Below are 53,053 nucleotides of genomic sequence, written 5' to 3'. Positions count from 1 at the left end.
CCTTGATCAGCTCGGAGACGCCGCCGCACAGCACGGCCTGCTCACCGAACAGGTCGGTCTCGGTCTCCTCCTTGAACGTGGTGCGCAGCGCGCCCGCGCGGGTGCCGCCGATGCCCTTGGCGTAGGACAGCGCCAGGTCCAGCGCCTTGCCCGAGGCGTCCTTCTCCACGGCCACCAGACACGGCACGCCGCGCCCGGCCTCGAACTGACGGCGCACCAGGTGACCGGGGCCCTTGGGGGCCACCATGCACACGTCCACACCCTCCGGGGCCTCGATGAGGCCGTAGCGGATGTTCAGGCCGTGGCCGAAGAACAGCGCGTCGCCCTCCACCAGGTTCGGGGCGACGTGCTCGGCGTACAGGTGGCGCTGGATGTGGTCCGGCGCCAGAATCATCGTGAGGTTGGCCTCCTCCACCGCCTCCGACGGGGAGAGCACCCGCAGGCCGTCGTTCTCGGCCTTCTCCCGGCTCTTGGAGCCCTCGGGCAGGCCGACGCGCACGTCCACGCCGGAGTCACGCAGGGAGAGCGCGTGGGCGTGGCCCTGGCTGCCGTACCCCAGCACGGCCACGTGGCGTCCCTGAATGATCGACAGGTCAGCCTGGTCGTCGTAGTAAATCTCGGTCACTTGCTCAAAACCTTTCAGGCGGTACGGACCAGCCCGCTAAGGGGACCGGTCGATGGATCATGTTCGGGGACGGCGGTCTGCCGTCTTCAGGCGAGACTGATGGTGTCGCCGTCGATCTTGATTTCCACCTCGGGCAGGGGTCTGGTGGCCGGGCCGCCCATGACCTTGCCGTCGAGCCAGAACATACTGCCGTGACACGGGCAGTTGATCATCCCGGAGGAGACGTCGTCGATGGTGCAACTCTGGTGGGTGCAGACGGCGCTGAAGGCCCGGAACTTGCCCGCGGTGGGCTGCACGACGACGATCTTCTGGTCCGGGAAGACCTTGCCACCGCCCTCGGGGATGTCGGAGGTCCTGGCCAGGCCAGCGCCGCTTCTCGTGGCGGCGGGTGTGGTGGTCCCCCCGGAGGGTTCGCCGGTTTCGGCGGAGAAGTGGCCGGTGCCGGTGTGGCCAGTACCAGCGCAGGCGGCCAGGACGGTCATCAGGCCCGCGCCGCCCGCGCCCAGGAGGGTGGCGCGGCGGGAGGCGCCCGCTGCGGCGTCCGTCGCGGGCTGTTGTGCCCGCTGATCATCGGTAACGACGCGGGGCGCCTGGCATTCCTGACCAGACATGGTGCACATACATTCGCCTTTCCAGTGGGTTCCCGGGCCGTCAATCGCAGCGCACGCGGGCTCAACGTGCGGCAACAGCGGGGAAAAATTGAGTCGCGTCGAGGACCTTGCCCACGAGGGGGCATCTGAGCGAACCTTAAGGATCTTGCCGCAGGCGTGGCATCGATGAACATGTACTTTTCCGCACTCGCCTCGCGAGCCGACTACCTGCGTGTACATCGGTGTCCGGCCGACGCCACACTAGGCTGGACAACGGGGCGTCTGGGCCAGGACTCTGGTCCTCGGCTGAAACGGTGCAGGCCATGGCACGAGCGTCGAACTGGCGGGAGCTGACGGCGCCGGCGACGCGGGCGCTCAATCGCTGCCCTACGTACGCGTCGTCATGGTGCTCCTCATGCAGCTCGTGGATCCGCGCTGTGACGGATCGCGCGTGCCATTGGACAAGCGGGTCCCTCATCGAGTGCGGGAGGTGCTCGCGGCGCACTCGAACCTCGGTGACTGCGGCCCGGCTGACGCGTACCGCGCAGATGGCGGCGATCCGGGTGGTTGCATGGACGCTTGCTAACCCCACTTTGGTCCAAGGCGGGGCCGGAACTCGTGCCCACAATCGATCCGGGCTGCTGTCGGCGATGCGTGAAGGACTCGTCCACCGCCTCTTTCTGGATCATCGAGGACAAAAGCGTGTCCGGATGTTGTCCGTCATCCTGCCCAGCCTCCGTCGAGGAACAGGGCGGAATGGAGCAGCATCAAGGGGCCGAGGAGCAGCGCGTAAAGTGCCATCACCCATGGCCTTCTGGTCGCGACTCTGGCTACCAGGATCCACACCGGGAAGTAGACCAGCAGCGAGCGCGGGATCGACAGGTAGTACGCCGAGGTCAGCAGCGCGGCACCCTGCGCCCCCACATAGAGTGCCTCGCTCCACCTGCGCAGCACGAGCAGCCAGACCAGCACGCCGACGGTCACCACCGCCCCGACGATCTCCATCCGGAACCCCACGGCGAAGTCGCCGTCTCCCATGGCCGACTGCCAAGACGTCTCCCACGCCTGCCACGGCCAGGCGAAGGTGCGGCCCCAACCGGCTTCCTGCGCGTGCTTCCAGGCCAGCCAATCGCCCGACCTGCTGTAGTGGTAGACGGAGTAGGCCACCAGGGGGGCCAGCGGAAGCAGAAGCCAGCCCGCGCGTTGTGGCGACTGCCTCCGGAGGCAGAACTCCACGATGAGCGCGACCGCCAGGAACAGCCCTGTGATGCGTATGCAGGATCCGCCCGCCGCCAGTATGGCCGCCTGCGGCCAGCGCCCCTGCCGGGCGGCGAGCCAGGCGGGGATCGCGAAGGCGAGGAAGAGCGACTCGCTGTAGCCAGCCGTCAGGAACACCGCGGTGGGGAAGAGCAGCAGCGCCAGCACCGCCATCCAGCCGTTGGCACCCTCCATCTCGGCCAGCTGGGCCAGCGCCATCATCGCCACTGCTCCGGCGACCAGCGAGATCAGCAGCCCGGCCACCGTCCAGTCGGGGACGACGAGGTGGACCAGTCGCATCAGCAGCGGCACCCCGGGGAAGAAGGCGGGCAGCCCGGGGTCGTGGGGCTTGGCGGGATCACCGTCGTAGCCGTACTCGGCGATCGTGGTAAACAACACGACGTCCCACTGGCGCCACTTGTCGACGTACTCGGCGAGCGGCACGCCGAGTAACGTGGAGACCCCGATTCCGGCCCGCGAGCCGAGCCAGAGCAGCAAAGCATCCCGGCGGGCGGAGCGAGTGATCTTCGGAGCAGGGATTGGGCTGGGAGTGCCCTCGGCGAGGTCTGCCTCGTTGTCAGCAGGCGTTGCCGCGGGTGGGATGACCGAGACTCCGCTCGAGTCGGCCGTCATGCCGTCCCTTCCGGGGTGGTAGGAACGGCGGCGCGGGCCGGTTGTGCCTGATCCTCAGCGCAGCACAGTGTGACGCCTTCCCTGCTGTCCCGCTCGGCGGGCTCGCGGTGGTGGATGACATGCTGGCCAGCCTCGCGGCGGAACCGTTCGACGGGCTTGTGGCTGGCCTCTCCGCCCAGCCTGAACCGTGAGCGGGCATAGATACGCGGTGAGCCGTACCTGCCGTGCGAGTCGGTGTGTATCTGACGGATCAGCTCGGTGAGTTCCTTATTGCACGGCTCGCGTGGCGGCTCGGGCCGGTTGCGCCAGTCGTCATATCCCGATGTCGACATGTGGAGCACTCGCCAGGCCCGCGCGACCGGGAGATTGTCATCGGCGAGTGCGCGGACCAGTGCGTAGATTGCTGCGGTGGAGCCCTTTTCCAGGGCAAGACGCGCCGCCCGGTGGAGAAAGTCGTTCTCTGTCTGTAGCTGCTTGTTACGCCGGTCGAGCTCGGTGATTTTCATCTTGATCTCACTGGTCAGCTGGCTGCTCTTTCCGGACTTCGCGTCAGCGTCATCCTGTTTGAGCCGGTTCTGCAGGCGCGAGTGGCTGATGCTCGGGTCTTTGGCGAGCCGAAGAAGCGAGTTGTCGCCTTGGCGCGCAAGTTCGATGGCGCGGCGACGAAACTCGGGAGGGCGGGGAGAGGGCACGAAGAATGCTTTTCTCTTGATTGGAAGCGGGCTCCATGTCACGCGGAGGCAGGACGCGTTTGACTAACGACGCGTTTCAGGGCAGAAGAGATCGCGCCAAGCGGAACCGGGGAGAAGGGCTGGCTGGGGCAGGACGGCCGATCAAGCCGATGTCATGCTGCCCGATCGGCGGCGTGCGGTCGCCAGGTCCAGGTGCTCCGGGTATACAGCGGCTGGAGGCCGGCTCTGATCATGTTATTCAGCGACGGGTTGGATTGCCCCAGCGTCGGTCGGTTGGTTTCGGCGACGAGCCAGCGGCAGCCGGCGTTCGCGGCCTCCTTGGCGCGGGCCGCCAGCAGGGCCGACTGTGCTCCGCGGTTGCGATAGCCGGGAAGGGTCGCGCCGGTGTTCAGGGAGCCGACCTTGTCGTGCAGGAACAGATTCGCGCCAGCCACCATGCGGTCGTCGTCCCAGGCCGCGAAGGGCCGGAAGTCGGGGTGCTGCACGGCGGCCACCATGATCTCCGTGACGGTTTCTGACATGCCGAAGCCGCGCAGCACGACGGACGCCCACTCCGGGGCCTCGTCCAGGCCGACGGGCCCGACCCGCAGGCGGGTCTCGCCGGGGGTGAAGGAATCGATCGGGCACCACAGTTTGACGCTCTGCCCTGTCTCCCGCAGATTGTGCGTGAGGCGGATGTCGTCCCAGTCCGGCGGCAGGGCGGACGGAGCGAGTTGCAGTGTCGCGCCCCTGCTGCCTTCAGCCTGGTAGAAGTCCAGGACCCGGCCGATGAGCTCTGTGGTGACCGGCTCCCGCAGGCCGAATCCGAGCGCCTTGCTCCAGAAGTCATCCGGGTCGTCGCGCATCGACAAGGCGACGCCGCCGCCGATGCGGGCGGTCGTGATGCCGCGCCGGGTGCGCACCGACGGCGGCGCGCTGGAGGCGTACCGGTACAGCAACTCAGCCTCGGTGCCTTCGGCCAGAGCGGTCTGTTGAGCCAACAACATGATCTTTCCTACTGGGTGTTCTTGGAACGTCCCCCGGCGTGTTCGCCACGGGACCTGAGGCAGGCGAAGACGCATCGACCAGCCCGCAAGTTCGATGTCCGGCCCCATCCATGTGCGAGCCCTCGGCGGGATCGCGGGTGGAACAGCCGGACCCTGCCGGATATGGCCTGCTTCCAGGCAATTCACCCAGACGACAGTGGACAGGTAGTGAAGGGATTGTTGAGCTTCTCCCAGATGCCCACGTCGCGGCCAGCGCGACGTGCGCAGAACCGGTCATCGACCTGCCCCTTGCCATCGACGAGGATCACTGGGCGGGCGGGTTGGAGACGAGCGGCTTTGTCATTCGGCCGCGCCGTGAGGGCGTTGCTGGACCTGGTGCGTTCATCTCACGGAGCACATCCTGAGGCGGTGGCGATTCACGAGTGGCTGGCGCTGTCGAGCTGGCCGCGGACAGCCCCGTCCGGGAACTCGCCCGTGTGCAGGTTGATGTACCAGTTCTTCCGCTTGGCCTTGATGTCTCTGAGCAAGCTGCTCTTGACCCGAACCGAACCGGACGCGAAGTTGCCACGAAGGTCGCCGTTGGACAGCAAGTCGATGACGACAGGACCGTTGACGCCGGTCTTCCCCGGTGAACTGAAGGGTGGAGGGCCTACCGGTCTTGGCGGACCGCACAGCGTAGTAGAGACGGTTGCCCTCGATGCGGAACCTGACAGTGGCCACACCGTTCGGGTCGTTGACCTTCTTACCGGCTCGCGCACCTCGTTCCTGCCGAGAAGCTTAGCGGTGAAGTAGTACTTCCCGCCCCGCGGCCGGGACCGCGACCGATCCCGGCTGTCGCGGGAAGGACCGCCACCGTGGTCAAGGCCGCCGCCGCGGCCACTTCTGCCACCCACGCGCCTCCGACCATGCGCCGCCAAGAGATTCGCCTGTGGTCCGGCTGCCAAACATGTTCATCATGATCCTTGCTGGAGAGATCTTGTGGTTTGTCATCCGTCGCAGACCGTACGCAAGGCGACAAGGATCGCTCTGTGCAAGATTCCACACAGGGCATGTGATCAACACCACGGCTCCAGCAGGGAGATCGGCTCAACGGTCGGGATCACCCTCCCGCCCGGCGTGACCATGGAGTCGACCTGTGCCCCGCTGCGCGTCGATCAGGCGACGGCCGCCGCTCGGCCGAGAGGGCGGGAGTACAGCACCCGCCGCGCTCGCCTGATCGGTGTCCGCTGGGGGCTTGGAGAAAATGGATCTGGTCGAATGGTGGGCTGCGGCCGCGTTCCGGATACTCGGTAAGTTCGGGGTCCGTGCTGGTTGATGACGAGTGAATCAAAACTGGATCGAGGTGGTCAGCGACCGGACACCGGTACGTTCATCAGTGGAGGCATGGTGCCCGCGCCCCCGCTCAGGTTCGGTGCCGACAGCACCGCCCTTGTCCAGTCTGCCACCTCTGACATGGAATCCGGCACCTACACCTCCATGCCCTGGACCGCCGCCGACGCGCTCGGCCTGCTCGCTGCCAAGGTGTGCGTCCAACTCGGCGAATCCACCATTCCATCGGCTGCTGGTGGACGGCAGGTATCTGCTTGCAGGGCCACTGGTCGCAGGGTAGTGGTATGCGCCGTCTGCTCGGACCGGGTCGCGCGAGCGGGCATGCGCATGGGCGGCCCTGACATGGTTGAAGAGATCAAGAACTAGCGGCCGGTGCGCTTGGACCAGGCGGGCGTACCGCATGTGGTGGCCAGCTGAGCTCGCTGCCGCGATCGGGTACCCCCGGCCCGCGCACAGGGAAACGCCGCGGAGTTACGCCAAGCCGCCTGCGACACCGCCGGTGGCCGTGCAACCCTGTTGACCTTCACGAGAAAGCGCTGCTGCTGGCGCGGCCGACGCACTGCCGTTCACCGAACGCAGTTGGTTCCGTCTGCTGACCGCTCCACCGGATGCGGTGCTCGAAGCCGTCGCGGGACCGCCCACTCGGGACGTCAAAGCTCGTGACGAGTTCCCCTGGTATGGCAGAGAGCGCCCGTCTCCTGAGGAATGAAAAGAACAGTGAACCGGAAATTGATCGGCCGGGCAGTGACCAGGAAAGCGCATCCAGTAAGAGTCCACATCCTCCTGACATCGTTTGATCGACCAAGCGCGATCGATGTTTCACCACGTCAGAGAGGTTCAGCTTCACGTGCGCAGAAGGACGAACTGGAAATGGGCCACGGCAATCAGCTTGATTGTCCTCACCGGAACTCTCACCGTTCCCGAAACGGCGCTGGCCGCTCCCGCCATCCGGCTGGCCGCGCAGGCTCCGCTGCAGCCGGCGGACGTCGCCGGCTCCGTCGAGTACTTGACCACGAAGTACGGCATCGGCGTCGACGAGGCGATGCGCCGCCTCGAATTACAGCGGACCGCGGGAGAACTGCAGGACGTGCTCACCCGCGACTACGCGGAAACCTACGCGGGATCCTGGATCGATCAGGACAACGGCGGCGTGCTGGTCGTCGCGGGCACCTCCGCCGACATGCTGACCCCCGCGCTGAGCGCTGTCCCGGACCGTGACCACATCCGTGTCGCGACCGTGCAGCACTCCCTCAAGGAACTGAAAACGAAGGCTGCCGATGTCAGCGCCCGCCTCGGGCTCACCCCCCTGCAGGCGCCCGTCATCAATCAGCAGCAGAATCGCGTGGAACTGCACCGCCAGGCCGCGCTCGCGGTCCGCGGCTCGGCCGGGCGGCGCGCCACGGCAGACGACCTGGATGTCGTTGTGGTCGATCCGCCGACCATTTTCCCCAAGGCGTGTTCGATCCAGTCGTGTGACGCTCCCATGCGCGGCGGTCTGAAGCTGGACCTGTACGACTACAACAACCAGAACGCACACAGTCACTGCACCAACGGCTTCAACGTCCACGGTTCGAATGGGTGGCAGTACACGCTCACGGCGGGACACTGCCTGGAGGACGACCTCTACTACACCAAGCACAGGAACACGTTCGTCGGCCGCTACAACGACCCAACGTCCAACACCGACTATCCGTGGGACGCGGCGATCGTGCCGTACGTTGTGCGGAACGGCGTCGAGTACGTCAAGACCTGGGTGAAGGCGCCACGCAACTTGGTGTACAACTCAAGACTCCAGAATCCGGCATTCCCCATCGCCGGACACTGGGAGGCGGAAGACATCTCTGCCGGTTGGGTCGCGTGCGCGACCGGCGCGACGTCCAACAACACCAGATGCGGCAAGGTGCTCTCCACGGCAGACGGAATAATCATGGATGTCTGCGTCAAGGCTGGAGACAGCGGAGGCCCGCTGTTCAGTGAGTTCGATCACAAGGGCTACGGCATCCTGTCCGCGAGTAATAGCGATGACGATATCTGCGACTCAAATCAACGGTCGTACTGGTCGCCGCTCTCGACGATCTTCGACGTCATGGAGTACCAGTCCGGGATCACTTTCAGCTTGAACACCACGGCCTGACCTGCTGACCGTGAACGCACGAGGACCGTGACCGGCGAGCCCGCCGGCCACGGTCCTCGTCGCGTTGCACGTTCGTGGGACAGGAAGGCGACCCAGCACGTGGGCATGTGCGCCGATGACAGTTAGAGTCGCAGCCGCAGCCACGTTTCGTCTGGACCCGTCGCCCCCCGCTCGGTGATCGCTGTCAGGAGCCAGCGGGTCTGTTGTTGATGCAGCTCCGGGCCAAGGTTTGGGCGGATGACCGCGCCGAACTCAAAGCCCTCGGCGGGCGAGCCAGTCGAGGGTGGCCTCGGAAAGGCCGCGCCAGCCTCGGTCGAACGGTGTGCTGTGGCCGCGCTCGGGGTACTGGGCAAGTTCGGTGTCCGCGCTGGAAGCGGCATAGAGCTTGTGGGCAGCTTGGACGACGGCGGCGGGTACGGTGCGGTCCTTGCCCGCGGCCACCAGCAGCAGGGGCTCCCGGTCAACGCGCCGGGTGTCGACCGCGGTGGGGGCGTTCGGCGTGAAGCCGGCCGATGACGCCTGAAACAGCGGACGGCCTGGACCCGGGATGACGAAGCGCTGGTGGAGCTGGGCGGATTCGGCCGCTGGCAGGCATTGCCGAAGGAGTAGGCGAACTGCTTGTCGGTCAGCGCGACGGTCCTGCTCAGGTTCCGCGGATTCACCAGCACGGGGAGGCTGGAGCGCAGTAGGCTCAGCGGCAGGACGCGGATTTCCTTGATCGGCGTGGGTGAGATGGCCACAGCCGCCGCAGCCTGGCCGCGGGCCAGGAGCTTCTGGGCCTATGAGCCCGCCGAAGGAGTGCCCGATGACGATGGGTGGTGCGGACAGGCCCGCGAAGAACTCGGTGTAGGCGTAGGTGATCTCGTCCACACCGACACCGGCCATCCCGGTGGGATCGGCGCGCGTCGCCGCCACGGTTGCCGCGTCCCCGGGCCATCCCGGCGCGTACGTGTCGTACCTCTCCCTCTCGAAGTGCTCCTGCCATGGCTGCCAGGAAGTGGAATGGATCCACAAACCATGGATGAAGACGACGTTCCTTTTCATCGCTGACCTTTATGTGTGTGCAGAGGGACGGCCGCTGTCCGCGACGGCGTGGCGGGCCCTGTTGATGACGAGTGGATCAAAAGTGGATCGAGCTGGTCAGCGGCCGGATGCCGGCACGTCCAGTCGTGCCATGAACGTGTCGGCACGTTGGACGAACAGATGGGCCTCGTGCTCGGCGGACCATCTTCGAGCCTTCTGCGCGGCGGCGCGGACACTGGCCCGCGGTACTCCCTGCGCCTGCAGCAGCCGGGCACGCAGGAGCAGTATCAAGCCTTCCGAGCTGCGCTGGCCGTAGGTGCGGACGCAATGATCCGCCCGGTCCAGGGCTGCCGCCGCCTGCTGCGGCTGCGAGGCCGCAAGCCACACTTCGCCGAGGAGTGCGTACCAGGTGGAGACACAGGAGCGGACGGGGTCGAGGAGGTTCGTCTCGATAATCCGTTCGGCCTCCACGGCGGCGCCAGCCGGATCGTCGCCGGTGATCGCCCGCGCCCAGCATCCCGCGAGCCGCTGGTAAGTGCCGAGGAAAACATAGGAGAGATCGGGGTCGACAGCGATGCCTCGCTCCGCGGCGCGCAGCGCTGAGGCAGGATCGCCGACAATGGCCGCGATCCTGGCGACGAAGGTGGCCCAGACCGTGACGGAGTAGCGGTCGTCGCCAGCGGTCTCCAGCCTGTCGAGAAGCGCGTATGCCTCGGCCGCGTCGCCGTGCAGTGCTGTGATCTCGGCCAGCATCCCCGTCATGAGCAGCCGGACGTCGCGCGGGACGGGATCGTCCTCATGACCAGGGAAGCCGAGAAGGAGAGCCTGCTCGGACCGGCCGAGATAGCGCAACGCCTCTCCGATGTTGCCGAGGTCCCACTGGTGGACGCCCCATGCCTGCATGCCGTAAGTCCGCAAGGCCGCGTCAGAGGACGACTCGCCCTGCCTGAGCAGCCGCCGCGCCAGCGAGCCGCTCCGGTCCAGCTCGATGCCCTGTGCCAGGGTCGCCCAACGGGAGTAGAGCATCCCGGCAGCCTCCACCTCCCGGCCCAGGCTCCGGGCCAGGTGCTCCGCGCGCTCCAGCAGCTCCAGATTCGCACCCGCGTACATGGAGCGCATGCCGATGACCGCGGTGAGCGGGGACAGGGCCGCGAGCTCCGGTTCGGCGAGGCCGGCGGTCCGTGCCACCTGTGCGGCCAGCCGTAGTTGTTGCTCGGCCGACTCCAGGGCGGACCTGGCCGCGGCCCGTCGGCCCGAGCGCACCAGGGCCGCCGCCGTACGTGCCGGCTCGGCCAGTGGTCCAGCCGCCCAGAGGTGGTGCGCGACTCTCTCAGGCACGGACTCGTCGTCGAGAACGGTCCGTTCCAGCGCGTTCGCCACCCGCAGGTGCAGGCGGGTCGCGTGGCGCGGCGACATCGCCTCGGAGACCGACTCGCGCACGAGGTCGTGCGTGAATCGGAACGAGTACGGGTCTTGCGGCGTGGGCGCGAGAAGCCCGAGGGCCTCGGCGCTTTCCAGGCGGGCGAGGCAGGTGGCGACGTCGAGGCCGGAGACACGAGCGAGCAGGCTCAGATTCACGTCCCGGTCGACCAACGCGGCGATCTCGAGCAGGTACTTCGCGTCGTCGTCCAGATCGGCCATCCGGCCGCGCACGACGTCTCGCACGGTCGAGGGAACTCCGGCGCGTGCCGCGGCATCGTCGGTAAGCGTGCCGCCGGCGGCGAGCAGCCGGGCCAGCTCCTGGACGAAGAACGGGTTACCCGCAGTCCGGGAGTGGATCGTCCGGGCGGCGTCCGCGGCGGGAGCCCATCCCGTCTCGCAGCGGACGAGCTCCGCCACGTCCCCCGGGCCACGCGGTCCGAGCTCGATGCGGCGGTGATCCGACAACCGGCTGGCCCCCGCGAGCATCCGCGCCAGCTCCGATTCGGGCGCCGGCGCCCGGTCACGGAGCGAGCCGAGCATCACGGTGCCAGCCGGCAAGCGAGAGGCCACATGTCCGAACAGGTGCAGCGAGGTCATGTCCACCCATTGAAGGTCGTCGATCACGACCATGACCGGTCGGACGGCCGAGACGTGCGCGATCAGCGCGACGACCTTCTCGAACAGATGGAACTGCCAGCTCCCACCCGGTAGCACCTGTCCGGTGAGGGCGTCGTCGCGCGGTTCGAGGAGGCGGCCGAGCACGCCGTTCAGCATGCTCTCCCGTTCCGGAGCGGCCACGCCGTCCAGGACGGAGCGGACGACCTGTGTCCACGGCCACATCGATGGTGCGCCTCCGCCTTCGACGCAGCGGCCCCAGGCGACGAGGGCGTCCCAGTCGCCGGCCTCGCGGGTGAGCTCTTCCATCAGGCGGGTCTTTCCCACCCCTGGCTCGCCCTCGATGATGACGAGCCCGGTCCCACCGGCCACGGCGCGTCTCGCCGCGTCCCGCAGAACCGCGAGCTCCTCGGATCGGCCCACCAGACGGTCGCCGGTCGCACGAGGTGCCCGCGGCGTGGGAGGTGACGGCTGGAGATGCCTGGCCGGGCGCGCCGTGGTCTCCGGACCGGCTACGGGCGCGAGGTCCTGTAGCAGCACCCTCTGATGGGCCTGCTCGAGTATGGGACCCGGGTCGATGCCCAGGTCTTCCGCGAGACGTGCACGAACGGTGCGGAACACCGCCAGCGCCTCGGCCTGCCGGCCGACAGCTCCCAGGGCGGAGATGAGGCCAGCGTGGACGGGCTCGTGCAACGGCCCCATCGCGGCGGCCAGGTGTAACGGCGGAAGCACCCGTTCTGGCCGGCCAAGGGACACGGCGAGTTCGGCGGCCGCCGAGCACGCGTCGAAGAACTCACCGTTCAGCCCTGCGAAGACGGGTAGAGCCTCGGGTCCCACAGGCAGCCCCTCGCCCGCGGAGCCGCGCCAGAGCCGGAGCGCCTGCTCGTATCGGCTGAGCGCCTCCTCGCGGTGATCTCGATCGAGGGCGCTTCTTGCCGCTCCCACCAGTTCCCTGAAGATCGTCAGGTCCAGCGTTCCGGCACCGGTCATGCACAGATAGCCGTCGCCCCGGCGCTGCAAGTACGAGCTGGTTCCGCCAGGCGGCAGCGTGGGCTCCAGCAAACGCCGGAGGGCGCCGACGTACTTGTGGATGAGGTTGACTGCGCTGTCCGAGGGCGGGTCTCCCCAGATCAGGCCGATCAGGTCTGCCTTGCTGATCGGCAGGCCCTCATGGGCCAGGAGCAGGGCGAGCACGTAGGCCTGCTGCCGGGGACCGGGATCCAGTTCGACGCCGCCGCGCCAGATTCGCAACGGACCGAGGATTTGTATGCGCAGCGAGGTGTCAGGAACCGGGCGGAGCCTCGCGTCTGGGGCGACGGGCAGTGTGGAGACGGCCATGTCCGACGGCACCCCTGTTCGAACGGATAAATGGTCCCTCCGCGATCCGGGTGCGCGTTCGGTACGCATCCGAGTGCTGGAGCCACACTCTAACCTCTGGAGTGCGACTACAGCGAGACCGGGACTCTGCCGAGCTCCGTTCGTGTCACAGGAGCGGCATCGTCGCCCAATGCCGAGATGGCAGCGGCGTTGAGTCAAATGTCCTGGTGGGACGTGTGCCATAGGCCGGATACCTTCGATACATTTGCCCAGGGAGCCTGGGCGGGTGCGCTCCGTCGAGGCCTAGGGGGATGGATCAGTGGTAGATCACGCACAGCCTCCAACTCGACGCGACCGGTACGCCGAGATGACCCGGCAAGAAGCCGTCAAGGCGGCGCGGCGGTTGTTCGCGGAGCACGGCTATGCCCGGACGACCGTCGACACAATCGCCCAAGCGGCCGGCGTCTCGCCCGCCACCGTTTATGCGCAGTGCGGTGGCAAGGAGGGACTGCTCGGCACGCTCATGGACATGTGGACCGCTGGGCAACTGGTGGTGGACATCATCTCCGCGTGCCAGGCCGTCGGCTCAGGGCGAGCGAAGATAAAAGTGCTGGCCGAGGGATACATCGCCATCTACAAGCAGTACGGCGACATCATCCGTATCGTGACCAGAGCGGCTGCGAGCGCGCCGGTAGCCGAGGACTACCTCAGGACGGCCGACCATCGGCATCGGGACGCCCTGCGCCAGATCATGGAACAGATCCGGGACGTGGGAGATCTCGCGGACGGGATGTCCGTGGAGGACGCTGCAAAGATCACGTTCTTCTACTTCAGGTACGACCAGTTCGCTCTCGCCGCGGACACGTTCGGCTGGGGCGTCGATCGAGCGGTCCGGTGGATCGCCGGGCGGGTCGCGTCGGCGATCTTGAAGCCCTGACCGCCGCCGAGCAGGCCCGTTGCCGCCCCGCCACACACCCTGCGTGGCTATTGTCCTAAATCTTGCCCGTATAGGAGGGTTTGGGGCCGTAAAATCGTCCCGTGCAGGGCGGGGATGACGCGACCGATGCTTGCACGAACAAGGACCGTCGTATCGACTCTTGGAGCTGACTGACTTGGATATGCCAGTCCGTCCGGCAGACACCGGCGGGGAGCCGGAGCCGACTCCCCGCGGCTCCTTGCGCCTTCAGATACTCGGTCCGCTACGGCTCTGGCGTGATGGCGCCGAACTGGATCCCGGTCCCCGGCAGCAGGCGTACCTACTCGCGCTGCTCCTGGCCCGTGAGGGGCAGCCGATAAGCGCAAGCGAGCTGATCGATCTGATCTGGGACGAGGGTGCTCCCGCGAGCGCCGTCAACGTCATGCACAAGTACGTCGGCGCGTTGCGGCGGCTGCTGGAGCCCGCGCTCCCGGCTCGCGGGACCGGCTCCTATCTGCAGCGCCGGGGTAACGGCTACCTGTTCGTGGCCGGGAGCGGGATGCTGGATCTGGCCACGTTCCGTGAGTCCGTCGAGGCTGCTGGAGCCGCCCAGGCGGAGCAGCAGCACGAGGTGGCGCTGGATTGCTACGTACAGGCGTTGGGGCTCTGGCAGGGCTCCGCGGGGAAGGGACTGGCCTACGGGCCGGCCGCGATGTCGATCTTCGCGGGACTGGACGACGAGTTCTTCGCCACGTGCGCGGCGGCGTCCGAACTCGCCCTGTCGCTGGGACGCCCGGAGCGGGTGCTGCCGTCTTTGCAGTTGGCCGCCTCGATGGCGCCGTTGCACGAGCCCGTGCAGGCCGGTCTCATCTCCGTCCTGGGCGCTGCCGGGCAGCAGGCGCAGGCGCTGTCGGTGTTCCATACGGTCCGTACCCGCCTTGCCGACGAGCTCGGCATCGATCCCGGCCCGGTATTGCGGGCCGCACACCAGCAGGTGCTGAGCAAGACCGTGGCGCCTCCTGTCGAGCAGGCTGCGAACGTAGCGCCCGCCCGTACGCCTGTCCAGGCACCCCAAAGGCCGGCCGGATCAAGGCAGGCGGCTCCGGCCGCCCGCGCGGTTCCGGCAGCAGAAAAGGCGCCCGCCAGCGGTCTGGTCGGCCGGAGCGAGGAACTGGCGGTGCTGCGGCAGGCGGCGGAGTCGGCGCTCGCCGGCGGCAGTGGACTCGTCATCGTCGAGGGTGAGCCGGGGGTGGGCAAGACCCGCCTGCTGGAGGAGATCGCGGTCGAGGCGGATCGGCGGGGTGCGCTCGTCGTCTGGGGCCGCTGCCTGGAGGGCGACGGGACACCGTCGATGTGGCCGTGGGTGCAGGGTCTCGGCACGGTACTTGACGCACTGCCCGCCGCGGCGCGGGAGAAGTGGCTCGCCGCCGGGCTCGGCCGCCTCGTCAACCCGAGCGATGACGCTGTGGCCGCACCGGCCCTGCCGGACAGCGGCGGCCGGTTTCGCCTGTCCGAACAGGTCGTGGCCGCCATCGGCGAGGTCAGCGCCCAGCGGCCGGTGCTGCTGGTCATCGACGACCTCCAATGGGCCGACGTCGCCTCGCTGCATCTGTTCGGTCACCTGGCGGCCAGGCTGCCGGACGGCGTCGTGATCATCGGCTCGCTGCGGGACCGGGCGCCCAAGCCGGGAACGGATCTATCGCGGATGCTCGCCGCGGCGAGCCGCGTGACCGGTCACCGACGTATCCACCTTGGCCCGCTCAACGCGGCCGAGGTGGCCGAGATGGTCCGTGGCGAGACCGGTCAGGCTCCGGGTCCCGACGCTGCCCGCGAGATCCACGCCCGTACCGCGGGCAACCCGTTTTTCGTCCGGGAGTTGTCCCGGCTGATCGGCGAGGGCGGTGTGCTCTCCCCGGACGCCGTGGCGCGGGCAGGGGTGCCGTCCACCGTGCGTGACGTCGTCCTCGACCGGATGGCCGACCTGGATGACGGTGCGCGGAGCCTGCTCCAGTTCGCCGCGCTCATCGGCCCTGATGTCGGCCTCGGCCTGCTGTCCCGCGCCGCCGATCTCGACGTTTCGACCTGCCTGCATCGGCTCGAGTCGCTGGAAGCGCTCGGCCTGCTCGAGCCGGTCCCCGACGACCCTTACTCGTTCCGTTTCACGCACGATCTGGTTCGCACGTCCGTCGCCGGAACAACACCGCGGCGGTTGACGCCCCGGCTGCACCTGAGCATCGCCGATGCGCTTGAGCACGCCGGCTCCGGAATCGAGTCCGTCGCCGAGCGTCTGGCGTATCATCTGGGCGCTGCTGGTCCGCTCGCGGACCGGGCACGTACCGCTCGGGCTCTGGTGCGCGCGGGCCGCCAGGCGGCGGCCAAATCCGCGTTCGAGGCCGCCGAGCGGCAGTTGCGGCTGGCCGTGCGGACGGCACGAACGGATGGTCTGGCGGAGCTGGAGCTGTCCGCGCTGTCGCAGCTCATCGCGGTCGTGGGGATGCGTTCGATGTACGGGGCCTCGGCGGTGGACCTGCTGGAACGCGCCGAGCAACTGGCCCGTGAGCTCGGCCGCGAGGTGGAGGCCACCGATTTCCTGTTCTCCCGCTGGGTCGTGCACCAGCAGGGCATCGAGCTGGACCGCAGCGAGCCGCTGGCCCGCCGGTTGCTCGATCAGGGTGAGGCGTCCACCGACCCGATCGTGTACGTGTACGGCCTGCAGGCCTGGGGGCTTCACCAGTGGGATGTGGGCAACATCGGCGCGTCCTTCCGGCTCATGGAGGAGTCCAAGCAGATCCTGCTCGACGAGCTCGGCAAACCGGGCAATCCGGTCCGGCGCGATCTGCGTCTGCTCATGGTGGGAATGCTCGCGGAGACGACCGCGCTGTACGGCGACGCCCAAGCCGCTCAGGAACTGCTCGACAGGATGGAAGTTGACGCGGGCGATGACCCGTACGCGGTCACGATCTGGTCGGCCATCGTCTGCAGAGCCGCGTCGCTGGTCGGCGATCCGGCTCAGGTGCTGCGCGCGGCGGAGCGGGGGATCGCCGTAGACCCTGAGTTCTCCTTCGTCTTCCTGGGTACTTATCAGCGGTTGGCCCGGTGCTGGGCGCTGGCCATGACCGGCCAGGACCCGGCCGGCGCGGTGGCCGAGGCCCGTCGCCTCATCGCCGCCAACCTGCTCGATCCGCCGCGCTCCTGTGTCGCCACCTGGTACGGGCTGCTCGGTGAGATGCTGCTGGCCAATGGGGAGACCGCGGAGGCCGCCGTCGCTCTGGACCAGGCCGAGTATTGCGTTGAAACCTACGGCCAGCGCTACCCGGAAGGTCTGCTCCTGCTACTGCGGGCGCGGCTGCTGTTGGCTGTCGGCGAGCCGGTCGCAGTGGTCCAGGCCGCCGCGGAGAAGGCCCGGCGGCTGTCGGCCGAACATGAGGCCCATCTGTTCGCCCGCCGCGCCGAAGCGTTCCTGGCAGAACTCGGTGAAGAGCCGGCACACCCTCGGTAGCGGATCTCCACTCTTCGTCCACGATCCGTGAACAATCCATCCAGAGCGCCCTTTTAGCTTTGGGCGGCATGAACGTACTCATCGTCCTTACCTCCCACGACCAGCTCGGCGACACCGGTCGTAAGACCGGATTCTGGCTCGAGGAACTGGCGGCGCCGTACTACCACTTCAAGGACGCCGGCTGGCAGATCACGCTGGCCTCGCCGAAGGGCGGGCGGGCACCGCTGGACCCGAAAAGCAACGAACCGCAGTTCCGCACCGAGCTCACACGCCGTTTCGAGGCTGACGCCGAGGCGGAGGCCCAGCTGAACGGCACGGTGCGGCTGGACTCCGTGTCCGCCGACGACTTCGACACGGTCTTCTACCCGGGCGGCCACGGGCCGCTGTGGGATCTGGCCGAGGACCCGACCTCGATCAAGCTCATCGAACAGACCGTCGCCGCGGGCAAGCCCCTCGCGCTGGTGTGCCACGCACCGGGCGTGCTGCGGCACGCCGTCAAGGCGGACGGCACCCCGCTGGTGGCGGGCCGGCGGGTCACCGGCTTCACCAATAGTGAGGAGGAGGCCATGGGGCTGACGAAGGTCGTGCCCTTCCTGGTCGAGGACGAGCTGATCGCCAAGGGCGCCGACTTCTCGAAGGTCGGCGACTTCCAGTCGAACGTGATCACCGACGGCCTGCTCATCACCGGCCAGAACCCGGCATCGTCCGGCCCGGCCGCTCTGGAGCTGATCGCATTGGCCGAGAAGCCGGCGTGAAGGTTCACCACCGGTACGCCGTCGTCGATGGGCGGCGGCTGTTCTACCGGGAAGCCGGCCCGCCCGATCGGCCTGCGCTGGTCCTGTTACACGGGTTCCCGGCCAGCTCCGCCATGTTCCGCCATCTCATTCCGGCACTGGCCGACCGCTGGCATCTCATCGCGCCCGATCATCTCGGCTTCGGGTTGTCCGACGCGCCACCGGCCGCCGAGTTCGGCTACTCCTTCGACGCGCTCACCGACCTGACCGCGAACCTGCTCGCCCACCTGGGGGTGCAGCGGTATGCGTTGTACGTGCACGACTACGGCGCTCCGATCGGCTGGCGGCTCGCCCTGCGCGACCCGGCTGCGATCACCGCCATCATCAGCCAGAACGGCAACGCCTACGAGGAGGGTCTGCAGCCGGGTTTCTTCAAGACCGTCCGGGATTACTGGGCCGAGCAGACGCCGGAAACCGAAGCCGGAGTCCGCGAGGCCCTGACCCTGGAGCTCACCCGCTGGGCGTATCTTGCCGGCGTGGACGACGAGACCCTGGTGGATCCGGGCACCTGGCTGCGTGATCATGCGTTGCTGTCCAGGCCGGGTAACGACCTGGTGCAGCTCGCCCTGTTTCGCGACTATGCCACCAATCCGCCGCTGTACCCCGCCGTGCACGAGTATTTTCGCGAACGCCAGGTGCCCTTACTGGCGGTCTGGGGGCGCGGCGATCCGATCTTCGCGCCCGAGGGCGCCCTCGCCTTCTCCACAGACCTGCCGGACGCCGGAATCCACCTCCTCGACGGCGGCCACTTCCTCCTGGAAAGCGCGCTCGACGAAACCGTGCCGCTGATACGAGCGTTTCTGAACGCCAACCTGTAATCGCTACGGTCCGTCCTCAGGTGGCGTGCCGAATTGGGAGTCGGAATGACTGGAACCCATGCTTTCGTCCCGCCACCTGCGGCGGCCGTCTCAGGGCCGCACGCCGCCGACGTGTCAGCCTCGCTCGTGGAACAAGCCGCCGCGATCCGCCGCGGCGAACTCAGCAGTCACGAGCTGACCAGAATGTATCTCGAAAGAATCGATGCCCTCGACGCGTTCGAGGTCATCAACGCCTTCATCCTGTCGCGCGGCGACGACGTCCTGGCCGAGGCAGCCCGGCTCGACGAGCTGCAAGCCTCGGGCAGGCTGGCCGGACCGCTCCACGGGATCCCGCTCGGCATCAAGGACAACCTCTTCACCGCGGGAACGGTGACCTCCGGAGGCACAGCGGTTCTCGGGACATTCATCCCGGACGCGGACGCCACCGCGGTGCGGCTGCTAAAAGAGGCGGGTGCGCTGGTGCTCGGCAAGACGAACCTGCACGAATGCTCGTTCGGGATCACCAGCAACAACCCGCACTACGGGGCCGTGCGCAACCCTTACGACCCGCTGCGCATCCCCGGCGGCTCCAGCGGAGGCTCAGGCGCGGCCGTCGCCGCTCGCCTGTGCTCGGCGGCGATGGGAAGCGACTCAGGCGGCTCCGTCCGCATCCCCGCGGCTCTGTGCGGAGTCGTCGGGCTCAAGCCCACGCTCGGACGCGTCAGCCGAGGGCGCACATTCGGCCTGTCCTGGAGCTACGACGTCGTGGGGCCGATCGCCCGCACCGCCGAGGACGCCGCGGCGCTCCTGCGGGTCATCGCCTCCGGCTCCGATCCGCTCGACCCGTTCGCGTCCCGCGACCCCTCCGGCGCGGTGCTTCCCGAGACCGTCGCCGCCGACGCGACACGCCTGCGAGGTCTCCGCGTCGGGATACCCGACGGCTACTTCGCCGCGGACAACACCCCTGACGTGGACCGCGTGCTCGCGCGGACGTACAGATTGCTCGAGGACGCCGGCGCGGTCCTCGTGCCGGTGAGCGTCGAAGGAGTGGAGCAGGCCACCCACACCGGCTTCCTGACCGTGATACCCGAGGCGGTTGTGCTCACCGGGCAAGCTCTGCGGGAAGCAGGCGTACCGGGCGGCATCGTCGCCGCCCTCGATCGCTTCGGGGCGGACGTACGGGCGGCGCTGGGCGGCCAGGTCGGGCCCGAGGCCCAGCCCGTCCCGGCCTTCGCGTACGCGGAGGCCATGGCCCGCACGGTTCCCGCGATCCGCAGAGGCTTCGCCGACGCACTGGCCGAGGTGGACGTCCTGTTGACCGCGACGACTCCCGCGACCGCGGTCCCCATCGCCGAGGACGTCACCATGCGGCACAACGGGCGGACGGCCGACACCTTCGAGACGTTCATCCGGTACACGTTCTGCGTCTCGATGGCGGGACTGCCCGCGATCTCGGTCCCCGCGGGTGTCGACCAGGCCGGGCTGCCCATCGGTGTGCAGTTCGTCGGGCAGCCCTGGAGCGAAGCCAAATTGCTCGAGATCGCCTGCGCATACGAGCGCCTCGCCCACTCCTGAGACCTTCAGGCATCGATGGCGACGACCTCGAGCTGGATGCAGTCAATGTCGCGGAAGACGATCGTGGAGTGGGCGAATGGTCTCGTCCGGCGCTGGATGCCGGAGCGCGCCACTCCGAGGCTGTCGAGCCAGTCCGCCCAGGCCTCCAGCCCCGCGCGTCCCTCGACCAGCAGGGAGATGTGATCGAGACCCGTGCGAACCTCGTTGAACTCCTCACCTTGGTTGCCCTCGTGGTAATGCAGCCCGATGGCCAGCCCGGTAAGAGGCTCGATGACCAGCTTCGCGTATCCGGTCCACTCGCGGCCATAGTGCGGTAGATCGCCGTCCACCACCGTGGCCTGGAAGACCCTCTGGTACCAGGCGATGCTCGCTTCAAGATCCCGCACGGTGAAGGCGAAGTGGTGCAGCCCGCTGATAGGCGGCTTGATCGGTTCGGTCAACTTTCTGCCCCTCTCGGAAGGTACGGAGGCACGGCGGCTATCTGCGGCTGACCGTTCTCGCGTGTTGGGGAGAAAGCTAGGGAGGGCCTCTGTATGACTGATGGATATGCAGTGAATCCTCGCGTGCGGAGGGCTCAGCGTTGCCAGGTGAGCCCGAAGGCATGGTCGGGGGGCCACGCCGCGCCGGTCGCGTACTGCGCGTCGAACGCGCTCGCCCCGAGCGCGGCGAGCGCGGAGCCGCGCGCCGCGGACAGCTCACCGGCGTCGTCCGGGTCGGGCACCTGGCCGATCGCGGCGAAGGCATGATCGGAGAACCGCACCATCCTGGCAACCTGTGAATAATCACCTTCGGCCGAGGCCAGCGCGGCGGCAGCGACACCCAGGTAAGGGACGAACGACCGATAGCCGCAACGGAACACGCGCTCGCGACTGGCCGCGAACAACTCCCGGGCGCGATCGAGGTTGCCGAGGTGCAACTAGGTGAACGCCAGGTTGTGATACTCCGAGTGGACGAACTCGGTCTGTCCCAGCGCCACATTCAGTTCGATGCTCGCGAGGTACTGCTCGCGGGCCTGCCTATAGTCACCGGACATCCTGGCCACGGCGGCGAGAACGTGCCGAGGCCGCTCCTCCAGTCGCCGGTCACCAGAGTGCGGCGCGACTGCGAGCGCCTCCCGCGCCAGGCGTTCAGCGCCTGGGAGGTCGTCCTGCCGGAGCGCGACCCGCGCCATCGCCTACAGCCCCTTCACCTCGCCGGTCGGCTCGCCGGCCGCCCGGGCCCGCTTGACTTCAGCCTCCGCAAGGTGCATTACCTCGGCACCGTCGCCCCGCCGGAAAGCGGCGCGCAGATCGCCCTTAGAACTCATATGTTCTCCTCCGCCACAACTGGTCCGGTCATTATCTTGCCGTATCCGAGCGGCCACTCGGCGACCGGAGGGCGAATTCACAAAGTCTCCACTTTCGATCCACCATGCCTGCGTAGTTTCCCGTAAGTAGTGTTCTCGGTCTTGTAAGAAAGGTCGCCCGATGAAGAAACCCGTGGTTTTCATTCATGGTTTGTGGGTGCATTCCCTGTCCTGGCAGCCGTGGCAGGATCTCTTTGAGAAGCAGGGTTATCAAACGCTCGCGCCAGGCTGGCCGGGGGACGAGGACTCCGTGGCGGACACCCGGGCCAGGGCCGCACGGATGGCCGGAGTGGGCGTGGACGCGGTCACGGAGTCGTACGCGAAGATCATCGAAGGGCTGGCGGAGCCTCCGATTCTCGTGGGTCACTCCTTCGGCGGGCTGATCGCCCAGAAGCTCCTCGGCCGGGGGCTGGCCGCGGCGGCCGTGGCGATCTCACCTGCGCCCATCAAGGGAGTCCGCGCGCTTCCCCTGAGCCTGCTGCGTTCAAGCTTCCCGGTACTGTCCCGCCCCGGGAACAAGAGCCGGGCCGTCGCCCTGACAGAGAAGCAGTTCGCCTATTCCTTCGGCAACGCGCTTCCGGCGGCCGAGTCTGACCAGCTGTACAAGGCTCTGGCCATACCGGCCCCCGGCCGGCCCTTGTTCGAGGCTTCGTCTGCGAACTTCACTCGGAATTCCCCCACCGCGGTCGACACCCGGCGCGCCGATCTCGGTCCGCTGCTGTTCATCGCCGCGGGAAAGGACCACACGGTACCGGCCGTCGTGGTGCGGGCAGCCTATGATCTCTACGCTCCCGCGAGCGCCCGAGTCGCCATTCACACATTCGACGACCGCGGTCACAGCGCTCCGTTCGACCACGGCTGGCGCGAGGTCGCCGACGACGCGCTCGCCTGGCTCACACGGCAGAACCTTTAGTCAGGCCTTTCCACTGGTCGTCAACTAGCCGTCAACAAACCGCCGATGGGTTCGGCCCCAGGCGGATTCACTGCCTGTCCAGCGCTCGTCAACCACGCACCCCGTACGTTGCGAACGTGCCGGGCCGAAAGTCAGCGAGTACGTAGAAGAGAAAGGGAAGCCAGGTCATGCCGATTGCCACGACCAATCCCGCGACCGGGGAGACGGTCAAGACATTCGATGAGCTGAGCGAGGCCGAGCTGCAGCGGAAACTCGGCCTCGCACACGACCGGTGGCGGGCCTACCGCACCACGAGCTTCGAGGAGCGGGCCACGTGGCTGCGCGCCGCCGCCGACCTGTTCGAAGAGGAAGCCGACTTCGCCGCAAGGCTGATGACCACCGAGATGGGCAAGACGCTGGGCGCAGCACGGCGGGAGGCGCTCAAATGCGCTCACGGCATGCGGTACTACGCTGACCACGCTGCCGGGTTCCTGGCCGATGAGCCGCTGGCCGACCCGTCGCAGGTGGGGGCGAAGCGTGCCCTCGGCCGCTACCAGCCGCTGGGTCCGGTGCTGGCGGTGATGCCGTGGAACTTCCCGATGTGGCAGGTGATGCGGTTCGCCGCCCCCGCGTTGATGGCGGGCAACGTCGGCCTGCTCAAGCACGCCTCCAACGTCCCGCAGTGCGCGTTGTACCTGGAGGACGTCTTCCGCCGCGGCGGGTTCCCCGAAGGGTGTTTCCAAACGCTGCTGATCTCCGCGGGGCGGGTGGAATCCGTTCTGCGCGATCCCAGGGTGGTCGCCGCGACGCTGACCGGCAGCGAGCCGGCCGGTCGATCGGTGGCCGCGATCTGCGGGGACGAGATCAAGCACACGGTACTGGAGCTGGGAGGCAGCGATCCGTTCATCGTGATGCCCTCGGCCGACCTGGACCGCGCCGCCCAGGCCGCGGTCGAGGCCCGGGTGCAGAACAACGGCCAATCCTGCATCGCGGCCAAACGATTCATCGTGCACAGTGACGTCTACGACGCCTTCACCGGCAGGTTCGTCTCCCGGATGCGTGAGCTGAAGGTCGGCGATCCCTTTGAGACGTCCACGGACATCGGGCCGGTGGCCACCGAGCAGGGCCGGGCCGACATCGAGGAACTGGTGGACGACGCCATCTCGGCCGGGGCCACTGTGCTGTGCGGCGGACAACGGCCGGCCGGGCCGGGCTGGTTCTACCCACCGACCGTGATCGGCGACATCACTCCCGACATGCGGATCTTCGCCGAGGAGGTGTTCGGTCCGGTGGCCTCGCTGTACCGGGCGGCGGACATCGAGCAGGCCCTGGAGATCGCGAACGCCACCTCCTTCGGGCTGGGATCCAACGCCTGGACCAACGATGAGGCGGAACAGCAACGCTTCGTCTCCGACCTGGAGGCCGGTCAGGTCTTTATCAACGGCAAGACGATCTCCTACCCCGAGTTGCCGTTCGGCGGGATCAAACGCTCAGGCTACGGGCGTGAGCTCGCCGCTCACGGCATCCGGGAATTCTGCAACCTCAAGACCATCTGGATCGGCTGAGCATGAGCATCAATGATCCCTTCGCCCGTCTCCCCGAGGTGCCCTCCTTCACCGTCTCCAGCACTACGGTGACCGACCGCGCCCCCTGGCCTGCCGAGCAGATGAACGACAGTATCCCGGGTGGCAAGGACATCTCTCCGCAGTTGTCCTGGAACGGCGCGCCCGAGGGGACGAAGAGCTACGCCGTGACCGTGTTCGACCCGGACGCGCCGACCAGCTCGGGCTTCTGGCACTGGGCCGTCGCCGACATCCCCGCCACCATCACCGACCTGCCTGAGGGCGCGGGCGACGACACCGGCTCCGGCCTGCCCGAGGGCGCCTACCAGTTGCCCAATGACACACGCGCGGCGCGCTACATGGGGGCCGCTCCGCCCGCGGGTCATGGCTTGCACCGCTACTTCATCGTGGTGCACGCCCTCGACGTCGAGACCATCGGCGTCCCGGCCGACGCCACTCCCGCCTACCTCGGCTTCATCATGTTCGGTCACGTCCTCGGTCGTGCGGTCCTGACCGTCACCGCCGAGATCCCCGCCTGAACTCCCGCCGGGTACGGGCAGGGTGACGCCCCGGTCGTTCGACGCCAGGCCGGTCACCCTGCAAGAGGGGGCGTACCCGGCGGTGAATCACGAAAGACGCGCGGAGCCCTCAGGCGAAGCGGTTCCGTCACCATCACGAAGAGAAGGAGACAGCATGAAGATGCGCGCAGCGCGGATGTACGGGTACAAGCAGCCGTTGCGGCTCGATGAGGTGCCGATCCCCGAGCCGGGTCCCACCGAGGTTCTCATCAAGATCCGGGCCACCGGGATGTGCCGCAGCGACTTCCAGCTCGTCGACGGCTACTTCCCTCAGGAAATCGCCTTCCCCTACATCCCCGGTCATGAGATCGCGGGCGAGGTCGCTCAGCTGGGCGCCGATGTTCCGGCTTCCACCGGCCTGTCGGAAGGCGATCTGGTGGTCGTGAACCCGGCGTGGGGAGATGGCACCTGCCGTCAGTGCCACGAAGGCAACGAGCAACTGTGCACGGGAAGCGGAGGGTGGATCGGTTTCGGGCCGCCCGGAGGTTTCGCGGAATACGTCACGGCTCCGGGCCGCTATCTCATCCGCATCGATCCGAGTGTGAATCTGGAGGCCCAGTACCTGGCGCCTCTGGTGGATGCCGGGCTGACCCCTTTCCGCGGCATGAAGAAGCTGCAGGCCTCCGGAAGGCTCGGCGGAGGGCGTACCGTCATCGTCGCTGGGATCGGCGGGCTGGGCAGCTATGGCGTGCAGTACGCGAAACTGCTCGGCGGCGGAGCCACCGTGGTGGCGCTCACCCGCAGCGATGACAAGCTCGCCGTGGCCAAGGAGAACGGCGCTGACCACACCATCAACACCCGCGGGAAGACGACCGACCAGGTGCGGGCCGAGCTCGCGGAGCTGACCGGCCGGGGGGAGGCCGACGCCGCCCTGGACTGCTCCGGAGCTCCGGAGTCCCTCGCGCTCAACGCCTCGCTCCTTTCGGCCGAGGGAGCTCTGGTGTCGGTGGGTCTGATGGGCCAGCGCGTCGAATTCCCGATCTTCCCGTTCGTGTCCGGCGAGAGGACCTTCTCCGGATCCTTCTGGGGGAACCACAACGACCTCACCGAGGTCCTCGCATACGCCGGCGAAGGCCGGATCAAGCACACGGTGACGCCGGTCAAGCTCGACGACGTCAACGACAGGCTCGACGCTCTGGCCAGGGGCGACGTGATCGGGCGTCAGGTGCTCGTCTTCGACTGACGGACAGAACGCCCGGCCGGTGCCGAAGAGAATCTTCCACTTCCTGTCCACTGTTCGTGCATCGCTGTTTCGTCAGCCTTGGCGCGAGAAGGCGATGCGAAGGAGACCAGAATGACACTGATGAAGGCCGCAGTCGTTCCCGAGGCGAACGCGCCTTGGGAGCTGCGGGACGTGCCGATGCCTGAGACAGGGCCTCACCAGGTGCTCGTCAAGATCCATGCCTCGGGCATCTGCTACACCGACTCACTGCTCGCCAGAGACATCCTGTCCTACCGGCCGTTCCCGCTGATCACGGGACACGAGGGGGTCGGCGAGGTCGTCGCCGTGGGCGAGGGGGTCACCTCCCGTGAAGTCGGCGACCGGGTCGGCTTGCCGATCACGCAGAAGCCCTGTGGCAGGTGCGCGTTCTGCCGGGAGCGTCACGCGCCCAGCTTCGTCACCGCCAACAACTGCGTGGCGCCCGTGCTGACGGGCGTCAATGTGGACGGCGCCCAGGCCGAGTACATCGCCGCCGACGCCGACGGCACGATCCTGCTGCCCGACGGCATCTCCTACGAGTTCGCCGCGCCCACGGTGTGCGCCGGCTACACAGTGTGGGCCGCGCTCCGCCGTGCCGACGCCAAGCCGGGCGCGCGCGTCGCCGTGCTGGGTATCGGTGGTGTCGGGCACCTTGGGGTCCAGTTCGCGAAGGCGGCGGGTTACCACGTCATCGCGATCACCCACTCTCCGGAGAAGCACGACCTGGCAAGGGAACTCGGCGCTGATGACGTCGTGTCCGACGGCGCGGGGCTGAAGGCGGCAGGCGGCGCGGACGTCCTGCTGCACACCGCTCCGACGCACGCCCCCGCGATCGACGCCCTTCAGGGGTTGCGCCCGTGGGGGAAGATCGTCCTGATGGGCATCTCGGCCGACGACGGGTTCCCGCTGCCGGCTCTCACCTTGACGAGCCACAGCTATCAGGTCATCGGCTCGGCGCACAACGGTCCTGAGTACCTGACCGAAGCACTGAAGATCGTCGCACGCGGCGACGTGAAGCCGATGATCGAAGTGTTTCCGAAGGAGAAGGTCGGCGACGCCTATCAGAAGCTGCTGGATGGCGAGCTCCGGTTCCGGGCCGTGGTCCAGTACTGACGGGGCCGCGGCGGCGCGTGGGCCCGCGCGCCGCCGCGGTGGGTGTCAGGCGTCTCGCCAGTGCTGGAAGCTTGCCGCCTGGCCCACGAGCCGGTTCCCGTCGACCAGGTTCCACATCGTCACGTCCTCGATCCAGAACCGGCGGCCGGACTTGGCGATGCGCTGTCCCCGATAGCCTGTCGCGAAGCCGCCGCGGTGCACGGCGTCCAGAAGGTGCTGGCGGTCCTCCTGCCGGTCCGGCTCAGCTGAGAGCCGGGAGGGCAGGCCGATGAATTCCGCCCAGTCGTAGCCGAAGCATCGCTGGGCGGTGAGGTTGGCGTAGGTGAAGCGGGGGTCGTCTGCCGCGTCGTGCGCCAGTACGCCGAAGGGCGCGTCCTCGTACAGCCAGTGGGCGGTGGCGTGGGGACCGCCCAGAGGAGTGCCGACGAAGCGCAGGTGGCAGCTCGCCAGCAGATCGAAAAAATCGGAAGTCACGCAGTAGCCCCATTCTCTGTCTTCGCTCCTCAGCCGGAGCAGGCCCGGGGCTCGTACGTCGGCGGAGCCATGCCAGGACAGGGTGCCTCGTACCGCGTCCGGGCATGGCCGGCCCGCTGCGGGCCTGAGATTTACCAGCGGCTGCCGTCGTGGAGTTGGCCACGGACCGCGCCGTCGGGGAACTCGGCGGTGTGCAGGTTGGCGTACCAGTTCTTGGGATTCCTCCTGATGTCCTTGAGCAGGCTGCTCCTGACACGCACGGAGCCGGAGGCGAACTTGCCGCGAATGTCGCCCCTGGACAGCAGGTCGATGACGACGGGACCGTTCGTGCCCGTCTTGCCCCGGTGGATGTGGAAGGCGGTGGGCCTGCCGGTCTTCCGCCACTCGACGAAGTAGTACAGACGGGTGCCGCTGATGCGGAACTTGGCGACCGCCACCCCGTTCGGGTCGTCGACCTTCTTGCCTCGTTCGCGCACCTCGTTCCTGCCGAGGAGCCCGGCGGCCAAGTAGTACTTCCTGGCCGTGGTGCTCGTGTGACCGTGCTCGGTGGAGACCGTGACCACTGTGGCCGGCTGGGACGCGGCGGACGCCGGGGTGGCCATCACCGTGCCGGCGCCCACCACGGCGAGCGCTCCTGTCACGGCCGCGCCTTTGAGGAGGCGCTGCCACGTGATTCGTCCGTTGCTCATCATTGATCTTCTTTCCTGGCATTCTCTGGTGGCATGTTTTGCCACTCGCAGACAGTAATAGTGACGATAGTCGGTGTTCTGCGTAAAAATTCACATAAGCCCTTGTGATTAAGCTCATATGGCTTTGCGCAAGAAGCTCGACGAGAGGGGCGTAGCGTGCAGGAATTCAGTAAAAATTCACTAGTCGCCACCGTGTTATCGCACGTCGCAGGCCGTTACGGATAAATGCATCGCTCGAAAGAGGCGCAGTCTGAGGGGAATCCAGTGTATTTTCACTATTTCTCAACCGGTCGACTAACATCAAGGGTGCCGTACGTGTCCGGCGCCGGGACGGTTCGTGATCGCGGGGGGCCATCATGACGACTTCGGAGATTGAGCATCGGGTGAGCTCGGCGGATCTCGTTGCGGCGCTGACCACGCGTACGACCAGGATCGGTGGCAACGACGGCGGCTGGCCCGGCCTGACGCTCTACCGCTACATCGAGCCGACGGCGCCCGCCTGGGAGGAGATCCAGTCACTGTCGCTCGGGATCGTCGCGCAGGGCAGCAAGGCGGTGATCGTCGAAGACGAGCGATACGTCTACGACCCGTTCCATTACTTGGTCCTCAGCAGCAACCTGCACTTCCAGGCCGAGGTCCTGCAGGCTGATGCCGAGCAGCCGTTCCTGTCCTTCGTGCTGGAGATCGATCCCACGCTGGTGCGCAAGGTCTCCACCGACATGCTCGGCCGGCGGGCGGGCTCCTTCGGCGCGGCTACGGAGGAGCAGGGCGAGACTGCTTCGTGCGTCGTCTCCCCGCTCGACCCGGAGCTCATGGCGGCGGTCCTGCGGTTCCTGCACTCGCTCGACAGCGACGCAGACCGGCGGGTGCTGGCGCCGATGTGCGTCGAGGAGATGGTCTACCGCGTGCTGCGCCGCGAGCAGTTCTCCCGGATGCTGCACATCGCGGCCAGGCAGACCGCGCACACCCCGATCTCTGCCGCGCTCGCGTTCGCGCGGGCGCACTACGCGGAGCCCTTGACGGTCAGCGACCTGGCCAGGCAGGTGGCCTTGAGCCCGTCCGCGTTCTCGGCCTCCTTCCGGGAGATGACCGGGCGCACGCCGTACCAGTTCCTCAAGGAGTACCGGCTCGACCGGGCCCGCGAACTGCTGCTCGACCGCGGGATGACGGTCGCCGAGGTGAGCCGTCACGTGGGCTACGCCAGCGTCTCGCACTTCATCAAGGAGTTCCGCAACCGCTTCGGCGTGACACCGAGGGCGTACGTCGACGCGTACCTGGTGGAAGCCGAGTTGCGCAGAAGGCAATCGGACCTCGAATGAGGCGCCGACGGGTCGCCGGAAACGGGCACTGATCCAGGAGGATCGCAGTACCCACCGGCTTCGCGGCCAGCTTGACTGAACAGTCTCTGTGAGCTGACCCGACATCCAAGGTGGTACCCGCGTGGCTTCCCCCATCCCTCCCATCGGCAGCGGCGGCGAGGATCGGTCGGATGTCGGCAACGGCCTGCACTTCCAGATTCTTGGCCCGCTGCGGCTCTGGCGGGATGGTCTCGAGCTGGACCCCGGCCCACGGCAGCAGGCCTTCTTGCTGGCTCTTCTCCTAGCCAGAGAAGGACGGCCGATCAGCACCGACGAGTTGATCGATGTCATCTGGGACGATGACCCGCCGGCCAGCGCACTCAACGTCATTCACAAATACGTCGGTTCGCTGCGCCGGCTGCTGGAGCCCGCGCTCTCGGTGCGGGACTCCGGCTCGTACCTGCATCGGCGTGGCAACGGCTATCTGTTCACGGCAGCAGCCGGGACACTGGATCTGGTCGTCTTCCAGGACCTCGTCGAGACCGCTGGGGCGGCGCTGGCGAGGGAGCAGCACGAGATGGCTCTCGACTGTTATGTGCGGGCGCTGGAGCTGTGGCAGGGCTCGGCGGGCGACGGGCTGCGCCAGGGACCGACCCCGACGCCGATATTCGCCATGCTGGACGGCCGGTACTTCGATGCCTGCACGGTCGCGGCCAAGCTCGCGATGTCGCTGGGACAGCCGGAGCGGGTGCTGCCCTCCCTGCGTCTGGCCGCCAGGATGGCGCCCCTGCACGAGCCGGTGCAGGCGAGCCTCATCTCCGTCCTGGGCGCTACCGGGCGGCAGGTCGAGGCACTGGCGGTGTTCCGCGCGGTCCGCACCCGCCTCGCCGACGACCTCGGCATCGACCCGGACCAGGCCCTGGCCGCCGCGCACCGCCGGGTGCTGAACCAGCACCTGGCGGCGGCCGAAGCGGCGGTCGCAGATCCGCCGGTCGGCGAGGCGCGAGTCACGGCAGGATCCGGGACACCGTTGGGGAGCGCCCTGGTCGGCAGAGCCGAAGAACTGACTCTACTGCGGCAGGCGATCGAGCCGGCGTTCGCGAACGGCAGCGGAGTCGTCGTCCTGGAAGGCGAGCCGGGAATCGGCAAAACCCGCCTGCTCCAAGAGCTCACCGCCGAGGCGGCTCGGCGCGACGCTGCGGTCGTCTGGGGTCACTGCCTGCTTGACGAAGGAACACCGTCGATGTGGCCATGGATCCAGGTCATCGGTGCGGTGATGGCTGAGTTACCCGACGCGGAGCGGAAAAGGTGGCTCGGCGGCGAACTCGGCGGCCTCCTGCACCCGAACGGCGACGCGCTCGACGAGTCGGTGGCCTCCGACAGCGGTGCCCGGTTCCGCCTCTTCGAGGCGGCCGTCGCTGTCATCGGCCAGGCCGCGGCGCAACGGCCCCTGGTCCTCGTGATCGACGATCTCCAGTGGGCGGACATCGCATCGCTGCACCTGTTCACCCACCTGGCGGCCCGGCTGCCAAGTGGAACCGTGGTCATCGGAGGGCTGCGTGACCGGGCGCCCACACCCGGATCAGCGCTGGCGCGCACCCTTGCCGCGGCGAGCCGGGTGCCCTGCCACTACCGTGTCCGGCTCGCTCCTCTCGGCTTGGCCGAGGCGGCCGAGCTGGTCCGCCGCGAGATCGGCCAGGACCCGAACCCGGGTGCCATGCGTGATATCCACACGCGGACCGCCGGCAACCCGTTCTTTCTGCGGGAGATGGCCCGGCTGCTGGCCGACGGTGGCGTGCTCACCGAGGACGCCGTGGCACGCGCGGGAGTCCCTGTCACCGTGCTGGACGTCGTCCGTGACCAGATGGCCGTACTCGACGACCGAGCCAGGGATCTGCTGCAGATCGCCGCGTTGATCGGCAGGGACGTGGATCTCAGCCTCCTCGCCGGCGTCGCCGGCCTCGACGTGCAGACCTGCCTTGACCGCCTGGATCCCGTGGAAGCGCTCGGCCTGCTCGGACCCTCGCCCGATGACCCGTTCTCGTTCCGGTTCTCGCACGACCTGGTCCGTGAGTCGATCTCCGAGACCACGCCGCCGAGCCGGTCAGTCCGGCTGCACCTGCGCGTCGCCGACGCGCTCGCGCGCGCCGACTCCCGCAGCGGCCCCGTCGCCGAGCGCATCGCCCACCACCTGTGGTCCGCCGGCCCGCTCCCCGATCCGCGCAGGACCGCGACGGCGCTGGTGCGCGCTGGCCGTCACGCGGCGGCCAAATCCGCGCTCGAGTCCGCCGAGCGGCAATTGCGATCGGCCGTCCAGGTGGCGCGGACGGCGAATCTCGCCGAGCTGGAGCTGTCCGCCCTGTCCCAGCTGATCGCGGTCGTAGGCATGCGCGTGATGTACGGCACCTCGGCCGTGGACCTCCTGGAGCGCGCGGAGCACCTGGCCCGTGGCCTCGGTGAGGAGCTCAACGCCACCGTCTTTCTCTACTCTCGCTGGATGGCGCACGCGCAAGGCCTTGAACAGGACCGCAGCGCGCAACTGGCACGCCGATTGCTACAGCAGGGCGAGACCTCCTCAACGCCGCTCGTCCGCGCGTACGGCCGACAGGCATGGGGGCTCCAATGCTTCAGCGACGGGAACATGAGTGAGGCCTTCCGCCACTTGAGCGAGGCGAGCCAATGTCTGCTGACCCGCGTCGTCGAGCACGAGGAGGATCCCGTCTGGTACGACCAGAAACTGCTGATGATCGGTATGCTCGCGGAGGCGACCGCAATGCACGACGATGTCGGGCGCGCGCGATCCTTGCTTGACCGGCTGGAGGCCGCCGGCGACGATCCCTTCACCACGACGGTCTGGGCCGCCCATACGGCGCGGACGGAAGCCGCGATCGGTGACCCGGTCCGGGCCCTGCGCGCGGCGGAACGTGGGATTGCCGCCGACCCCGACTTCTCCTTCGTCTTCCTCGGCACCTATCAGCGCCTGGTCCGGTACTGGGCGCTGGCCATGACCGGCAGGGATCCAGTCGGTGCCGCGGAGCGGGCCGAGCGGCTCATCGCCACCAACCTCCTCGATCCGCCACGTGCCAGCGTCTCGATGTTCTTCGGGCTTCTGTGCGAGATGTGGCTGGCCGCCGGAGCGCTCGACAGGGCCGCCACGGCCCTCGACCGGGCCGATGCCTGCCTCGATCTCTACGATCAACGCTACCCGGAAGGGCTGCTGCTCCTGCTGCGGGCACGCCTGCTGCTGGAAACGGGGGAGCCCTTCGACGCGGTCAAAGCCGCCGCCGAAAAGTGCCGCACGCTGTCTCGCGAACGCGGGACCCACCTGTTCGCACAGCGCGCCGAGCAGTTCCTGGCCACGCTGGACCACAACCAACCGGCCGTTCCCTGATCAACGTCGGTGGAGCAGGGGAGGGCCCTGTCGAAGTTGAAGACGAGGGAACTGATCGTGAAGTCGCCGTGCACCGATAGTCAACTCCCCGAATCTACGCTGATCAACCACTGCTGAATGGCTCCGGACCCATGACCTCCATCCGCGGTACGCCGCGCGCTGAATCCACGCTTCCCCACTGAGGACGGGATCTTGCATCACCACGCATACCAAGGCCAGTGCACCGCCGAAGAGAGCCGGCACACCTCGGCGAAGTCGCTCATTCGCAACCCGAAGCTGGCGCTGTTCGCGCTGGCGCTGGGCACGTTCGCGATCGGCACCGGCGAGTTCGGCAGCAACGGCATCATCCAGCTCTTCGCCTCCGACCTGGAGGTGTCGATTCCGGTCGCGACGTACGCGATCACCGCGTACGCCTTCGGGGTGATGATCGGCTCGCCGGCGATCACCCTGCTCGCCGCCCGGGTCAACCGGCGCACCCTGCTGCTCGGCCTGATCGTGCTCTTCCTGGCCGGCAACGCGCTGTCCGCGCTGGCCCCGAACCTCGCGCTGCTCATCGTCTTCCGGTTCGTCGCCGGCAGCGTGCAGGGCGCATTCTTCGGCGCCGGAGCCGTTGTTGCGGCCTACGTGTACGGCCCCGGCAAGGGCGGCAAGGCGTTCGCCACCGTCATGGGCGGCCTCACCGTCGCCACCGTCGTCGGGTCGCCGCTGGGCACGTTCGTCGGCCAGAGTGCCGGCTGGCGCACCATGTACTGGGCAGTGGTCGCCATCGGCCTGGCCGCCGGGGCGGCCCTGGTGGCCTGGCTGCCGCGCACCGATGACCTGCGCGGCGGCTCCATCACCGGCGAGCTGGCGGCCCTGCGCCGGGTCAATGTCTGGCTGATGGTCGCCGTCGCAGCGTTCGGCATCTCCAGCATCTTCGCCGTCTACACCTTCATCGGCCCGTTCATCACCGACGCCGCACTGCGGGACGCCTCACTCATCCCCATCGCGCTCGCCATCTTCGGCCTCGGCATGGCAGCCGGCAACCACCTCGGTGGCAGCGTCGCCGACCGGTACGTCAACCGCGGCCTGACCTGGGGATACGGCGGAGTCCTCGTGCTTCTGGCGCTGATCGGCGTGGCCGGCGACAACCTGGCCGTCCTGCTGCCCTGCCTGTTCGGCGTCGGCGCGACCATGATGTTCGCGATCCCCACCATCCAGGTCCGGCTCACCGCCTTCGCCCCGGACGCCCCGGCCCTGATGGGCGCGCTCAACCTGGCCGCACTCAACCTGGCCAACTCGCTGGGCGCGATCGGCGGCGCCATCACCCTGGACGTCGGTTGGGGCACCCTGTCCACCGTCTGGGCCGGCTTCGCCCTCACCACCGCCGGCCTGCTCCTGTACGTCGTGACCATCGGCCGGGCGAAGCCGGCGCCCGTACCCCGGCCGGGCAACCCGGCACCCCGGCAGGAGATGCGGGCCGATCCAGCGTGACGGCGTGATCTCCTCCGCACCCATTCCACTGATCGTATTCGCGGATCACCCGTCTGATCAGCACAAGCATCTCCACCCCCGTTGTCGTCTTCTGGCCGGCAACCAATCACCCGAGGAGCTCATATGCCCGCGCTCGACGGCACCTGCCGAGCTACGCTGACCGCGCTGTGCGACACGTTCTTTCCAGCGGCACCGCACGCTGACGACCCAGATCCCTTCTGGTCCCGAACCGCGTCCAGCTTCGGTGTCGACGCCGCCGTCGCGCAGCTGCTCGACGCCCTTCCGGACGATCAGCGCAACGCGCTCGCAGGCTTGGTGGACGCATTCACCGCCACCGGCTTCGCTTCCCTTCCGGTTACGGCCCGTGAGGAAGCAGTGGCCGCCGTCGCGCAGTCGTCGTCCCAGGCGGCGGGCGGCGTCGCCGCGCTGCGGCGGATGACCTACCTGCTGGCCTACAGCCTGGTTGATGCCGACAACCGGAACCCCAACTGGCCGGCGCTGGGCTACCCCGGCCCGCTCTCGCCCCCTCCGCGCAAACGACCGTCGGCCCTGATCACCGAACCGGCCGGCGACCGCATCGACCTGGAGGCCGACGTGGTCGTGGTGGGCTCCGGCGCCGGAGGGTCCGTGGTAGCCGCCGAGCTCGCACAGCACGGCGCCCGCGTAGTTGTTCTGGAAGCCAACGCCCATCACGACGAAGCCGACTTCGACCAGACCGAACTACACGCGTACAACAACCTGTTCTGGCGCGGCGGACCGCAGCCAACGGCCGACGCGAACGTCACCCTCCTGGCAGGCTCCACGGTCGGCGGCGGCACCGTCATCAACTGGGCCGACTGCCTGCACACCCCGGCCGCGGTCCGGCAAGAATGGGCCGACAGGTTCGGCCTCAAGGACCTGACCTCACAATCCTTCGACGCGCACCTCGACGCGGTGTGGACGCGCCTTTCAGTCAACGACCGGAACTCCGACTACAACACGCCCCACCAGCTGATCGCCGAGGCGGCCACGGCACTCGGCTGGCATTTCGACCGGGTGTTCCGCAATTCCGACCAATCCACGTACGACATGACATCGGTCGGCTACATCGGCTTCGGCGACCAGACCGGATCCAAACAGTCCACGATGCTGACCTATCTTCCTGATGCCGTAGCGGCTGGCGCGACGGTGATCGCCCGCTGCACGGTGGATCGGGTGCTCGTCGAGAACGGCTCCGCACGAGGCGTACAGGGCACCTATCGCTCGTCCGACGGCCATGTGCTGCCGGTGACCGTGGAGGCTCCGCACGTGGTGGTGGCAGCAGGGGCTCTGGAATCACCTGCGCTGCTGCTCCGGTCCGGGATCGGCGGTCCGGCAGCCGGGCAACACCTCCGGATCCACCCGTCGCTCGTCACGGTCGGAATACACGACCGGGACACGGAACCCTGGATCGGCGCTCCTCAGGCGCTGGTGATGGACAATTTCGCGGATGGCCCGGACGGCTACGGCTTCCTTATCGAGCTCATCCAGTTCATGCCAGGACTGATCGCGGCCGCGCTTCCGGCCGACTCCGGCGCCGCGCACAAGCAGGAGATGAGCGAACTCCGCCGTGGCGTCCCCTTGGTGACGCTCGTACGGGACCACGGCGGGGGCCGGGTGACGATCGGCGACGACGGCGCCGCCGTCGTGGAATACACACTCACCGACCCGGTCGACGTGCGCAACACACGGGAGGCGATCCGGGCAATGGTGCAGTTGCACGTCGCATCGGGCGCCCGGCGGATCATCCCGTTCGCCACGGGAGCACCGCAGTGGCACGCGGGCGACGACGTTGACTCCTACGTGGAGAGCCTCACGGCGATTCCGCTGGCAGCAGGTGGTTGGGGTATCACGTCCGCCCACCAGATGGGCACCTGCCGGATGGGTGACGACCCGGCCACCTCGGTCGCCAATCCGCGTGGGGAACTGCACGACGTCAGGGGCGTCTGGATCGGTGACGCCTCGGCGTTCCCCACCCCGAGCGGCGTGAATCCGATGATCACGATCATGGCGCTTGCCCGGCGCACCGCTGCTCATCTGCGCGAGTCGCTGGGGTACGCAGCGACGTAGTGCTTGGCGCCTGCGCGCCTTCTCCTGGCCTCGGCGATTCACGCGGCTGATTCGAGCTCTGCCTGCAAGGGCTGATGTCACCCGGCAAGAGGTACATGACCGGGGCGGGTGCTCTCCGATGCGGGCGTGATGATCGCCTATAGGGACCCTGCGGGGGCTGGCCCACGGGCATCGGGGTTCCGGGCCAAGCTTCACCGGCGGGCGGCGGGCCTGCCGCCGTTTCGATGGCATGATCTAGATCATCCTCGGAACCCGGAGGATGTGACCTGTCAGTCGGCGGCCGGTGGGTCGCCCAAGGTGGCCAGGAACTCCTCCGCACGCTGTGCGAACAAGGAGGTGCCACGTTCGGCGGACACCGTACGGGATCTGTCGGCGACCGCCCTGACCTCGGCGACGGGTTTCCCTCTCGCGTGCAGCAGCCGTGCCCGTAGCAGCAGGAGCAAGCCCTCTGCGAAGCGTTCATCGTACAGATCGAGGCAGGCCTCGGCCCGGTCGAGGGCCGTGGCGGCCTTATCGAGCACCCCGGCGACCAGCCACATCTCACAGAGATATCCGGTGAAGATCGAGACACTCGCCCGCTGCGGATTGAGGAGGTTGGTGGCGACCAGCCGCTCGGCCTGCTCCGCAGCGCCGGCCGGATCCTGGCCGGTCTTGGCGAGCGCCCAATACCGGATCAGCCGTTGGTAGGTGCCGAGGAAGACGAAGGAGAAGTCGGGGTCGGCGGCGATCCCACGTTCCGCCGCGTGCAGGGCTCGGACCGGGTCACCGATTGACGCCTCCGTCCGCGTCGTGTGGGCGGCCCACACCGTGACCGTGAACGGGTCGTCGCCGGCGGCCTCCAGGACGTCGAGCAACGATCGCGCGCCGTCGATGTCCCCGCGCATCGCGGTCGTCTCCGCGAGCTTCCCGATCATCAGCAGTTTCAGGTCGTACCAGACGGGATCCTCCTCGCGCCGGCCCCCGCGGGTCATCAGGATGCGGCCCGCCTCGCTCAGGCAACGGAACGCCTCCTCCATGTCTCCATCGGAGAATTGCTGCAGTCCCCATGTCTGCAGGCCGTACGCGCGCACGAGCGGATCGGAGGATGTTTCGCCCTGTTCCAGCATCCGTCGCGCCAGCGGTCTGCTGCGATCTCCCTCGAGGCCTTGCGCATGCGCCGCCCAGCGGGAGTAGAGGAAGACGGTGGCATCGAGTTCCCGCTCAAGGCTTCTGGCCAGTTGCTCCGCTCGTTCCAGCAGATCGACCGCCGAGGTGCCTGCGTGCATCGTCAGCATCCCCCTGATCGCGATCAGCTGGGACAGGGTGGACAACTCCAGCTCGGCCAGGCTCGCCGCCCGCGCGACCTGCACGGCGGTCCGCAACTGCCGCTCGGCGGCCTCGAACGCGAACTTGGTCGCGGCGCGGCGGCCCGCGCGTACCAGCGCCGCCACGGTCCTACTCGGATCGGCGAGCGGGCCGGCAGACCACAGATGGTGAGCGGCTCGCTCGGCGGCATGGTCGCCGAGCGACCCGGTGCGCTCAAGCACGTCGGCGATGCGTAGGTGCAGCCGGGGTGTGCGCGACTGCAGTGTCGTCCTCGCGACTGTTTCGCGGACCAGGTCGTGCGAGAAGCGAAAGGAAGACGGGTTTCCGGGTGCGGGTTCGAGCAGGCCAAGCGCTGCCACAGGCTCCAGATGGTCAAGAGAGGCCTGGATGTCAAAGCCGGATACCTCGGCAAGCAGGCGGAGGTCGATGTCGCGGCCGATGAGCGCGGCGAATTGCAGCAGCCTCCGGGCTCCTTCGTCGAGGCCGGCCATCCGGTCGCGCACCACGTCGAGCACGGTGGACGGCACCCCGGCCCGAGCTGAGGCCTCGTTCTCGCCGAGCATGCCGCCAGTGCTGCGGAGCAGCGACAGTTCGCGAACGAAGAACGGGTTGCCCGCGGTTCGGGCGTGGATGTCGCGGGCGGCGTCCGGGCTGGGCGTCTGGCCTGTCTCCTCGTGAACGAGTTCGGCCACCTCGGCCGGGCTGAGCGGGCCCAGATGGATGCGGCGCTGGCCGGAGACCCGGCTGACCGCGGCGAGCATCCGCGACAACTCCGTACCCGGCACGGGCGCACGGTCACGCAGTGCCCCGATGACCATCGCGCCGGTCGGCAACCGCGCTGCCAGGTGGCTGAACAACTGCAACGAGGTGACGTCGGCCCATTGCAGGTCGTCGATGACGAGCAGCACCGGCCGCAGCGCGGAGACCTCGCTGATGGCGCCCACGACCTGTTCGAACAGCCGGAACTGGGCACCGCCGTCCGGCAAGGCTAGTCCGGCGGCGCCTTGGTCGCCCGGGTCGAGCAGTTGGCCGAGTTCGGTGGCCAGCCATTTCTCCTGCGCTGTGGTGGGCAGCGCGCCCAGCACCATGCCGGCCGCCTGCACCCAGGGCCACATCGAGGGTGTGCCGTCGCCCTCCAGACAGCGGCCCCACACGACGAGCGCACCACGCCCTTCCGCTTCGGTGGCGCTCTCTTCCAGCAGGCGAGTCTTGCCCACCCCGGGCTCACCCTCGACGATGACCAGCCCTGTGCCGCCGGCCAGCGTAGTCTCGGCCGCCTGCCGAAGCACGGCGAGCTCTGCGACCCGACCGACCAGACCCACAGCGGGCGGCTTGGCAGATGCGAGAGTTCGTTGCCGAGGGGCGGATGGTTGCTTGGTGGACTGTCCGTCGGTCATCCGCACCGGCGAGGCTGGGGTGTTGTTCAGTACCCGCGGGCGCGCGGCCCGCAGCGCAGGGCCGGGATCGATGCCGAGCTCCTGGATAAGGCGGGTGTGGATCGTCTGATACGCCACCAGCGCCTGTGCCTGCTGCCCGGCTGCACCCAGGGTGGTGATCAGGCTGGCGTGCACAGGCTCGTGCATCGGCGCCATCGTGGCGGCCAGCTGCAACGGCGCCAGCACGCGCTCGGGCCGGCCGAGAGAGATGGCGAGTTCGGCGGCCGCCACACATGCGGTCAGGAACTCGTCGTCGAGCCCCGAGAAGATCGACATTGCGGCCGGGCCGTAGGCCAGGCCCTCGCCTGCGGAGCCGTGCCACAATCTCAGCGCCTCCACGTAGCGGTCCAGCGCCGCCTCATGCTGCTGCTGCGCGACGGCCTGTCCGGCGGCTTGGACGAACTCCCGAAAGACCGCCAGATCCAGCATGCCGGTGCTGGCCTCGAACAGGTAGCCGTTACTGCGGCGCCGCAGGTAGGAGCCGCTGCCGCGGACCGGCAGTGTGGGCTCCAGGAGGCGCCGCAGCGTGCCGACGTACTTGTGGATGACGTTGACCGCGCTGGCGGGAGCGTCATCGTCCCAGATCAGATCGACCAGCTCGGCCGTGCTGATCAGCTGCCCTTCCCGGGCCAGCAGCAGCGCGAGGAGATAGGCCTGCTGCCGTGGACCCGCATCCAGTTCCTCATCGCCACGCCACAGCCGCAACGGACCGAGAATCTGCAGCCGCAGTCCGCTGTTGGCTACCGATCCGGCTTCGCCACCCGCTGGATGACTTGGCACAGTCACGCCGGTTCGACCTCCTGGACTGCTGGGACAGCATAGGTGGCGAATATTGTGCCATAGGGTCTGATCTGGAGTTTTGCCGCGTTCGATGGCTCGGCTCCGGCAGGATGGCTCTGCGGCTGTGTATTTGATCGTCTTACGGGCGCTCGGTTGGTGTCCCCAGTGACCGTGATGGCGGGACACCGACCTACAGGCCCTGACCGACCGCCTCGCCGGACCGCTGTTCACCCGGCCCGAATCGCGCCGTCTTCGGTGGCCTGGTCCGCGCGCTACTCAGCGACGCGCCCCGGAAGAACTCCTGGCGGCTGTCCGACCACATCGGCCGTCGGGCGAAAGGTGAGTGACTGCGGTCACGGATCACCCTTCTCATCGCGGGCAGAATTGAACGTCGTGACGCGGGCGCGCCGGTCCGCATGTGGCGGACCGGCGCACCGGTCTTTCGTCGTGCCCGGATCACCTCATGAGAGAGGGCCGATCACTGGAAATCGCATCCAGGGTTGGGCGCGTCGACCGATAGCGGGGAGCCGGTCGGCAGGACGTAGAGGACCTCCAGCACCACCGGAGTGGAGCCGCGGTTGATGCCGATGTGCACGTGGTCGGCGCCGCTCGGCTCCTGGATGAGGCTGCCGCGCGGATAGACCCCGTCGGACTCGCACGTCGAGTCGAAGTGGCTCAGCGTGCCCTTCTTGATCCGGCCGTAGAGGGTGCCGTCATGGTAGTGCCACCCGGTGGCCTGACCTGCCGGGATCGTGATCTCGCGCAGGATGTAGTCGGTGTCGCCGACCGTCTTCTGAGCGATGATCGTGCCGACCACGCCGGGTCCTGACGGCGTCGCCTGCGCGGGCGTGCTCAGAACCAGCATCGCGCCGGCCGCCACCGTGGCCACGGCACCGATCGCCTTCCGTTCGGTGAACAAGGGGGATTCCTTTCGTTGTTTCGATCAACATGACGGCCCGGGAGAACACGTAGAAACTGGCCGGGCCGACGCTTCACATCGCCTGAGATCAGGCGGTTTCGGTGATCGGGCGGTCGACCCACGGCATCAGGTCGCGCAGCTTCTTCCCGGTCACCTCGATCGCGTGGGCGGCGCCCTCCTCGCGGTGCTTGGCGAGCATCGGCCCGCCGGCGTCGTCGTCCGCGATGAGCTTCTCGGTGAAGGCGCCCGAGCGGATCTCCGAGAGGATGTTCCTCATCTCCTCCTTGACCCGGCCGTCGATCACCCGCGGGCCGCTGACGTAGTCACCGAACTCGGCGGTGTCCGAGATGCTGTAGCGCAGCCGGGAGATGCCGCCCTCGTACATCAGGTTCACGATCAGGTTGAGCTCGTGCAGGCACTCGATGTACGCGATCTCCGGGGTGTACCCGGCCTCGGTGAGCACCTCGAATCCCGTCCGCACCAGCGCGGACAAGCCGCCGGCCAGCACCGCCTGCTCGCCGAAGAGATCGGTCTCGGTCTCCTCGGTGAACGTCGTCTCGATAACGCCGGCCCGCGTGCCGCCGATCGCCTTCGCGTACGACAGCGCGAGCGCCAGGCCCTCGCCGGCCGGGTCCTGCTCCACGGCCACCAGACACGGCACACCCTCACCGTCCACGTATCGGCGGCGGACCAGGTGACCCGGACCCTTCGGCGCCACCATCGCCACCGTCACGCTTGACGGCGGCTTGATCAGCTCGAACCGGATGTTCAGCCCGTGCCCGAAGAACAGCGCCTTGCCGGCGGTCAGGTTCGGGGCGATCGACTCGGTGTAGATCCTGCGCTGCGCGGTGTCCGGCGCCAGCACCATGATCACGTCGGCCCAGGCCGACGCCTCGGCCGGCGTCCACACCTGCAGGCCCCGCCCCTCGGCCTTGACCCGGCTCTTCGAGTCCTCCTTCAGGCCAACCACCACGTCGACGCTCGAGTCGCGCAGCGACAGCGAGTGCGCATGGCCCTGGCTGCCGTACCCGATGACCGCGACCTTGAGTCCCTGAATGATGGACAGGTCGGCGTCGTCGTCGTAGAAGACCTCCGCGGACATGGGTTCCCCCGGTTCCTGCTCAGTTGAGGTTCCTAGTCGCCGAAGGCGAAGAGGCGATAATGGGAAACGGTCTCGAAGCCGATCCGTCGGTAAACCGGCTCGCCCTCACTGCTCGACTGCAAGGTGGCGATGCGTCTTCCGGAGTTCCGGGCGATACGCAGCGCGTCGAGGGTCAGGGCGGTGGCGATGCCACGGCGGCGGTGATCGGGGTGGGCGGCGATGCAGTAGAGCGCGGCGACGTCGGTGCCGAGCGACAGTGTGCAGGTGCCCACCATGTGGTCGTCGATGATCGCGGCCCGGCGGACCACATCGAGGTATCCGGATCCGATCTCACGCTCCGTGACCAGGTCGAGGTCGGTCGTGATGTCCAGCGGCCCGGCATACGTGGCGACGTACTCGGCCGTCTCCGCCGCGTCGGTGACCGTGCGGAGTCTCAGGTCGCCCGGCGCCTCGAACGTTACGGTGCGATCGAGGTCCAGCGCCATGATCGGCAGAGTCGCGATCTCCTCAGCGCCACGCGCCATGAGCCCCTCCGCGGTGCCCTCGTCGCTGTCCGCGCCGACCCACCAGGCCCACACCGAGCCGTCAAGCCGCTGCCTCGCCACCGCCACCGCATCGTCGAGCGGCATATCGCGGACCCGTAGAACCCCGTTCATCAGAGGATGCGCGACACCTGTGCGGTAGATCGGCAGGTCGGTACCGGGATCGTCGGCACCCCCGGCACCTGCCAGGCCGGTCCAGTACCAGCGATTGGCCGCGAGCTGTGGCTGCAGGTCGCGGATGGAAAGTGGCTTCAGCATGGCTGCGACGATAAGAGGACGCTGTTGACGCTTACTTCTTTTCGCCTGGATTGTGCGATTCACAGACTTCGCCGGAGCGCCCGGGTTTTGGCATCCCGGAACCGACCTGCGTAGCCTGCGTACGAGCGAACGTTTCGAACGGGCAGCTTCCCGCTCGAGCAGCTGGCGCCTACCTCCACCGGCGCGGGAACAGCAACCTGTACACCGTCGGCCGCAGCACGCTCGACCCCATCGCCTTCCACGAGCTTGTCGCTACGGCCAAAACCAAAACCTGGCCCGGGCAGACCGGCACCGTGACGTATTCAACTCTGTCGTGATCATCTGGTAGCCCATCGCGGAAAAAGACGTAGCGCCGTTCATCACCTGCGTGATCGCACTGGACAGTTTGTGGATGCGCCTTCAGAGGGTAGATGCTCGTCAATAAACAATGCGTCCACTCCTGATACCTAGCCTTCCGGCATGGACCAGGACGTTCTCACCGATGAGCAATTTCAGCGCCTCGCGCAGTACGGCGTTGAGGAGTGGGCGGAGCACGGTAGCCGTCTCTACTCCTCCGGCGACTCCTCCTACGACCTGATCCTGTTGCGCAGCGCTGCGGTGGAGGTCGTCCGTGACACCACGACGATCGACCCGGAGCACCTGATCTACCGGCGTGGCCCGGGCGACTTCCTCGGCGAGCTGAGCCTGCTGACCGGCCAGCAGGTCTTCGCGACCGCACGGGTGGTGCGTGCCGGGCGGGTCGTGCGGATCGGCACCGACACGCTGCGGCGCGTACTGTCCGAACAGGTCGACATCGCAGACGTGCTGATCGAGGCATTCCGGGCACGGCGCGAGATCCTGCGGTCGGCGGCCGGCAGCGCGCTGGAGATCGTGGGCCGGCCTGACATCGCCGAGACGCTGGAACTGCGGACCTACGCCACCCAGATGCTGCTGCCGCACTCGTGGCTGGACGCCACGACGGTGGCGGGCCGCGCGCTGATGAGGACGGTGCGGGTCGGCGACGACGACCTGCCGGCCGCCCTGGTGAACGGGTCGGTGCTGCGCAACGCGACGCCGGGCGCCGTCGCGGAGGCGGTCGGGCTGACCTACCGCGGTGGTGGGCGTACCCCTGATCTGGTCGTGGTCGGTGCCGGCCCGGCCGGCCTGGCCGCCGCGGTCTACGGAGCCTCGGAGGGCCTGGCGACCGTGCTGATCGACGGCACCGGGGTGGGTGGGCAGGCTGCCAAAAGCGCCCGCATCGAGAACTACCTCGGCTTCCCCAAGGGTGTCAGTGGTGAGGACCTGACGCGCCTGGCCATGATCCAGGCGCTCAAGTTCGGCGTGCAGATCTACACGCCGTGCGAGGTGGCCGGGCTGGACGTCAGTGATCAGAACCAGCCGGTCGTGGTGCTGCGTGACGGGTCCCGCATCGCGTCGCGCGCCGTGATCGCGGCGACCGGTGCGCACTACCGCCGCCTTGACCTCCCCCGCTGGGCCGAATTCGAGAAGGCGGGATGCATCAGGTACGCGGCGACGGAGCTCGACGTCCGGGGATACGAGTCGCTGCCCGTCACCGTGGTCGGCGGCGCGAACTCCGCCGGGCAGGCGGCGATGTCGCTGGCCACGCGCGGCGCCACCGTGACCCTGGTCGTGCGGTCTCCCGATCTCGGCGCGCGGATGTCGGCCTACCTCGTCCAGAGAATCCACGCTCACCCGCGGATCACGGTGCGCTGTTCCAGCCGTATCGGCGCGCTCGACGGGGACACGTCGCTGGCCGCCGTCGACGTACACGGTCCCGACTCGGCCCGCGAGGAGGTGCAGTGCCGGGGACTGTTCTGCTTCATCGGGGCCTCGCCGGAATCCGGCTGGATGACCGGTATCGACAAGGACCCGAAGGGCTTCGTGCTGACCGAGACGCGGGAGGCGCCGCTGCCGTTCCAGACCAGCGCCCACCGCGTGTTCGCCGTCGGCGATCTGCGGGCCGGCTCGATCAAGCGGGTGGCCACGGCCGTCGGGGAGGGAGCCAGCGCCGTCTCCTCGGTGCACGCCGTCCTGGCCGCAACCGTCACTGCCTGACGTGCGCGCTGATCGCGGACACGGAACGGCCGTCCCACGGCGGAGGCCGAACGGCTCATCACCACGATGCTGTTCAACCCTGCGCCTGCCCGCAATTCCATCCACGCAGCTCAAGCGGCGTGTGAGTACTCATGGAGGACGCCGTCGAGTCGGTCTCGTCGGCGGACATTCAAGCCGATGATTCACCCGGGTCGGTGATCAGATCCGGGACGGGACACAGTGGAGCCGCTTGGTAGAGGGCTTGATAGGCGCGGTGTCCGTTGTAGCAACGTTCATACTCCCGCAGGGCGTGCCGAAGATTGCGTTCGTTCCATACGAGGCAGCGGTCGAGAACTCGCGGCGGCACGACTGCACCCTTCGCTCCATGATGGAGATCACCCGCGGCATCCGAATGCCGGCGAGCACCTTCGTGACGCCCGCCTCGGCGAGAACCTCGTCCACGATGGCGGGAGATTCTGCGATCGACATGACCTCCCGGATTCACCGCCGAAGACTGTCACAGGACTGATCAACGAGTTCCACAGAGCCGCCTTACCACCCGGCAAACGCCCAGCTCAGCAGCAGTGTCCGCGTTTGGCACTGCACACGCGACGCCCCCTGGGCGAGCGTGATCGCGCACGCGTGGCTGCACATGTTCGGCGTGCCCAAGGGCCTGCGGGTTGTCCGGCTGGAGCGGCCCGCGTACGAGCCGCGGGGTGGGGTTCGTGCTGACCGGTACCGGCCCGGAGCCGATGATGGCCAGGCCGTGCTGGAAATCGCCCGGGAGTAGATCTCCGTGAGGTGCTGGACCGGATCACCGGTGAGCACCGGACGTAACCGATAGGTCGCGGCCCCTGGGCCGATCTCGATCCCGACAGGCGTTACGTGCCTCGTTTCTTCCGAGAACGCGCCGGTCGCGGCTTGGGCTCGGCTCGGACCACCACCTTGTCTCCAGGGCCCAGATCTTCGAGACGTGGGAACCGCTGAGCCCGCCACCCTCTCCACCATCGGGCGACAGGCCACGCCGGTGCGATTGTCTCGTCTCGCCATCGAGTCGGCTTGAACGAGCGGTACAGTTCACTTTCGGCGCCCTCAATCTGAGGCAAGGGCCCCTCGCGCATAAACGCCGCCTCCGGCACAGGGGGAACTCGCATACTTTGTGCAATATGACGAGAAGGCTTCTCGAAAGCCCACCGCGATGCGCTGGCGATGATCTCCCGATTAACTTCAGCCGTCTCCACACGGTCAAGGAACGGCGGCCCCAGCGGGCGCATCTCTGGATGGAAGAGAACCAGCAGATGAGCAGGGTTGAGAGGATACATGATGACGCCTGCCGACTCCACGCCGGCACGTTCGCTACGAGGGGCACCTGGTCCGCCAACAGTTATGGCCGGCTCGTCACAAGTGACAAGAATGGGCGGAGTGTCATAGACAACCCAATTGCGTTGGAGCAGGTATTCGCCGAGAACCGCTGCCATCTCGCCAGAACTCGCTATCAATGCTGCGTTCGTCTTCTCGACCCGGAGTCGGCCGTCGCGCAGATCGTCGAGGTATTCGCGATGCACTCCCACGATCTCAGAAGTTGGCTCGACTCCGTGCTTGCGTAGTTGTGCTTTGATGTCCTCGTCGGTGAACTTGGCGTACTGCAATCGATAGAAGTCGTTGAGTAGCTCCTGTTGTTCCGCACGAAATGCTGTGCCGCGAGTAATGCTGAAAGCCAGGTGCCAAGCGAACAAAGCGACGTGGTCGGGATCGAGTGACTTCACGTCATGATGTTTTATGAGCTCATCGATGGCGAACTTAGCATTTCCCTCAAGCTGGCCCAGCATTGTTTCGAACAACAGTGGCGGGACCTGGGCGCTATCGATGGCAGGGTGCTCGATGCGATAGAAATCGGTCTCCCGGGCGGCGCCTGCGGGGGAGCTGAGGTAACTGCGATGCTCATCCACCACGGTGACACGGATCTTGGCTTCCTCGGCCCATCGGTGTAGATAAGACGCCGGAACGAGATGGTGTTTTCTTTGCGGGTTCTTCTCCGCGTTCCGGGCCTGTTCTAGAAGGCGCCGGAATTCAAGGGGTTGTTTGTTTCGTTTGACCACAGGTGCCAGCGTATCGAGGCGGACTGACAGAGTGGCGCCATCTACGGAGCAGGTGGATTCCGCCAGGATGGCACATGCTCCGCAGCAGACGAGCCGCAGGCTGCATCGGTTGCCGGACCTTGCCGTCACGGGAGTGGAGTGTGCGCCAGGGCGGTGACACACAGCCATCGGAGAGGGCTCGGTCGTTGCCTGAAGCTGGCTTGCGGTATCGGCAAGGGTCCTGTCATATGTGGGACGCGTCTCTCCCGGCCGCTACGGCGGATCCCGAAGCCTCTCGGAGACCGGAAGTAAGCGTGTTCGCGAAGGGAAGGGTTGTTCGTCAGCCCAGCAACCGACCATGACGACCTTGACCGTCGAGGGAGACAGTTTCCTCGGCCGGGCGGTCTTGGTTAGTTCTTGGAATGATGATGTTGTGGGGTACGAACAGCGCCATCCAGCGTAGTCTGCGATCAGGAGGCGCATCGTGACAGATTTGGTTCTTCCAGCCGGCCTTCCGTTAGGCCCTTTTGAAGGGTCGCACATCCAGGTGTTTGCGGCCAAGGGAAAGAATTCGCGGCTGCACGCGTCGGAAACTTGTTCGCAGCTCCGTTCGTCCGACGTGCGGACGCTGGCCATCGGGCTGGAGCGGGCGACAGTCGAGCGGATGTGCCGGCAGTGCGCCATGTGGGGAGCGTGGGCGAGGCCGGGTAGCGCTTTGGGTATTTTCCTCGACCAGGTGGGTGGCCTCGGCCTTGCCTACCAGCTTTCGCACTACGCGTCTCCCGACGAGGACGATTTTCCAGCGGAAGAGGTGGTGGCCGCGGCGCGTCTCCTGCGGGCAGAGCAAGAAGACGACGAGGATAAGGACGAGGACGAAGACCGCTGGCAGGAGCGTTACGAGGCCCGGCAGATGCGGGACTCTCACCTGCCTGATCGGTTGTGGAGCGCGGCTAAGAGCCTTCATCAGGCATGGATGGTGATCGAGCGTTACCCATGGCTGGAGCCGTGGGCTCACGACGCTCTCGCTGACAAGGTCGCATACGTGGAAGGTCTTCGACGTGATCTGGCGCAGCTGATTGACCAAGAGGCGTTGTTGGAGGCATCCGCGGTATATGCGTTGCCTTCCTCCTCACTGTCAGCGGGTGACCCGGTGTACCGGGTGCTGGGAGACGAGCGAACCGCACGGCAAATCCTGGATGACATGCAGCGGGACTGGCGGAAAGCCGTCATCAGCGGTTGGGCGGGCTTTTCGGCATCTCGGTACTCCAGCCACGAGCGCGTTCGTCACGCACTGGGCCGGAAACGTAAGGGCGTCACCGAGGTGTACGCCGCGATCGATGTACTGGTGACCGGGTGGATCGATGAGGCCCGGCAGCAGATGGCGGCCTCTGCACCCGACCAAAGGCTCATCGTGCTGGCGATTCCCGCAGAGGACAGCGACCCGCATCGGCGGTCTCGGTATGGCGGGTGGGAAAGCCTGCTGTGGCCCTGGCAGTTGGGAGTGCTCTGCTGCCACGCCGTCGCCGTGGATTGGGCACGACGCCGTGCACTCGTACGGGTGCCAGATCTCGTTGCGCAGCGCCTGCTGGCGGAGGAAACCGACTTTGCGGTCGCCGAGTTGGAGGATCTCGGTCGTGGCTACGGTGATGTGCTCGCTGAGTGGATCGACGAGCACATGCCCAGGAGTGATGGCGTGCTGCTACCCGGGGTTCTTGACGATGGGCCGGTCGCGGAACGGCGTCCGCTCACGACGGCCGACATCGTGGCGTTACGCAGTGAACGCGACGATGAGGGTATCTACGTTGTGTTCTCGCCAAGCGGCGGGTTCGAGGCGGTGCCGCTGCAGGTGCTTGCCGAGCGATGCGCGAGTGGCTGGCGAGGCGCTCTGGTGGCAGGGGCGGATGACCTGCCGGCGGCGCTGATGACGCCATGGGTCGAGCAGGTGGCCGGCGCCGACACCGAAAGCTCTCCAGCAAGCTGGGCACGACCGGAACCTGGGGATGAAGATTTCGGGTTCAGGTTGTCCGCCCTGGCAGGGGAGAAGGCGTTGGAGGGGCCCTATGCCTTCGGATTTCAGTCCGCCGCCGACAGCCCGAGAGAAGCGTCGCGGTGCTTGGGCCTCCTGGCCATCGCCCGGGGCGTGCATGATCTGCGCACGTTGGCGCAGCGGTACGACCGTCAGGCGCTCCCGCCTGTGGTTTGGGAGGCATTGCTGGCTTTTGATCGTCTGGACCTGACTCCATTCCGGGCGACAGAGAGTAGACGGACAAGGACGCCTGGGCTGGGACTTCCGCTCGGTGTGCTGGCGTACGTACAGATCTATACGTCGAACAGCGACCCGGACTACGGCAAGGGACACGCTGCCTCCTGCCGTCATGTCCGCGACGGGAGCGTCGCGCTGCATCCGGAGGATGACCTGATCACGGCGGCAGATTTGATGGGGGGCCAATTCGACTGGTGCAGCAAGTGTGGTGGGTACGCGGTCCGCCGTCTGACGGATGTCCAGCTCGCTCACTATCGCGTGGCTCATCGACTGCAGCATATCAACGATGAGATCAGCTCCGGGATGGCCCATGGGCGAGCAGAGGCCGACGAAGTCACACGTCTTCTCGCGGAGTTCGGCGAAGAGCTCACGCGGTTGGCCGGTTGGGACCCCGATCCCACACAGCGGCTGTACCACGAGCAAGACCGTTGGCGCCAAGCCGTCCGCGGCGTGGAAGAAAACTTGCAGCGCCTCGTCAGACAGCGAGAGGCAGACTGCGCAGACGATGGCAGAGGACGGGTCCTCCCCATCAAATCGGGACGAAGAATCTCCGAGCGGAAGGAGTAGGAGCTACTGGTTGTAGGTGGTGTGGGTTTGAGGCATCCCTGGAGGATGCCGACCAGGCGGTTGCCGATCTGGCGCAGGGCGGCATTGTGGCTGATGTCGTGGGCTTTGAGCCGGTCGTAGTGGGCACGGATGGCCGGGTCGTGCAGGATCGCGGCGCCGGATTGCAGGGTGATCGGCGAGGTCCCGGCGTAGTTCTTGCGTGCCTGGCGCTGGTACAGCGGCCTTTCACGCCTCCGAACTCTGTGAGTACCCGGGTGCCGATGCCGGGCTGGCTGAGTACGATCTCAGCGGCCAGGTGCCGCCCAGATTGAGGCCTCGACCTGCGGCGGGCTTGTCGCGGTAGCCCATGAGCGCCGTGGTGATCTGGTGACGCTCAGCCTTGCCGCCGCCTGGGCGGAGGCCTTGGCCGGCAGGTTGAGCACGGGGTGCTCTCTGGGCGCTGGCTTCCCCGACAGCCGTCTCAACGCTCCGGCCGCAGGATGCGAGAAACGCCGCCACATCCGCCGGCTCCAAGCCCTCGGCTACAGCGTCACCGTCGAACCCGCCACCTGACCCGCATCATCACGAAAGGCCCGATCCTGCTGGCGTTCACTGCCGCCTGCCCACTGACCACCCGATTTCGGATCGGCTCTGAGCGATACGATCCGCGAGTGGGAGAATTCATCGGCTACGCGAGATGCTCAACCATCCTGCGAGATCTCACAGCCCCACGCGAGATCCTCCCTGCTCGCGGTGTCCCTGACGACCGGATCCACCTCGACAAGGGGTACACCACCGGGAAGTACACCATCCCCGAGCTGGTGAACGTGTTCCTCGTCGGCCGCGCCGCCGTCCGCCGTGGTCTGGACCGAGCCCCCAGTCGGCTCGACGAAAAGCTCGAACATGTGGAAGCGAGGGTGGCGTGACAGTGCCAGACCAGCTCCTTGGGGGCCGTTACCGGTTGGTGCGGCAGCTTGGCGAGGGCGGCATGGGGCAAGTGTGGGAGGCACGGGACGAGACACTGGAGCGGCCCGTCGCGGTGAAGGTGATCTCCCTGCTCGCCGGCGGCGGAAGCCGCGGCGACGAGGCGCGCGCCAGGTTCCTGCGCGAGGCACGGATCACCGCCCGGCTGCAGCACCCCAACATCGTGACCGTCCACGACCTGGGGGAGACAGGCACCGGGGACAGCCGGGTCCCGTTCCTGGTGATGGAGCTGGTCCGAGGTGAGGGCCTGGACGCGATGCTGCGAAGAGGGGCCGTCACCCCGCCGGACGCGGCCCGATGGGGGGCGCAGATATGTGATGCACTCGCTGACGCGCACGACACTGGAATCCTGCACCGGGACATCAAGCCCTCCAACCTCATGATCACACCTTCCGGCATCGTCAAGGTCCTCGACTTCGGCGTCGCACGGGCAGCCGACCCTTACGCGACCGCCGACCGGCTCACCCGGACCGGCTCCATCATGGGCACGCCCCCGTACATGGCCCCTGAGCAAGCACGCGGCTTCCCGGAAGCGCGCAGCGACCTGTACGCGCTCGGCTGCCTGCTCTTCGAGCTGATCACAGGCCGGTTACCCTTCCATGCCCCCGACACCGTGGGCTACCTGTCGGCACACCTCACCCAGGAACCGCCCGCACCCAGCTCGATATCCGCGGGCATCCCAGCCGCCTGGGACGACCTCGTGCTCACCCTGCTGCGCAAGGACCCCGACCGGCGGTGCTGGAACGCCGCCGGCCTCGCCCAGGCGCTACGCCGACTCGACCACGCACCCGCCCCCGCGCAGCACGCGTCCACCCTGCTCCTTACCAACCCGGACATCCCTGTAGGGCCCGAGCCGGGGGAGTACCTCCTCGCCACCAGCGCCGGCGGGAACGGAACGCTGCGGTTGTGGGACATCGCCACCGGCCGCCCCGTCAGCCAGCCCCTGACCGGCCACACCGGCACCGTGTTCCGTATGGCGTTCTCTCCCGACGGCCGCCTTCTCGCCTCCGGCAGCATGGACGCAACGGTGCGGTTGTGGGACACCGCCACCGGCGAGCCCGCTGGCGAACCTCTGACCGGCCACACCAACATCGTGGAAGACGTGGCGTTCTCTCCCGACGGTCGCCTTCTCGCCTCCGCCAGTGTGGACACAACGGTGCAGCTTTGGGACCCCGTTACAGGCCGGCCCGTCGGCGAACCTCTGACCGGCCACACCAACACCGTGGTGGGGGTGGCGTTCTCTCCTGACGGCCGCCTTCTCGCCTCCGGCGGTATGGACGCAACGGTGCGGTTGTGGGATTCGGCCACTGGCCGGCCCGTCGGCGAACCGCTGACGGGTCATGGCGGCCACGTGCTGAGGCTGGCGTTCTCTCCCGACGGCCGCCTCCTCGCCACCAGCAGCAGGGACTGGACGGCGCGGTTGTGGGACACCGCCACCGGCCGGCCCGTCGGCAAACCCCTGAGCGGCCACACCAACACCGTCTGGGATGTGGCCTTTTCCCCCGATGGCTCTCTGCTGGCCACCAATAGCGAGGACGGCACGGTATTGCTGTGGGACATCGCCGCCGGGCGGCTCGTCGGCCAACCTCTGAACGCCCCCGCCAACGGCGACGTCAGCGCGATACGCTCCCTCGACGGGCCCCTGCTGGCCTTCAGCATCGGAGAGGACGGCACGGTGCGCTTGTGGGACCCCGCCACAGGCCTGCCCTTCGGCCAGCCCCTGACCACCCGCGCCAGCCGGCCGTTGGGCGTGGCGCTCTCCCCGCGCATCAGAGACCGTACGTGGTCCTAGTGGCCGCTTTTGCCGAGCACGTGCCGAGCACAGCGGCCGGAATCTGTACGGAGTGCCGCCGATTTCTAATCCGACGGTCGCAGGTTCGAATCCTGCAGGGCGCGCCACTCCACCAGCGGAAACCCCAGCCGCGCCGGCGCCCTGGCGCGGCATGGGGCAAATGTGAGGCAAAGCTGAGTCAGTCGCCCAGTGGCCGCCCCAGCGCGGACGCGGCGGCGAGCACCAGCCGGGCCGTCTCCCGGGCAGCGTGGTGGGCCACCTCCGGCAGCACCGAGATGTAGGTGTCGGCGGTCAGCACGATGCTGGCGTGCCCCAGCATGGCCTGGACGACCTTCAGGTCGGTGCGCGCGGCCAGCGCCAGCGTGGCGGCGCCATGCCGCAGGTCGTGCAGCCGGACCGGCGGCTGTCCGGAGGCGGCCACCAGCCGGCGAAACCGGCCGGTGAGGTAGTCCGGCCGCAGCGGCGCCCCCGTCGCGGTGGTGAACACGTACCCCGAGTCCCGCCAGCGGCTGCCCGCTGCCGCGCTCAGTTCCTGTTGCCGCTCGCGGTGCCGGGGCAGCACCCGTACGGTCTGCGTGTCTAGGTAGCTGGTGTTAAGAGGTCGATCCTGGCCGGTTGCGTCTCGATCGCGGTCTGCTGAGCCGGGCCTGTGATCGAGCTTGGGTGGCCCAACCATTTGCGGGGTTCGGGCCGGCCCTGCGCTGCC

39 protein-coding genes and 1 pseudogene are annotated in these 53,053 nt (G+C 67.7%); 20 read left to right on the top strand and 20 right to left on the bottom strand.

What is annotated here, in order from left to right; genetic code table 11:
* The 6 genes from ilvC (ABD331_RS56925) to ABD331_RS56900 form a co-directional block, all read right to left on the bottom strand.
* Positions 1-616: ketol-acid reductoisomerase (gene ilvC / locus ABD331_RS56925; protein ID WP_344495288.1), on the bottom strand; the 616-nt coding region annotated here is incomplete at its 3' end.
* Positions 617-711: 95 nt separating this feature from the next.
* Positions 712-1,236, bottom strand: a complete 525-nt coding sequence (locus tag ABD331_RS56920) for a QcrA and Rieske domain-containing protein (protein WP_344495284.1) — start codon at positions 1,234-1,236, stop codon at positions 712-714.
* Between the two features lie 699 nt (positions 1,237-1,935).
* The gene (locus tag ABD331_RS56915; protein ID WP_344495282.1) at positions 1,936-2,970 is read right to left on the bottom strand and encodes a mannosyltransferase family protein; all 1,035 of its coding nucleotides are present in this window, start codon (positions 2,968-2,970) and stop codon (positions 1,936-1,938) included.
* Between the two features lie 131 nt (positions 2,971-3,101).
* Positions 3,102-3,797 (bottom strand): IS3 family transposase, encoded by a 696-nt coding sequence (locus ABD331_RS56910; RefSeq protein WP_344495280.1) that lies wholly within the window; start codon positions 3,795-3,797, stop codon positions 3,102-3,104.
* Between the two features lie 152 nt (positions 3,798-3,949).
* Positions 3,950-4,783, bottom strand: a complete 834-nt coding sequence (locus ABD331_RS56905; RefSeq protein WP_344495278.1) for a GNAT family N-acetyltransferase — start codon at positions 4,781-4,783, stop codon at positions 3,950-3,952.
* A gap of 416 nt (positions 4,784-5,199) precedes the next feature.
* Positions 5,200-5,505, bottom strand: coding sequence for a CHRD domain-containing protein (locus ABD331_RS56900; protein ID WP_344495286.1), 306 nt, complete (start codon positions 5,503-5,505; stop codon positions 5,200-5,202).
* Between the two features lie 1,496 nt (positions 5,506-7,001).
* Here ABD331_RS56900 and ABD331_RS56895 point away from each other — a divergent pair.
* Positions 7,002-8,246, top strand: coding sequence for a chymotrypsin family serine protease (locus ABD331_RS56895; RefSeq protein WP_344495276.1), 1,245 nt, complete (start codon positions 7,002-7,004; stop codon positions 8,244-8,246).
* A 252-nt stretch (positions 8,247-8,498) separates the two neighbouring features.
* Here ABD331_RS56895 and ABD331_RS56890 read toward each other — a convergent pair whose 3' ends face one another.
* Together ABD331_RS56890 and ABD331_RS56885 are read right to left on the bottom strand one after the other, a co-directional pair.
* The gene (locus ABD331_RS56890; protein ID WP_344495274.1) at positions 8,499-9,290 is read right to left on the bottom strand and encodes an alpha/beta hydrolase; all 792 of its coding nucleotides are present in this window, start codon (positions 9,288-9,290) and stop codon (positions 8,499-8,501) included.
* Between the two features lie 96 nt (positions 9,291-9,386).
* Entirely contained in the window at positions 9,387-12,644 is a 3,258-nt protein-coding gene (locus ABD331_RS56885; RefSeq protein WP_344495272.1) for an ATP-binding protein, read from the bottom strand.
* A gap of 346 nt (positions 12,645-12,990) precedes the next feature.
* On the opposite strand from ABD331_RS56885, the gene ABD331_RS56880 reads away from it, so the two are divergent.
* The 5 genes from ABD331_RS56880 to ABD331_RS56860 all read left to right on the top strand — a co-directional run bounded on the left by ABD331_RS56880 (position 12,991) and on the right by ABD331_RS56860 (position 20,204).
* Positions 12,991-13,560, top strand: coding sequence for a TetR/AcrR family transcriptional regulator (locus ABD331_RS56880; RefSeq protein WP_344495270.1), 570 nt, complete (start codon positions 12,991-12,993; stop codon positions 13,558-13,560).
* 160 nt (positions 13,561-13,720) lie between these two features.
* The gene (locus ABD331_RS56875) at positions 13,721-17,038 is read left to right on the top strand and encodes a BTAD domain-containing putative transcriptional regulator (protein ID WP_344495268.1); all 3,318 of its coding nucleotides are present in this window, start codon (positions 13,721-13,723) and stop codon (positions 17,036-17,038) included.
* 68 nt (positions 17,039-17,106) lie between these two features.
* Positions 17,107-17,793 (top strand): type 1 glutamine amidotransferase domain-containing protein, encoded by a 687-nt coding sequence (locus tag ABD331_RS56870; RefSeq protein ID WP_344495266.1) that lies wholly within the window; start codon positions 17,107-17,109, stop codon positions 17,791-17,793.
* Positions 17,790-18,650, top strand: a complete 861-nt coding sequence (locus tag ABD331_RS56865) for an alpha/beta fold hydrolase (protein WP_344495263.1) — start codon at positions 17,790-17,792, stop codon at positions 18,648-18,650. The genes ABD331_RS56870 and ABD331_RS56865 overlap by 4 nt, the downstream gene beginning before the upstream one ends.
* 45 nt (positions 18,651-18,695) lie before the next feature.
* Positions 18,696-20,204 carry an amidase gene (locus ABD331_RS56860; RefSeq protein ID WP_344495261.1) on the top strand — a complete coding sequence of 503 codons (1,509 nt, stop codon included), beginning with the start codon at positions 18,696-18,698 and terminating at the stop codon, positions 20,202-20,204.
* Between the two features lie 5 nt (positions 20,205-20,209).
* Here ABD331_RS56860 and ABD331_RS56855 read toward each other — a convergent pair whose 3' ends face one another.
* The 3 genes from ABD331_RS56855 to ABD331_RS56845 form a co-directional block, all read right to left on the bottom strand.
* Positions 20,210-20,644 carry a VOC family protein gene (locus ABD331_RS56855; RefSeq protein ID WP_344495259.1) on the bottom strand — a complete coding sequence of 145 codons (435 nt, stop codon included), beginning with the start codon at positions 20,642-20,644 and terminating at the stop codon, positions 20,210-20,212.
* Positions 20,645-20,778: 134 nt separating this feature from the next.
* Positions 20,779-21,120 (bottom strand): hypothetical protein, encoded by a 342-nt coding sequence (locus ABD331_RS56850; RefSeq protein WP_344495257.1) that lies wholly within the window; start codon positions 21,118-21,120, stop codon positions 20,779-20,781.
* Positions 21,121-21,375, bottom strand: coding sequence for a hypothetical protein (locus ABD331_RS56845; protein WP_344495255.1), 255 nt, complete (start codon positions 21,373-21,375; stop codon positions 21,121-21,123).
* 295 nt (positions 21,376-21,670) lie between these two features.
* Between ABD331_RS56845 and ABD331_RS56840 the strand changes: the two genes are divergently transcribed.
* The 5 genes from ABD331_RS56840 to ABD331_RS56820 all read left to right on the top strand — a co-directional run bounded on the left by ABD331_RS56840 (position 21,671) and on the right by ABD331_RS56820 (position 26,895).
* Positions 21,671-22,462, top strand: coding sequence for an alpha/beta hydrolase (locus ABD331_RS56840; protein WP_344495253.1), 792 nt, complete (start codon positions 21,671-21,673; stop codon positions 22,460-22,462).
* Between the two features lie 167 nt (positions 22,463-22,629).
* Positions 22,630-24,006 (top strand): NADP-dependent succinic semialdehyde dehydrogenase, encoded by a 1,377-nt coding sequence (locus tag ABD331_RS56835; protein ID WP_344495251.1) that lies wholly within the window; start codon positions 22,630-22,632, stop codon positions 24,004-24,006.
* 2 nt (positions 24,007-24,008) lie between these two features.
* Positions 24,009-24,542: a YbhB/YbcL family Raf kinase inhibitor-like protein gene (locus ABD331_RS56830; protein ID WP_344495249.1), complete on the top strand. Its 534-nt coding sequence runs from the start codon at positions 24,009-24,011 to the stop codon at positions 24,540-24,542.
* 154 nt (positions 24,543-24,696) lie between these two features.
* Complete coding sequence (locus ABD331_RS56825) at positions 24,697-25,764, top strand: NAD(P)-dependent alcohol dehydrogenase (protein WP_344495247.1); 1,068 nt, start codon at positions 24,697-24,699, stop codon at positions 25,762-25,764.
* Positions 25,765-25,875: 111 nt separating this feature from the next.
* A complete protein-coding gene (locus ABD331_RS56820; RefSeq protein WP_344495245.1) occupies positions 25,876-26,895 on the top strand; it encodes an alcohol dehydrogenase catalytic domain-containing protein in 1,020 nt (339 codons plus the stop codon).
* 45 nt (positions 26,896-26,940) lie between these two features.
* On the opposite strand, the gene ABD331_RS56815 is transcribed toward ABD331_RS56820, so the two are convergent.
* A complete protein-coding gene (locus ABD331_RS56815) occupies positions 26,941-27,369 on the bottom strand; it encodes an MEKHLA domain-containing protein (RefSeq protein WP_344495243.1) in 429 nt (142 codons plus the stop codon).
* A gap of 131 nt (positions 27,370-27,500) precedes the next feature.
* On the bottom strand, positions 27,501-28,058 hold the full coding sequence (locus tag ABD331_RS56810; protein WP_344495241.1) for a CHRD domain-containing protein: 558 nt from the start codon (positions 28,056-28,058) through the stop codon (positions 27,501-27,503).
* A 356-nt stretch (positions 28,059-28,414) separates the two neighbouring features.
* On the opposite strand from ABD331_RS56810, the gene ABD331_RS56805 reads away from it, so the two are divergent.
* The 4 genes from ABD331_RS56805 to ABD331_RS56790 all read left to right on the top strand — a co-directional run bounded on the left by ABD331_RS56805 (position 28,415) and on the right by ABD331_RS56790 (position 36,308).
* Positions 28,415-29,377 carry an AraC family transcriptional regulator gene (locus ABD331_RS56805; protein WP_344495239.1) on the top strand — a complete coding sequence of 321 codons (963 nt, stop codon included), beginning with the start codon at positions 28,415-28,417 and terminating at the stop codon, positions 29,375-29,377.
* 121 nt (positions 29,378-29,498) lie between these two features.
* Positions 29,499-32,747, top strand: coding sequence for an ATP-binding protein (locus ABD331_RS56800; RefSeq protein WP_344495237.1), 3,249 nt, complete (start codon positions 29,499-29,501; stop codon positions 32,745-32,747).
* 192 nt (positions 32,748-32,939) lie between these two features.
* Positions 32,940-34,220, top strand: a complete 1,281-nt coding sequence (locus tag ABD331_RS56795; RefSeq protein WP_344495235.1) for an MFS transporter — start codon at positions 32,940-32,942, stop codon at positions 34,218-34,220.
* Between the two features lie 123 nt (positions 34,221-34,343).
* Positions 34,344-36,308, top strand: a complete 1,965-nt coding sequence (locus ABD331_RS56790) for a GMC family oxidoreductase N-terminal domain-containing protein (protein WP_344495233.1) — start codon at positions 34,344-34,346, stop codon at positions 36,306-36,308.
* Positions 36,309-36,577: 269 nt separating this feature from the next.
* On the opposite strand, the gene ABD331_RS56785 is transcribed toward ABD331_RS56790, so the two are convergent.
* Positions 36,578-39,754: an ATP-binding protein gene (locus ABD331_RS56785; protein ID WP_344495231.1), complete on the bottom strand. Its 3,177-nt coding sequence runs from the start codon at positions 39,752-39,754 to the stop codon at positions 36,578-36,580.
* Positions 39,755-40,028: 274 nt separating this feature from the next.
* Between ABD331_RS56785 and ABD331_RS61225 the strand changes: the two are divergent.
* A pseudogene (locus ABD331_RS61225) lies at positions 40,029-40,155 on the top strand (IS701 family transposase); the annotation flags it as partial.
* 152 nt (positions 40,156-40,307) lie between these two features.
* Here the strand turns inward: ABD331_RS61225 and ABD331_RS56780 are convergent.
* The 3 genes from ABD331_RS56780 to ABD331_RS56770 all read right to left on the bottom strand — a co-directional run bounded on the left by ABD331_RS56780 (position 40,308) and on the right by ABD331_RS56770 (position 42,650).
* Positions 40,308-40,748: a cupin domain-containing protein gene (locus tag ABD331_RS56780; protein WP_344495229.1), complete on the bottom strand. Its 441-nt coding sequence runs from the start codon at positions 40,746-40,748 to the stop codon at positions 40,308-40,310.
* An 88-nt stretch (positions 40,749-40,836) separates the two neighbouring features.
* Complete coding sequence (ilvC, locus tag ABD331_RS56775; protein WP_344495227.1) at positions 40,837-41,850, bottom strand: ketol-acid reductoisomerase; 1,014 nt, start codon at positions 41,848-41,850, stop codon at positions 40,837-40,839.
* A gap of 32 nt (positions 41,851-41,882) precedes the next feature.
* On the bottom strand, positions 41,883-42,650 hold the full coding sequence (locus tag ABD331_RS56770; RefSeq protein WP_344495225.1) for a GNAT family N-acetyltransferase: 768 nt from the start codon (positions 42,648-42,650) through the stop codon (positions 41,883-41,885).
* A gap of 459 nt (positions 42,651-43,109) precedes the next feature.
* Here ABD331_RS56770 and ABD331_RS56765 point away from each other — a divergent pair, with 459 nt between their 5' ends.
* On the top strand, positions 43,110-44,705 hold the full coding sequence (locus tag ABD331_RS56765) for an FAD-dependent oxidoreductase (RefSeq protein WP_344495223.1): 1,596 nt from the start codon (positions 43,110-43,112) through the stop codon (positions 44,703-44,705).
* Positions 44,706-44,903: 198 nt separating this feature from the next.
* Here the strand turns inward: ABD331_RS56765 and ABD331_RS56760 are convergent, their stop codons facing one another.
* Together ABD331_RS56760 and ABD331_RS56755 are read right to left on the bottom strand one after the other, a co-directional pair.
* Complete coding sequence (locus tag ABD331_RS56760; protein WP_344495221.1) at positions 44,904-45,173, bottom strand: hypothetical protein; 270 nt, start codon at positions 45,171-45,173, stop codon at positions 44,904-44,906.
* Between the two features lie 392 nt (positions 45,174-45,565).
* Positions 45,566-46,783, bottom strand: a complete 1,218-nt coding sequence (locus tag ABD331_RS56755) for a DUF4238 domain-containing protein (protein WP_344495219.1) — start codon at positions 46,781-46,783, stop codon at positions 45,566-45,568.
* A 463-nt stretch (positions 46,784-47,246) separates the two neighbouring features.
* Between ABD331_RS56755 and ABD331_RS56750 the strand changes: the two genes are divergently transcribed.
* From ABD331_RS56750 to ABD331_RS56740, 3 genes are all read left to right on the top strand, one after another.
* Positions 47,247-49,592: a hypothetical protein gene (locus ABD331_RS56750; protein ID WP_344495217.1), complete on the top strand. Its 2,346-nt coding sequence runs from the start codon at positions 47,247-47,249 to the stop codon at positions 49,590-49,592.
* 650 nt (positions 49,593-50,242) lie between these two features.
* Positions 50,243-50,497, top strand: coding sequence for a hypothetical protein (locus tag ABD331_RS56745; protein WP_344495215.1), 255 nt, complete (start codon positions 50,243-50,245; stop codon positions 50,495-50,497).
* Positions 50,494-52,347, top strand: a complete 1,854-nt coding sequence (locus ABD331_RS56740) for a WD40 repeat domain-containing serine/threonine protein kinase (protein ID WP_344495213.1) — start codon at positions 50,494-50,496, stop codon at positions 52,345-52,347. The genes ABD331_RS56745 and ABD331_RS56740 overlap by 4 nt, the downstream gene beginning before the upstream one ends.
* A gap of 178 nt (positions 52,348-52,525) precedes the next feature.
* On the opposite strand, the gene ABD331_RS56735 is transcribed toward ABD331_RS56740, so the two are convergent.
* Entirely contained in the window at positions 52,526-52,909 is a 384-nt protein-coding gene (locus ABD331_RS56735) for a tyrosine-type recombinase/integrase (protein WP_344495211.1), read from the bottom strand.
* Between the last annotated feature and the right edge of the window lie 144 nt (positions 52,910-53,053).

This window comes from Nonomuraea monospora, assembly GCF_039531895.1.
Taxonomy (GTDB): domain Bacteria; phylum Actinomycetota; class Actinomycetes; order Streptosporangiales; family Streptosporangiaceae; genus Nonomuraea; species Nonomuraea monospora.
Note: the sequence above shows the minus strand (reverse complement) of the source record. Positions and strands in the feature narration are given on the sequence as shown.

Coding starts and splice junctions, on each gene's coding strand:
- ABD331_RS56920 (WP_344495284.1), bottom strand. CDS start 1,236: ATGTCTGGTCAGGAATGCCAGGCGCCCCGCGTCGTTACCGATGATCAG.
- ABD331_RS56905 (WP_344495278.1), bottom strand. CDS start 4,783: ATGTTGTTGGCTCAACAGACCGCTCTGGCCGAAGGCACCGAGGCTGAG.
- ABD331_RS56890 (WP_344495274.1), bottom strand. CDS start 9,290: ATGAAAAGGAACGTCGTCTTCATCCATGGTTTGTGGATCCATTCCACT.
- ABD331_RS56885 (WP_344495272.1), bottom strand. CDS start 12,644: ATGGCCGTCTCCACACTGCCCGTCGCCCCAGACGCGAGGCTCCGCCCG.
- ABD331_RS56880 (WP_344495270.1), top strand. CDS start 12,991: ATGACCCGGCAAGAAGCCGTCAAGGCGGCGCGGCGGTTGTTCGCGGAG.
- ABD331_RS56870 (WP_344495266.1), top strand. CDS start 17,107: ATGAACGTACTCATCGTCCTTACCTCCCACGACCAGCTCGGCGACACC.
- ABD331_RS56860 (WP_344495261.1), top strand. CDS start 18,696: ATGACTGGAACCCATGCTTTCGTCCCGCCACCTGCGGCGGCCGTCTCA.
- ABD331_RS56845 (WP_344495255.1), bottom strand. CDS start 21,375: ATGGCGCGGGTCGCGCTCCGGCAGGACGACCTCCCAGGCGCTGAACGC.
- ABD331_RS56840 (WP_344495253.1), top strand. CDS start 21,671: ATGAAGAAACCCGTGGTTTTCATTCATGGTTTGTGGGTGCATTCCCTG.
- ABD331_RS56835 (WP_344495251.1), top strand. CDS start 22,630: ATGCCGATTGCCACGACCAATCCCGCGACCGGGGAGACGGTCAAGACA.
- ABD331_RS56830 (WP_344495249.1), top strand. CDS start 24,009: ATGAGCATCAATGATCCCTTCGCCCGTCTCCCCGAGGTGCCCTCCTTC.
- ABD331_RS56825 (WP_344495247.1), top strand. CDS start 24,697: ATGAAGATGCGCGCAGCGCGGATGTACGGGTACAAGCAGCCGTTGCGG.
- ABD331_RS56820 (WP_344495245.1), top strand. CDS start 25,876: ATGACACTGATGAAGGCCGCAGTCGTTCCCGAGGCGAACGCGCCTTGG.
- ABD331_RS56810 (WP_344495241.1), bottom strand. CDS start 28,058: ATGAGCAACGGACGAATCACGTGGCAGCGCCTCCTCAAAGGCGCGGCC.
- ABD331_RS56805 (WP_344495239.1), top strand. CDS start 28,415: ATGACGACTTCGGAGATTGAGCATCGGGTGAGCTCGGCGGATCTCGTT.
- ABD331_RS56790 (WP_344495233.1), top strand. CDS start 34,344: ATGCCCGCGCTCGACGGCACCTGCCGAGCTACGCTGACCGCGCTGTGC.
- ilvC (WP_344495227.1), bottom strand. CDS start 41,850: ATGTCCGCGGAGGTCTTCTACGACGACGACGCCGACCTGTCCATCATT.
- ABD331_RS56770 (WP_344495225.1), bottom strand. CDS start 42,650: ATGCTGAAGCCACTTTCCATCCGCGACCTGCAGCCACAGCTCGCGGCC.
- ABD331_RS56765 (WP_344495223.1), top strand. CDS start 43,110: ATGGACCAGGACGTTCTCACCGATGAGCAATTTCAGCGCCTCGCGCAG.
- ABD331_RS56760 (WP_344495221.1), bottom strand. CDS start 45,173: ATGTCGATCGCAGAATCTCCCGCCATCGTGGACGAGGTTCTCGCCGAG.